The 46038-nt window shown below is 70.1% G+C and carries 45 protein-coding genes, 4 tRNA genes and 1 pseudogene; 18 read left to right on the top strand and 32 right to left on the bottom strand.

The window, feature by feature from the left end:
• Positions 1-17: 17 nt before the first annotated feature.
• Positions 18-100 (top strand) — tRNA-Leu (locus KVS71_RS16780).
• Positions 101-203: 103 nt separating this feature from the next.
• Here KVS71_RS16780 and KVS71_RS16775 read toward each other — a convergent pair.
• Together KVS71_RS16775 and KVS71_RS16770 are read right to left on the bottom strand one after the other, a co-directional pair.
• Complete coding sequence (locus KVS71_RS16775) at positions 204-1301, bottom strand: VIT1/CCC1 family protein (RefSeq protein WP_217585079.1); 1098 nt, start codon at positions 1299-1301, stop codon at positions 204-206.
• A gap of 130 nt (positions 1302-1431) precedes the next feature.
• On the bottom strand, positions 1432-3174 hold the full coding sequence (locus tag KVS71_RS16770) for a DEAD/DEAH box helicase (RefSeq protein ID WP_136052804.1): 1743 nt from the start codon (positions 3172-3174) through the stop codon (positions 1432-1434).
• A 146-nt stretch (positions 3175-3320) separates the two neighbouring features.
• Between KVS71_RS16770 and KVS71_RS16765 the strand changes: the two genes are divergently transcribed.
• Positions 3321-4148: an SGNH/GDSL hydrolase family protein gene (locus KVS71_RS16765; RefSeq protein ID WP_060922605.1), complete on the top strand. Its 828-nt coding sequence runs from the start codon at positions 3321-3323 to the stop codon at positions 4146-4148.
• Between the two features lie 9 nt (positions 4149-4157).
• Here KVS71_RS16765 and KVS71_RS16760 read toward each other — a convergent pair whose 3' ends face one another.
• Positions 4158-4964, bottom strand: coding sequence for an RNA methyltransferase (locus KVS71_RS16760; protein WP_217585078.1), 807 nt, complete (start codon positions 4962-4964; stop codon positions 4158-4160).
• A 65-nt stretch (positions 4965-5029) separates the two neighbouring features.
• Here KVS71_RS16760 and KVS71_RS16755 point away from each other — a divergent pair, with 65 nt between their 5' ends.
• The gene (locus KVS71_RS16755; RefSeq protein ID WP_217585077.1) at positions 5030-5869 is read left to right on the top strand and encodes a Sir2 family NAD-dependent protein deacetylase; all 840 of its coding nucleotides are present in this window, start codon (positions 5030-5032) and stop codon (positions 5867-5869) included.
• A complete protein-coding gene (locus tag KVS71_RS16750) occupies positions 5866-6453 on the top strand; it encodes a histidine phosphatase family protein (RefSeq protein ID WP_217585076.1) in 588 nt (195 codons plus the stop codon). The genes KVS71_RS16755 and KVS71_RS16750 overlap by 4 nt, the downstream gene beginning before the upstream one ends.
• Positions 6454-6461: 8 nt before the next feature.
• Here KVS71_RS16750 and KVS71_RS16745 read toward each other — a convergent pair whose 3' ends face one another.
• Genes KVS71_RS16745 through KVS71_RS16725 form a run of 5 tightly spaced genes read right to left on the bottom strand, consistent with a single transcriptional unit; the run spans position 6462 to position 12404 of the window.
• Positions 6462-7268: a CoA ester lyase gene (locus tag KVS71_RS16745; protein WP_217585075.1), complete on the bottom strand. Its 807-nt coding sequence runs from the start codon at positions 7266-7268 to the stop codon at positions 6462-6464.
• Complete coding sequence (locus KVS71_RS16740) at positions 7265-7753, bottom strand: MaoC family dehydratase (RefSeq protein WP_217585074.1); 489 nt, start codon at positions 7751-7753, stop codon at positions 7265-7267. The genes KVS71_RS16745 and KVS71_RS16740 overlap by 4 nt, the downstream gene beginning before the upstream one ends.
• A gap of 9 nt (positions 7754-7762) precedes the next feature.
• On the bottom strand, positions 7763-8911 hold the full coding sequence (locus KVS71_RS16735; RefSeq protein ID WP_060922614.1) for an acyl-CoA dehydrogenase family protein: 1149 nt from the start codon (positions 8909-8911) through the stop codon (positions 7763-7765).
• Positions 8911-10845 carry a biotin carboxylase N-terminal domain-containing protein gene (locus tag KVS71_RS16730; protein WP_217585073.1) on the bottom strand — a complete coding sequence of 645 codons (1935 nt, stop codon included), beginning with the start codon at positions 10843-10845 and terminating at the stop codon, positions 8911-8913. Before KVS71_RS16730 ends, KVS71_RS16735 begins: the two co-directional genes overlap by 1 nt.
• Positions 10846-10850: 5 nt before the next feature.
• The gene (locus KVS71_RS16725; RefSeq protein ID WP_254635887.1) at positions 10851-12404 is read right to left on the bottom strand and encodes a carboxyl transferase domain-containing protein; all 1554 of its coding nucleotides are present in this window, start codon (positions 12402-12404) and stop codon (positions 10851-10853) included.
• 111 nt (positions 12405-12515) lie between these two features.
• Here KVS71_RS16725 and KVS71_RS16720 point away from each other — a divergent pair, with 111 nt between their 5' ends.
• Complete coding sequence (locus KVS71_RS16720) at positions 12516-13118, top strand: TetR/AcrR family transcriptional regulator (RefSeq protein ID WP_217585071.1); 603 nt, start codon at positions 12516-12518, stop codon at positions 13116-13118.
• Here KVS71_RS16720 and KVS71_RS16715 read toward each other — a convergent pair.
• From KVS71_RS16715 to pdhA, 3 genes are read right to left on the bottom strand one after another with little or no spacing between them, the layout of a single operon-like run.
• Positions 13111-14493 carry a dihydrolipoamide acetyltransferase family protein gene (locus tag KVS71_RS16715; protein WP_217585070.1) on the bottom strand — a complete coding sequence of 461 codons (1383 nt, stop codon included), beginning with the start codon at positions 14491-14493 and terminating at the stop codon, positions 13111-13113. The two genes, KVS71_RS16720 and KVS71_RS16715, sit on opposite strands and share 8 nt — an antisense overlap.
• Positions 14490-15500, bottom strand: coding sequence for an alpha-ketoacid dehydrogenase subunit beta (locus tag KVS71_RS16710; protein ID WP_105949812.1), 1011 nt, complete (start codon positions 15498-15500; stop codon positions 14490-14492). The genes KVS71_RS16715 and KVS71_RS16710 overlap by 4 nt, the downstream gene beginning before the upstream one ends.
• A gap of 2 nt (positions 15501-15502) precedes the next feature.
• A complete protein-coding gene (gene pdhA, locus KVS71_RS16705) occupies positions 15503-16618 on the bottom strand; it encodes a pyruvate dehydrogenase (acetyl-transferring) E1 component subunit alpha (protein ID WP_217585080.1) in 1116 nt (371 codons plus the stop codon).
• A 171-nt stretch (positions 16619-16789) separates the two neighbouring features.
• On the opposite strand from pdhA, the gene KVS71_RS16700 reads away from it, so the two are divergent.
• Positions 16790-17263 (top strand): Lrp/AsnC family transcriptional regulator, encoded by a 474-nt coding sequence (locus KVS71_RS16700; RefSeq protein WP_217585069.1) that lies wholly within the window; start codon positions 16790-16792, stop codon positions 17261-17263.
• Here KVS71_RS16700 and KVS71_RS16695 read toward each other — a convergent pair.
• Positions 17235-18134 (bottom strand): alpha/beta fold hydrolase, encoded by a 900-nt coding sequence (locus tag KVS71_RS16695; protein WP_217585068.1) that lies wholly within the window; start codon positions 18132-18134, stop codon positions 17235-17237. The genes KVS71_RS16700 and KVS71_RS16695 overlap by 29 nt on opposite strands.
• Before the next feature lie 136 nt (positions 18135-18270).
• Between KVS71_RS16695 and KVS71_RS20370 the strand changes: the two genes are divergently transcribed.
• On the top strand, positions 18271-19185 hold the full coding sequence (locus KVS71_RS20370; protein ID WP_060922010.1) for an AraC family transcriptional regulator: 915 nt from the start codon (positions 18271-18273) through the stop codon (positions 19183-19185).
• A 185-nt stretch (positions 19186-19370) separates the two neighbouring features.
• The gene (locus KVS71_RS16685; RefSeq protein ID WP_060921991.1) at positions 19371-19688 is read left to right on the top strand and encodes a hypothetical protein; all 318 of its coding nucleotides are present in this window, start codon (positions 19371-19373) and stop codon (positions 19686-19688) included.
• Positions 19689-19741: 53 nt separating this feature from the next.
• On the opposite strand, the gene KVS71_RS16680 is transcribed toward KVS71_RS16685, so the two are convergent.
• From KVS71_RS16680 to KVS71_RS16660, 6 genes and pseudogenes are all read right to left on the bottom strand, one after another.
• Positions 19742-20002, bottom strand: a complete 261-nt coding sequence (locus KVS71_RS16680; protein ID WP_060921992.1) for a DUF6458 family protein — start codon at positions 20000-20002, stop codon at positions 19742-19744.
• A 108-nt stretch (positions 20003-20110) separates the two neighbouring features.
• The gene (locus tag KVS71_RS20475; RefSeq protein WP_368874974.1) at positions 20111-20842 is read right to left on the bottom strand and encodes an FAD-binding oxidoreductase; all 732 of its coding nucleotides are present in this window, start codon (positions 20840-20842) and stop codon (positions 20111-20113) included.
• Positions 20843-20947: 105 nt separating this feature from the next.
• A pseudogene (locus KVS71_RS20470) lies at positions 20948-21325 on the bottom strand (globin domain-containing protein); the annotation flags it as partial.
• An 88-nt stretch (positions 21326-21413) separates the two neighbouring features.
• The gene (locus KVS71_RS16670; protein ID WP_217585066.1) at positions 21414-21920 is read right to left on the bottom strand and encodes a hypothetical protein; all 507 of its coding nucleotides are present in this window, start codon (positions 21918-21920) and stop codon (positions 21414-21416) included.
• 147 nt (positions 21921-22067) lie between these two features.
• Complete coding sequence (locus KVS71_RS16665) at positions 22068-23834, bottom strand: DUF5979 domain-containing protein (RefSeq protein WP_217585065.1); 1767 nt, start codon at positions 23832-23834, stop codon at positions 22068-22070.
• Between the two features lie 306 nt (positions 23835-24140).
• Entirely contained in the window at positions 24141-24653 is a 513-nt protein-coding gene (locus KVS71_RS16660; RefSeq protein ID WP_217585064.1) for a DoxX family membrane protein, read from the bottom strand.
• 237 nt (positions 24654-24890) lie between these two features.
• Between KVS71_RS16660 and KVS71_RS16655 the strand changes: the two genes are divergently transcribed.
• The gene (locus KVS71_RS16655; protein ID WP_217585063.1) at positions 24891-27185 is read left to right on the top strand and encodes a hypothetical protein; all 2295 of its coding nucleotides are present in this window, start codon (positions 24891-24893) and stop codon (positions 27183-27185) included.
• Here the strand turns inward: KVS71_RS16655 and KVS71_RS16650 are convergent.
• The 3 genes from KVS71_RS16650 to KVS71_RS16640 all read right to left on the bottom strand — a co-directional run bounded on the left by KVS71_RS16650 (position 27155) and on the right by KVS71_RS16640 (position 28131).
• Positions 27155-27439, bottom strand: coding sequence for a hypothetical protein (locus KVS71_RS16650; RefSeq protein ID WP_217585062.1), 285 nt, complete (start codon positions 27437-27439; stop codon positions 27155-27157). The two genes, KVS71_RS16655 and KVS71_RS16650, sit on opposite strands and share 31 nt — an antisense overlap.
• A gap of 52 nt (positions 27440-27491) precedes the next feature.
• Positions 27492-27565: transfer RNA gene (locus KVS71_RS16645), tRNA-Ile, on the bottom strand.
• Positions 27566-27594: 29 nt separating this feature from the next.
• Entirely contained in the window at positions 27595-28131 is a 537-nt protein-coding gene (locus KVS71_RS16640) for a gamma carbonic anhydrase family protein (protein ID WP_217585061.1), read from the bottom strand.
• 130 nt (positions 28132-28261) lie between these two features.
• On the opposite strand from KVS71_RS16640, the gene KVS71_RS16635 reads away from it, so the two are divergent.
• Positions 28262-28747, top strand: coding sequence for a Dps family protein (locus KVS71_RS16635; protein WP_025103404.1), 486 nt, complete (start codon positions 28262-28264; stop codon positions 28745-28747).
• Between the two features lie 63 nt (positions 28748-28810).
• Here KVS71_RS16635 and KVS71_RS16630 read toward each other — a convergent pair whose 3' ends face one another.
• From KVS71_RS16630 to KVS71_RS16610, 5 genes are read right to left on the bottom strand one after another with little or no spacing between them, the layout of a single operon-like run.
• Positions 28811-30307: an amidohydrolase family protein gene (locus tag KVS71_RS16630; RefSeq protein WP_217585060.1), complete on the bottom strand. Its 1497-nt coding sequence runs from the start codon at positions 30305-30307 to the stop codon at positions 28811-28813.
• Positions 30304-30945, bottom strand: coding sequence for an FMN-binding negative transcriptional regulator (locus tag KVS71_RS16625; RefSeq protein ID WP_060922001.1), 642 nt, complete (start codon positions 30943-30945; stop codon positions 30304-30306). The genes KVS71_RS16630 and KVS71_RS16625 overlap by 4 nt, the downstream gene beginning before the upstream one ends.
• A gap of 42 nt (positions 30946-30987) precedes the next feature.
• Entirely contained in the window at positions 30988-31986 is a 999-nt protein-coding gene (locus KVS71_RS16620; protein WP_217585059.1) for an Fpg/Nei family DNA glycosylase, read from the bottom strand.
• Position 31987: 1 nt separating this feature from the next.
• Entirely contained in the window at positions 31988-32473 is a 486-nt protein-coding gene (locus KVS71_RS16615) for a ribose-5-phosphate isomerase (protein ID WP_060922011.1), read from the bottom strand.
• A 33-nt stretch (positions 32474-32506) separates the two neighbouring features.
• The gene (locus KVS71_RS16610) at positions 32507-33691 is read right to left on the bottom strand and encodes a ferrochelatase (protein WP_217585058.1); all 1185 of its coding nucleotides are present in this window, start codon (positions 33689-33691) and stop codon (positions 32507-32509) included.
• Positions 33692-33861: 170 nt separating this feature from the next.
• On the opposite strand from KVS71_RS16610, the gene pepN reads away from it, so the two are divergent.
• From pepN to KVS71_RS16590, 4 genes are all read left to right on the top strand, one after another.
• Positions 33862-36414, top strand: a complete 2553-nt coding sequence (gene pepN / locus KVS71_RS16605) for an aminopeptidase N (RefSeq protein WP_217585057.1) — start codon at positions 33862-33864, stop codon at positions 36412-36414.
• An 81-nt stretch (positions 36415-36495) separates the two neighbouring features.
• Positions 36496-37572, top strand: coding sequence for a mechanosensitive ion channel family protein (locus tag KVS71_RS16600; RefSeq protein WP_062634639.1), 1077 nt, complete (start codon positions 36496-36498; stop codon positions 37570-37572).
• The gene (locus KVS71_RS16595) at positions 37569-38018 is read left to right on the top strand and encodes a globin (RefSeq protein ID WP_105949800.1); all 450 of its coding nucleotides are present in this window, start codon (positions 37569-37571) and stop codon (positions 38016-38018) included. The genes KVS71_RS16600 and KVS71_RS16595 overlap by 4 nt, the downstream gene beginning before the upstream one ends.
• The gene (locus tag KVS71_RS16590; protein ID WP_144881057.1) at positions 38015-39679 is read left to right on the top strand and encodes an FAD-binding dehydrogenase; all 1665 of its coding nucleotides are present in this window, start codon (positions 38015-38017) and stop codon (positions 39677-39679) included. The genes KVS71_RS16595 and KVS71_RS16590 overlap by 4 nt, the downstream gene beginning before the upstream one ends.
• A 31-nt stretch (positions 39680-39710) precedes the next feature.
• Here KVS71_RS16590 and KVS71_RS16585 read toward each other — a convergent pair whose 3' ends face one another.
• The gene (locus KVS71_RS16585; protein ID WP_083370857.1) at positions 39711-40376 is read right to left on the bottom strand and encodes a hypothetical protein; all 666 of its coding nucleotides are present in this window, start codon (positions 40374-40376) and stop codon (positions 39711-39713) included.
• A 50-nt stretch (positions 40377-40426) separates the two neighbouring features.
• Between KVS71_RS16585 and KVS71_RS16580 the strand changes: the two genes are divergently transcribed.
• Entirely contained in the window at positions 40427-41314 is an 888-nt protein-coding gene (locus KVS71_RS16580) for an acyl-CoA thioesterase II (RefSeq protein WP_060922777.1), read from the top strand.
• A gap of 8 nt (positions 41315-41322) precedes the next feature.
• Here KVS71_RS16580 and KVS71_RS16575 read toward each other — a convergent pair whose 3' ends face one another.
• The 4 genes from KVS71_RS16575 to KVS71_RS16560 all read right to left on the bottom strand — a co-directional run bounded on the left by KVS71_RS16575 (position 41323) and on the right by KVS71_RS16560 (position 44529).
• Positions 41323-41811 (bottom strand): thioesterase family protein, encoded by a 489-nt coding sequence (locus KVS71_RS16575; protein WP_144881056.1) that lies wholly within the window; start codon positions 41809-41811, stop codon positions 41323-41325.
• Between the two features lie 7 nt (positions 41812-41818).
• Entirely contained in the window at positions 41819-43498 is a 1680-nt protein-coding gene (gene ettA, locus KVS71_RS16570) for an energy-dependent translational throttle protein EttA (RefSeq protein WP_060922775.1), read from the bottom strand.
• Between the two features lie 80 nt (positions 43499-43578).
• Positions 43579-44064 carry a hypothetical protein gene (locus tag KVS71_RS16565; protein WP_260981395.1) on the bottom strand — a complete coding sequence of 162 codons (486 nt, stop codon included), beginning with the start codon at positions 44062-44064 and terminating at the stop codon, positions 43579-43581.
• Positions 44065-44073: 9 nt separating this feature from the next.
• Positions 44074-44529 (bottom strand): single-stranded DNA-binding protein, encoded by a 456-nt coding sequence (locus tag KVS71_RS16560; protein ID WP_105949795.1) that lies wholly within the window; start codon positions 44527-44529, stop codon positions 44074-44076.
• A gap of 206 nt (positions 44530-44735) precedes the next feature.
• Here KVS71_RS16560 and KVS71_RS16555 point away from each other — a divergent pair, with 206 nt between their 5' ends.
• Positions 44736-45008, top strand: a complete 273-nt coding sequence (locus tag KVS71_RS16555) for a hypothetical protein (protein WP_060922774.1) — start codon at positions 44736-44738, stop codon at positions 45006-45008.
• A gap of 28 nt (positions 45009-45036) precedes the next feature.
• Here KVS71_RS16555 and KVS71_RS16550 read toward each other — a convergent pair.
• Positions 45037-45109 (bottom strand) — tRNA-Arg (locus KVS71_RS16550).
• Between the two features lie 61 nt (positions 45110-45170).
• On the opposite strand from KVS71_RS16550, the gene orn reads away from it, so the two are divergent.
• Positions 45171-45797, top strand: a complete 627-nt coding sequence (gene orn, locus KVS71_RS16545; RefSeq protein ID WP_217585056.1) for an oligoribonuclease — start codon at positions 45171-45173, stop codon at positions 45795-45797.
• 36 nt (positions 45798-45833) lie between these two features.
• Positions 45834-45909: transfer RNA gene (locus KVS71_RS16540), tRNA-His, on the top strand.
• Positions 45910-46038 lie beyond the last annotated feature (129 nt).

Raw genomic sequence — 46038 nt, 5'->3', positions numbered from 1 at the left:
GACCAAATCCACCACCGGCGCGGGGGGGGGAATGGTAGACGCGCTAGCTTGAGGTGCTAGTGCCCGATAGGGCGTGGGGGTCCAAGTCCCCCCCCGCGCACAGAGAGCGAAGGCCCCGGATCCACGGATCCGGGGCCTTCGTCGTTCCCGCTGCGGTCGCGGTGATCCGGTGCGGGCCCGCGGGAGGCGGGACCGCACCGCCCTCACACCGCGCCGACCCCGAAGAGCAGACCCAGCGCGTAGGTCACCGCCGCCGCGCCGAAGCCGATCGCGAGCTGCCGAAGGGCCCGCCGGAGCGGCGGTCCTCCGGAGAGCACGCCGACCATCGCACCGGTGCTGAGCAGCGCGACGCCGACGAGCACGAGCGCGAGCACGATCGCCGCGGTGCCCTCCATGCCGAAGATCCAGGGCAGGACGGGGATGATCGCGCCGGAGGCGAAGAGGAGGAAGCTGGAGATGGCCGCCGTCCAGTCGCTGCCGACGACCTCGTGCGCGTCCCCGCCCTGGACGGCCACCGGCCCCGTGGCTGCCCGGCGGACGCCCTCCTGGGCGGCCTGCACGATGCGGCGGGCCCTGGCGAGGGATTCACCGTGGTCCATGCCGCGGGCGCGGTACACGAGCGCGAGCTCGTTCTCGTCGATGTCGAGGTCGGCCGCTGCCGCCGCGGCGTCCTCGTTCGCCTCGGTGGCGGTAAGGAGTTCCCGCTGTGATCGCACCGACACGAACTCCCCGGCTCCCATGGACAGCGCGCCCGCGAGGAGACCCGCGATACCGCTGAACAGCACGAAGCCGGAGCTCACGCCGGTGGCGCCGATCCCGAGTACCAGGGCGAGGTTGCTGACGAGGCCGTCGTTCGCCCCGAAGACGGCCGCGCGGAAGGAGCCCGAGAGGCGCCGACGGCCCCGCGCGGCGAGGCCGCGGACGACCTCGTGGTGGACCTTCTCGTCGGCGCGCATGGCCGGGGTGGCCCAGCGCTCGGCGTCGTACGGGGAGCGGGCCTCGGCACTCTGGGCGAGGGCGAGGACGAAGATCGAGCCGAAGCGCCCGGCCATCCACCCCAGGAAGCGGGAACGGATTCCCGCCCGCGGCAGGCGCGTCGGTTCGCCGCCCAGAAGGTCGAGCCAGTGCTTCTCGTGCCGGCGCTCGGCCTCGGCGAGCCCGAGCAGGATCGCCCGCTCCTCCCCCGACCGGCGGGCCGCGAGGCGCTGATAGACGGCGCCCTCGGCGCGCTCCTCGACGAGATAGCGAGCCCAGCGCCGTCGATCGGCGGCCGTGGAATCGGCTGCGGCAGGGGCTGTCATGGAACCTCCAGGTGTCACGGTGCCCGGCGTCCGGGCAACCGTTCCACGCTATCCGCGGGGTGTCGCGAAGGCCGCGTCCTGGCCCGGATTGCCAGCATTTCGGGGATCCGAAGCGGCGCCGAAACCGCCCTCAGGAGCGGACGCGTTTACGCAGTACCTCGATGCGGGACTGCAGCTGCGTCACGGTCGCCTGCGCCACCGCCGGGCCGCCGCAGATACGACGGAGTTCGGCGTGGACGGCACCGTGCGGCTGGCCCGACTGCCGCGCGTAGAGGCCCACCAGGCTGTTCAGGAGCTGGCGCTGCTCGCGCAGGGTTCGGTGCAGCGGTGCGGGCAGCGTCGTGGTCTGCGTCGGCTCGGCCTGGGCCTCCCGGACCTCGCGATGCCGGGACTGGCGGGCCTGCCGCTGCATGAGGAGCTCGTGCACGTGCTCGGGTTCGAGCAGGCCGGGGAAGCCGATGAACTCCTCCTCCTCGGGCGTGTTCGGCTCGGCGAGCTGACCGAACTCCTTGCCGTCGAACACCATGCGGTCGAAGTGCGCGACGGAGGAGATCGCCTGGTAGCTGAACTCCTGGGTCAGGGCGTCGGAGGCCTCGTCCTCGCGGTTCGCGCTCTCCAGCAGCGAGTCGTCGAGGCCATCGTCGTCCTTGGACTGCCGGTCGAGCGCGTGGTCGCGCTGCTTCTCCATCTCGTTCGCGAGCTTCATCAGCACGGGGACGTGCGGGAGGAAGACGCTCGCCGCCTCTCCGCGACGGCGGGCGCGCACGAAGCGGCCGATCGCCTGGGCGAAGAACAGCGGGGTGGACGACGACGTCGCGTAGACGCCGACGGCGAGCCGCGGCACGTCGACGCCCTCCGACACCATGCGCACCGCGACCATCCACCGGGCGGTGCCCTCGGAGAACTTCTCGATCCGCTCGGACGCGGTGGCGTCATCGGAGAGCACGATCGTCGGCTGCTCGCGCGTGATGCTGTGCAGGATCTTGGCGTAGGCCCGGGCGACGGTCTGATCCGTGGCCAGCACGAGTCCGCCGGCGTCGGGGATGTGGTGCCGGATCTCGGTGAGGCGGCGGTCGGCGGCGGAGAGCACGGCCGGCATCCAGTCGCCCTCGGGGTCGAGGGCCGTGCGCCACGCCTGCGACGTGACGTCCTTCGTGTTGTCCTGCCCGAGGTGGGTCTCGAGCTCGTCCCCGGCGCTCGTACGCCAGCGCATCTTCCCCGCGTACATGTGGAAGAGCACGGGACGGACGACGCCGTCCGCGAGAGCGCGGCCGTAGCCGTAGGCGTAATCGGTGCTGGAGACCCGCGCCCCCGTCTCGTCCGGGAGGTACTCCACGAACGGGATCGGCGCCGTATCGCTCCGGAACGGGGTCCCGGAGAGCAGCAGTCGGCGCTTCGCCGGCCCGTAGGCATCCCGGATCGCGTCGCCCCAGCTCAGGGCGTCGCCGCCGTGGTGCACCTCATCGAGGATGACCAGGGTCTTCGCGTCCTCGGTGAGGTGGCGATGCACCGACGACTTCGCGGCGACCTGGGCATACGTCACCACGACCCCGTGATAGTGCCGTGCCGGAGCCCAGTCGCTGTTGCGGAAGCGCGGGTCGAGACGGATGTGCACGCGCGCGGCGGCATCGGCCCACTGCGTCTTCAGGTGCTCCGTGGGGGCCACGACGATGACGCGGTTCACCTCCCCCATGCGCATGAGCTCGACCGCGAGGGTGAGCGCGAACGTGGTCTTGCCGGCGCCCGGTGTGGCGGCCACGAGGAAGTCACGCTGGTCGGCCTGGAAGTACGCGTCCAGAGCCTCCTGCTGCCATGCCCGCAGCTTGTTCGCCGTTCCCCACGGGGCGCGCTGAGGGAAGGACGGAGAGAGCATCGACTCCACGATAATCGCTCCCACCGACACCGGGGCATCCGCCGCGACGCCGCGCGCGTCCCCCCTCCTGAACGCCGGCACGGGTAGGCTCGGTCACTGCGCGGCGGTCACCATCGTGCGCGCACGCCTTCGCGAAGGAGAGCCGGATGAGCGATCAGGAATCGACCAGGACCCCGTACGTCGCGAACGAGACCCCGCACCCCTGGCGCCGGTTCGTCGCGATCGGCGACTCGTTCACCGAGGGCATCGGAGACCCGGACCCGGCGGCCCCCGGGGGTCACCGCGGCTGGGCCGATCGCGTCGCCGAGGTGCTCGCCCAGCAGGTCGACGATTTCGCCTATGCCAACCTCGCCGTCCGAGGGAAGCTCATCGCGCAGATCGTCGCCGATCAGGTGGAGCCCGCCGTCGCGCTGCACCCCGACCTCATCTCGATCTGCGCCGGCGGCAACGACGTCATCCGTCCCGGCACCGACCCGGATGCCATCGCCGCTCAGCTCGAAGACGCGGTGGCGCGCCTGTCGTCCACCGGTGCCGCGGTGATCCTCTTCACCGGCATTGACACGGGGTTCACGCCGGTCTTCCGTCCCTTCCGCGGCAAGGTCGCGATCTACAACGAGAACGTCCGCGCGATCGCGGAGCGGCACGACTGCATCGTCGCGGACCAGTGGGCGCTGAAGGTCGTGCAGGACGCCCGCTTCTTCGACGACGACCGCCTCCACTACAACGCGCTCGGCCACCACGAGGTCGCGCGGATGGTGCTCCGCGCCCTCAACGTGCCGAACGACCTCGAGGCCATGCAGCCCGAGCCCCTGCCCCTGCGCACGTGGCGCGCCGCCCGCGGCGAGGACCTCGGCTGGGCGAGGGAGCACCTCGTGCCCTGGGTGCTCCGTCGTCTCCGTCACCAGTCCTCCGGCGACCACATCGCGGCGAAGCGTCCCGAGCCCTCACCGGTCATCCTCCCTGGCAAGGAGTGACGCGCACTCTCACTCCACGGGAGCGAGTGCCCACAGCGCCACGGCGGCGGCCGAGGCGACATTGAGCGAATCCACGCCGCCGGCCATCGGGATCGTCACCACCGTGTCCGCACTGTCGAGGGCGGTCCGCGTCAGACCGTCTCCCTCCGCGCCGAAGAGCAGCGCCACCCTCTCCGGCCGCTGTGCCGCATACAGCCGGAGATCCACGGCTGTGTCGCTGAGTGCGAGGGCGGCGATGTCGAAGCCCTGCTCACGAAGATCCGAGACCGCCGAGGACCACTCGTCGATCCGGGTCCAGGGCACCTGGAACACCGTGCCCATGCTCACCCGGACGCTGCGACGGTAGAGCGGGTCGGCGCAGCGCGCCGACACCAGCACCGCATCCGCCCCCAACCCGGCGGCGGCACGGAAGGCCGCACCGACGTTGGTGTGATCGCCGAGGTCCTCCAGAACCAGTACCAGCCGTGCGTCGCGCACCACGTCCGCGACCGGCGCCAGAGCCGGGCGGTGCATCGCGGCGAGGGCCCCTCGGTGCACCTGATAGCCGGTGACCTGTTCCGCGACCTCGTCCGGGACCACGAGCACCGGGACGACGCGGTCCCCCAGGATGCGCCGTACCTCGTCGACGCGCCGGGCCGAGACCAGCACCGATCGGGGTTCGTGCCCAGCGGCCAGCGCACGCTCGATCACCTTGGCGGTCTCGGCGATGTAGAGTCCCTCCGCGGGCTCGCGGACGGCGCGGAGGGCGCTGTCGGTGAGGCTGCGGTAGTCGTCCAGCCGCGGGTCGTCGATGTCGGTCACATGCTCGAGGTCCACCGCTCCACTCTGCCATCCCGGTTCTCGCCCACCCCACGCCCCGTAGACTCGAGCGAGGAGGTCCTGTGAGCGTGACGAACACCGCCGAGCCGTCGGCCGAACTCTCCCACGCCGCCGACCTGCTGCGCGGCAAGCGGATCGCCCTCCTCACCGGCGCCGGCATCTCGACCGACTCGGGCATCCCCGCCTACCGCGGCGAGGGGGCGCGCACCCGTAGCGATCCCATGACGATCCAGACCTACCTCGGCGACGAGGCGGCGCGGCGTCGCTACTGGGTCGGCGGGCACCTCGGGTGGCGCGCCTTCGCCCAGGCCGCCCCGAATCCCGGCCACCGAGCCCTCGCGGAGATGGAGTCCAGAGGCGTGGTCTCGGGCGTCATCACGCAGAACGTCGACGGCCTGCACCTCCGCGCGGGCAGCTCGCACGTCATCGAGGTGCACGGGACCATGCGCCGCGTGCTCTGCCTGCACTGCGGCCAGGTGTTCGACCGTCGCGACATCGCCGTGCAGATCGAGGAGCGCAATCCCTGGATCACGGTTCCGGAGAACGTGGCGCTGGCCCCGGACGGCGACGTGCTCCCGGAGAGCACCGAGGGCTTCGTGATCCCGAGCTGCACCGTGTGCGAGGGCATGCTCAAGCCCGACGTGGTGTTCTTCGGAGAGTACGTGCCGCAGGACCGCTTCCGTGCCGCGGAGTCGTTGCTGCGCTCCAGCGATGCGCTCATCGTGGCCGGCTCCTCTCTCGTCGTGAACTCCGGCGTGCGGCTCGTGAACCGTGCGCGTCGGCGTGGCATCCCCCTGATCATCGTCAATCGCGAGCCGACCCGCGCGGACGCCTGGGCCGATGTCACCATCGCCGCCGGCACCAGCGACGTGCTCCCCGCCCTGCAGGAGATGCTCTCGTGACCTATCTCACCCTCATCCGCCACGGTCAGACCGACTGGAACCTCGCCCGCCGCATCCAGGGGTCGACCGACATCCCTCTGAACGAGACGGGGCGCGAGGACGCACGGTGGGCGGCGGAGAAGCTCGCCGGCACGACGCACCATGCCGTCTACACGAGCCCGCTCGTGCGGGCGAGCGAGACCGCCGGCATCATCGCGGAGCGTCTGGGCCTGGAGATCGCGGGCGTGGTCCCCGACATCCGGGAGCGGGAGTTCGGCGACGGGGAGGGCATGCTCGTCCCCGACTACATCTCGACCTACGGCGACTGGCACGCCGAGGTCCCGGGGGCGGAGTCGCTGCACGAGGTCGGCGTCCGCGCCATCGCCGCGCTGCACCGCATCGCGCGCGACGCCCGGCGGAGGTCGGCGCCGCAGGCGGAGTCGGTGCTCGTGGTGACCCACGGCGGCGTCATCCGCGCCGTCATCGACCACGTCTCCGGCGGCACGCTCCCCCGGAACGGCGAGGTGCTGCGCAACGGCTCCGCGCACCGGTTCGTCGCGGCACTCGGCTACCTCCGGCTGCTCGAGGAGACGCCCGTCCTCTGACGGGACGGTCAGCCGGCGCGGGAGACCACGGCGCGCGCGTGGCGCCGGACGGGCTCGTCCACCATGCGCCCCTGGAAGCGGAACACACCGCGTTCCTGCGCCGCAGCGGCGAGGACCTCGCGCGCCCATGCCACGGTCTCGGCGTCCGGGGCATACGCCGCCCGGATCACCGCGACCTGACTCGGATGGATGCATGCCGTCGCCCGGAACCCGGACGCCGCCGCATCCTCCGCCTCCCGCTCGAGCCCCGCGGTGTCGCCGATGTCGACGTGCACCGCGTCGATCGCCGCCTTGCCGTGCGCACCGGCCTCCAGGAGCACCCGGGAACGGGCGTAGCGCGCGATGTCACGGTAGCGACCCTCCGCGTTGCGGGACGAGGTGCCGCCGAGGGAGGCCACCAGATCCTCCGCGCCCCACATCAGTCCGGCGACCGCCGGGTGCGCGGCGATCTCGGGCGCCGCATGGATCCCGCGCGCCGTCTCGCACAGGGCGAGGAGCGAGTAGTCCGCGTCGAAGGCGTCCACGCTCTCCGCGCTCTCCGTCTTCGCCACCATAACGGTCCGGAACGGCGAGCGAGCCAACGCCTCGAGGTCGTCCGCGAAGGCCGCGGAGTCCGGGGCGTTCACCCGCACGATGACGCGCGCGGGGTCGAGGTCCGCGGCGACGATGTTCTCGCGGGCCTCGCTCTTCGCCTCCGGCAGCACGGCGTCCTCCAGGTCGAGGATCACGGCATCCGCCCGTTCCTGGGCCTTCGCGAAGCGCTCCGGGCGGTCCGCCGGGCAGAACAGCAGGGCAGGGCCGAGGTCAAAGGTCATGCGGCGTCCTCCTTTGGCCGGCAGCGCACCAGCACCGTGCGGACGGCGGTCGCGACCACGGTGCCGTCCTGATTGCGTCCGGTGTGCGCGATCTGCACGATGCCCCGACCGGGGCGGGACGACGAGAGCCGCTTGTCGACGACGACGCTCTCGGTCGTGAGCGTGTCCCCGGCGAACAGCGGATGCGGGAAGGCGATGTCGCCGAGGCCGAGCTGCGCCACCAGCGTCCCCTGTGTCAGCTGGGCGACGGAGGAGCCCACCATCGTCGACAGCGTCCACATGGAGTTCATGAGGCGCGCGTGGAAGGGCTCCTGGGCATCGGCGAACGCGGCGTCCAGATGCAGCGCCTGGGTGTTCATCGTCAGCGTCGTGAAGAGGACGTTGTCCGCTTCCGTGGCCGTGCGACCGGGGCGGTGCACGTACCGGACGTCGGTCTCGAACTCCTCGTAGTACAGGCCGCGCTGCACAATCTCGCGCATGGTCATGCCTCCACGCTACCGGGCGAGCCCGAGCGCCCTGGCGATCACGAGGAGCTGGACCTCCGTGGTCCCCTCGCCGATCTCGAGGATCTTGGAGTCACGGTAGTGGCGCGCCACCGGGAACTCGTTCATGAACCCGTTGCCGCCGAAGATCTGCGTCGCGTCACGGGCGTTGTCCATCGCGGCCTCGCCCGCGACGAGCTTCGCGATCGCCGCCTGCTCGGCGAACGCCTCTCCGGCGTCACGGAGGCGTGCGGCGTGGTGCCAGGCGAGCCGCGCGGTGTGCACGCGCGCCCGCATCCGTGCCAGCGTGAACTGGGCGTTCTGCCGCGTGCTGAGGGCGCTGCCGAAGATGGTGCGGCTCTTGGCGTACTCGACCGCCGCCTCCAGGCACCCCTCCGCGGCGCCGGTCGACAGAGCGGCGATCGCGATGCGGCCCTCGTCCAGGATGCTGAGGAAGTTGCGGAACCCGCTCCCCCGCTCGCCAAGGAGATTGTCCGCCGGCACCCGCGCTCCGTCGAACGTCAGCGGATGGGTGTCCGACGCGTTCCACCCCACCTTGTCGTAGGGCGGTTCGACGGTGAATCCCGGAGTTCCGTTCGGGACGATGATCGTCGAGATCTCCTTGCGCCCCTCGCTCTGGCCGGTGACCGCGGTGACCGTCACGAACCGGGTGATCGGAGTGCCCGAGTTGGTGATGAACTGCTTGGAGCCGTCGATCACCCACTCGTCGCCGTCGAGCCGCGCCGTCGTCCGCGTCGCCCCCGCATCGCTTCCCGCCTCGGGCTCGGTGAGCCCGAACCCGGCCAGGGCGCGTCCGGCGAGGAGATCCGGCAGCAGCTCGCGCTTCTGCTCCTCGGTGCCGAAGCGGAAGACGGGCATGGCTCCGAGGCTCACCCCCGCCTCCAGGGTGATCGCGATCGACTGATCGACGCGCCCCAGGGCTTCGATCGCGAGGCCCAGCGCCATGTAGTCGCCGCCCTGCCCGCCGTACTCCTCGGGGAAAGGCAGTCCGAAGAGGCCGAGCTCGCCCATCTGCCGCACGACCTCCATGGAGAGCGTGTGCGTGCGATCCGCCTCGTACGACTGCGGCGCGACGACCGTGTCCGCGAACTCGCGTACCATCGCGGCGAGCTCGCGCTCCTCCTCGGTGAGATCGTGCATCATCGGTCCTCCTCCGTCATCGTCACGCGGGCGACCGGTTGGTCGCGCCGCACCTGGTCGCCGACCGCGACCAGCAGCCGCACCACGCCGTCGTGCGGCGCGAGCACGGGGTGCTCCATCTTCATCGCCTCGATCGCGACGAGAGGCGCTCCCGCCCGGACCGCCGCCCCGTCCTCGACGTGAACGGCCACGACGCCGCCGGGCATGGGCGCGCGCGCCTCTGGTTCCGAGACCCTGGCCTCGCGTTCCGCGGCGGCGAGGCGCCTGCGCATCCGGCCGCGGCGGTCCAGGGGACGCAGCCGGAGCGTCCGTCCTTCCTCGCTGACCCATATCGCGCCCTCGGCGTCGCGGGCCGCGTGCACCCGGTCGGAGCGCATCAGGGGCGGCGTCGCGCGCACGATCTCGTCGTCGTCGGTGAGCAGGGTGACGGGTTCGGGGGCGTGCGGCGCGGCCCCGAGACGCCATCCCGGAAGGCTCTGCCACAGCGGGCCGGCTCCCTCCCGCGCGGTGACCGCCTCGGGGCGGTTCTGCACCACGCCGGCGGCCGCCGCGAGCTGCGCCGCCGACGGAGGCATCGGTGCGAGCGGGAGCAGGGTCTCGATGAGGCCGGTGTCGAGGTCTCCCTCGCGCACACGGCGGTCCTGGAGCAGCCGGCGCAGGAACGCGATGTTGGTCTCCACGCCGAGCACCACGGTGCGCGCGAGAGCGTCGTCCAGGCGCTGCAGCGCCGTCTCCCTGTCTTCCGCCCACGCGATGACCTTCGCGATCATCGGGTCGTAGAACCCGCTCACCACGCTCCCGGACTCGACGGCCGCATCCACCCGGACACCCGGAGGCGCCTCGAAGAGCACCACGGTCCCCGTCGAGGGGAGGAACCCGCGTTCCGGCGACTCGGCGTACACCCGCGCCTCCACGGCATGGCCGGTCGTGCAGGGCTCGAGGTCGAGCGGCTGTCCATCGGCCATGCGCAGCTGCAGCGCGACGAGGTCGAGTCCGGTGACCTCCTCGGTCACCGGATGCTCCACCTGCAGCCGGGTGTTCATCTCGATGAAGAAGACGTCTTCCGGGGCGTCCGCGTCGACGAGAAACTCCACGGTGCCGGCCCCGACGTAGGCGACGCTCTCCGCTGCCCGCACCGCCGCTGCGAGCAGCCGGTCGCGGGTCGCGGACGGGATCCCGGCGGACGGCGCCTCCTCGATCACCTTCTGATGACGCCGCTGGAGCGTGCACTCGCGCTCGCCGAGCGCCACGACGGTGCCGTGGACGTCGCCGAACACCTGCACCTCGATGTGTCGCGGTCGGCGGATGAGACGCTCCAGGATGAGCGCGTCGTCGCCGAAGGCAGATGCCGCGACCCGTCGGGCGGAGCTGAGCGCGCTCGCCAGACCCGTGCTGTCGGCGACGACCTCCATGCCCTTCCCGCCCCCGCCGGCGCTCGGCTTCACGAGGAGGGGGAATCCGACCGCCTCCGCCTCCTCACGGATCTCCGCGTCGGACAGCCCGCGCGCGTCGAAGCCCGGCACCACGGGCACGCCGCTGCGGCTCACGTGCTTACGGGCTCGCGCCTTGTCGCCCATGATCTGCAGAGCCTCGACGGTGGGGCCGATGAAGACGATGCCGCTCTCCGCACACGCCTCCGCGAGCCCGACGCTCTCGGAGAGGAATCCGTAGCCGGGATGGACGGCCTCCGCTCCGGAGGCACGAGCCGCCGCGATGACGGCATCGATGTCGAGGTACGACTCCGCGGCCGGTGCCGGACCGATCCGCACGGCGGCATCCGCCTCGCGGACGTGCGGCGCGTCCGCGTCCGCGTCGCTGTAGACCGCGATGCTGCGGATGCCGAGGTCGCGGAGGGTCCGGATGATCCGGCGCGCGATCTCCCCGCGGTTCGCGACGAGGACCGAGGAGAACGAGAGGGAAGGCGAGTGCGACATGGGGCTCACATCCGGAAGACGCCGAAGCGCGGCTCGGGCAGGGGGCTGCGGGCGACGACGTCCAGAGCGAGGCCCAGGAGGTCGCGGGTCTGCTCCGGGTCGACGATGCCGTCGTCCCACAGCCGCGCGGTCGCGTAGTACGGCTCGCCCTGTTCCTCGTACTGCGCCCGGATCGGCTCCTCGAACGCCGCCCGCTCCTCCGCGGTCCACGACTCGCCGCGCGCCGACAGCTGGTCGTCCTTCACGGTGGCGAGCACCGAGGCGGCCTGTGCTCCGCCCATGACCGAGATCCGACTCGCCGGCCAGGTCCACAGGAACCGCGGAGAGTACGCACGTCCGCACATCGAGTAGTTGCCCGCTCCGAAGGAGCCGCCGATGATGACGGTCAGCTTCGGGACGCGGGTGGTCGCGACGGCCGTGACCATCTTCGCCCCGTCCTTCGCGATGCCACCGGCTTCCGCGTCAGACCCGACCATGAAGCCGGTGATGTTCTGCAGGAAGAGCAGCGGGATGCCGCGCTGATCGCAGAGCTCGATGAAATGCGCACCCTTGAGCGCCGACTCGCTGAACAGGACGCCGTTGTTCGCGACGATGCCGACGTGGTGGCCGTGCAGCCGCGCGAAGCCCGTCACCAGGGTGGTGCCGTATTCGGCCTTGAACTCGTGGAAGGTGTCGCCGTCGACGAGGCGCGCGATGACCTCGCGCACGTCGTAGGAGGCGTTGACGTCCACCGGAACGACGTCATACAGGGAGCCGGCCTCCGCCGGGGCACGACTCTCCCCGACGTCCCAGGCCGGGGCGAGCGGCGGCGGCAGCGTGGCGACGATGTCGCGGAGGATCTCCAGGGCGTGCTCGTCGTCGTCGGCCAGGTGATCCACGACGCCGCTGCGACGGGCGTGCAGCTCCCCTCCCCCGAGCTCCTCCGCCGTGACCACCTCGCCGATCGCCGCCTTCACCAGCGGCGGCCCGCCCAGGAAGATCGTGCCCTGTCCACGGACGATGACGGTCTCGTCGCTCATCGCCGGAACGTAGGCGCCTCCGGCCGTGCACGAGCCGAGGACCGCCGCGAGCTGCGGGATGCCCTGCGCGGACAGCCGCGCCTGGTTGAAGAAGATCCGTCCGAAGTGCTCCCGATCCGGGAACACCTCATCCTGGCGAGGAAGGAAGGCGCCACCCGAGTCGACGAGGTAGAGGCAGGGCAAGCGGTTCTCGAGGGCGATCTCCTGCGCCCGCAGATGCTTCTTCACGGTGAGCGGATAGTAGGTCCCGCCCTTCACGGTGGCGTCGTTGCAGACCACCATCACGTGCCGGCCGTGGACCAGGCCGATACCCGCGATGACACCGGCCCCGGGTGCCTCGCCGCCGTACAGGCCGTCGGCCGCGAGCGGCGCGACCTCGAGGAACGGACTGTCCTCATCGAGGAGGCGCGCCACCCTGTCGCGCGGCAGCAGCTTGCCGCGGGCGACGTGGCGCTCACGGGAGGCGGACGGCCCGCCCTGCGCTGCCGCGGCGAGACGGTCGCGGAGCTGCTGGGCGAGCGCTTCCTGGGTTGCCGGCATCGTGACGTCCTCCTCGACCCACGTCGCGCCGGGCGGGAACCTGGCGCGCTGCATGCATTCTCGGTTAGTGTTCACTAACCCGTCGATTCAGGTTAGCGAGGATTAACTGAGATGACAAGCCCCGCCACCGCCCGCGACCGCGCCAAGGCGGAACGCTCCGACGCGCTTCTGCACGCCGCGGCACGGCTCTTCGCCGCGCGCGGGTACAGCGGCGTGAGCCTGGAGGACATCGGCGCCGCCGTCGGCGTGTCCGGCCCCGCGGTGTACCGCCACTTCGCCGGGAAGCAGGCCCTTCTCGGCGCGGTCCTGGTCAAGGTCAGTCAGGATCTCGTCGCGGGCGGACGACGCGTGTCCGCGGAGACGACGGCAGCCGACGAGCGGATGCGCGGACTCATCCGCTTCCATGTCGAGTTCGCGCTGGGCAACGCCGAGGTGATCCAGGTGCAGGACCGCGACCTCGCCTTCCTCGACGACGACGACCGCGCCGAGGTCCGTCGCCTGCAGCGCGCCTACATCGAGCTCTGGATGGATGCGCTCGCCGCCCTCGATCGTCCGGAGCCCATCGACCGCGACGAACTGCGGCTGCGCGTGCAGGCGTGCTTCGGTCTCATCAACTCGACCCCGCACAGCACCCGCGCCGCGACGAGAAGACACACGGCCACCGCGACCGTGCTGGTCGCGATGGCCGAGGCCGCGCTGCGCGCCGCTAGCTGAGCAGCATCGCCCGCCCCGGATCCTCGAGGATGTCCGCCACGTCCTTGAGGAACGTCGCGCCCTCGGCCCCGTCCACGAGGCGGTGGTCGAAGGACAGGCTCAGGGTCATGAGCTGACGCAGCGCGATCTCCCCGCGGTACTCCCACGGCTGCCGACGCACGGCGCCGACCGCGAGGATGCCGGACTGCCCCGGCGGGAGGATCGGCGTTCCGGCGTCCACCCCGAACACCCCGATGTTCGACAGTGAGAACGTACCTCCGGCGAGTTCGGCCGGCGAGGTCTTCCCCGCACGCGCGGTCTCCGCGAGCGCACGGATCGCTGCGGACAGCTCCACCAGATTCATCCGCTCCGCGTCCCGGATCATCGGCACGATGAGACCACGGTCGGTCGCGGCGGCGATGCCCAGGTCGACGAAGCCGTACTCGACGATCTCCCCGGACTCCTCATCCCATCGCGCGTTCAGGCCCGGAGCACGGCGCAGGGCGAGGCAGACCGCCTTCGCGACGACGGCGAGCGGGCCGATCCGGTGCTCCGCGAGCGCTCGGTCCTCGCGGAGGCGTGCCAGCATCTCCATGGTCGCGGTCACATCGACCGTGTGGAACACCGTGACGTGCGGGGCGGTGAAGGCGCTCTGTACCATCGCCGCCGCCGTGTGCTTGCGGACCCCGCGGATCGGGATGCGCGTCTCCCGCGGCCTCCCCTCCGCGCGCGGGAGGATTCCGGAGGCCGCGGTGGTCTCGCGCTCAGACGTCCCCGCGGGCCGTGACGGCTCCGCTCCGACGCGCTCGGCGTAGGCATCCACATCCGCTCTCGTGATCACACGGTCCCCGACGGCGGCGGCGACGAGGACGAGGTCGACGCCCTGTCGTTTGGCGTAGGCGCGCACTGGAGGGGTGGACCGTGGTCGCTCCAGAACGGGCTCGACCGCGACCGATGGCGTCGCATCGTGCGGTGCCGCCTCGAGAACGGCCGTGTCGGCCACCGAGGCCACGTCGGCAGCAGCGCCTCGGCGTCGCGCCCGGCGCGCGGGGCGCCCGCTCGAGGTCGGGGCGGCGCCGTAGCCCACGAGGTTCGGCTGCGCCTTCTCCGCGGAGGACTCCTGCTCGCCACCGGACGGCGCCGCCGGAGGGTCGTCGCCCTCGATGTCGAAGGCGATCAGCGGCGCTCCCACGGCGACGGTCTCTCCCGCGTCCGCGTGGAGGGTCGAGACCGTGCCCTCGTATGGCGACGGCAGCTCGACGACCGCTTTGGCGGTCTCGACCTCCGCGAGGGTCTGGTTCAGCGCGACGCTGTCGCCGGGCGCGACGAGCCATTGCACGACCTCGGCCTCGGTGAGACCTTCGCCGAGGTCCGGAAGACGGAATTCGGCGATCATGCGTCAGCTCCCGTCAGGCTGTGCGGGCGATCCATCACGCGGTCGACCGCATCGAGGATCCGGTCGAGGTCCGGAAGGTGGTACTTCTCGAGCTTGGCCGGCGGGTACGGCACGTCGTGGCCGGTGACCCGCAGCGGGGCGGACTCCAGGTACTCGAAGCAGCGTTCGGTCACGCTCGCGATGACTTCCGCGGCGAGTCCGGCTTCCCGGGAGGCCTCATGCGCCACGACCACACGCCCGGTCTTCCGCACCGAGGCGGCGACGGAGTCGTAGTCCACCGGCGAGAGCGACCGCAGATCGATCACTTCCAGGGCGATGCCCTCGTCTTCCGCGGCCTCCGCCGCCTGCAGGGCGGTGCTCACCATGGCCCCGTATGTGAGGACGGTGACGTCGGTGCCCGGGCGTACCACCCGCGCGAGTCCCATCGGCGGCGCGTCCGCGAGCGGGGCTTCGAGGTCGACCTCGCCCTTGTGGTGATAGAGCCGCTTGGGCTCGAAGAACACGACGGGGTCGTCCGACGCGATCGCCTGCCGGAGGCTCCGATAGGCATCCTCCGGGTTCGAGACGGCGACGACCCGCAGGCCGGCGGTGTGCGCGAAGTACGCCTCCGGAGACTCGGAGTGATGCTCCGCGGCACCGATGCCACCGGCCCAGGGGATCCGAATGGTGATCGGCATCTTCACACGCCCCTGGGTGCGGTAGTGCAGCTTCGCGACCTGGGAGACGATCTGGTCGAAGGCCGGGTAGACGAACCCGTCGAACTGGATCTCGACGACCGGGCGGTAGCCGCGGAACGCGAGGCCGACGGCCGTGCCGACGATCCCGGACTCCGCGAGAGGCGTGTCGATGACCCTGGCTGCCCCGAACTCGTCGAGGAGGCCGTCCGTGATCCGGAAGACGCCGCCGAGCTTGCCGATGTCCTCCCCCAGGAGCACGACCTTCTCGTCGTCGCGCATCGCCTGGCGGAGACCGGCGCCGAGCGCCTTGCCGAGAGTGAGCTCCGTCATGGTCACGCCTCGCCCTCGAACGACGCGAGATAGGCGGCGTACTCGTCGCGCTGCCGCTCCAGCCCCGTGTGCGGCTCGGCGTAGACGCCGTCGAAGACCGCCAGGGGCGGACGCGTGACCATGCCGAGGCAGGTCGCCCGCATCTCCTTGGCGACGGCGTCCGCAGCCGCCTGCGTCTCGGCGACGTGCTCCGCGGTGAGGTCGCCGGTGGCGCGGAGGTACGCCTCGATGCGCGCGATGGGGTCGCGGCGCCGCCACGACTCCAGCTCGGCCTCGTCCCGGTACCTGGTGGGGTCGTCCGCGGTGGTGTGCGGACCCATCCGGTAGGTCACCGCCTCGATGTAGGCCGGCCCCTTCCCGGAGCGCGCGTGCTCCAGCGCCCAGCGCATCGCCGCCAGGCACGCGAGGACGTCGTTGCCGTCCACGCGGAGGCTCGGGATCCCGAATCCGGGGGCGCGTCCCGCGATCGGGTACTGCGACTGCACCGCGACCGGCTCGGAGATGGCCCAGTGGTTGTTCTGGCAGACGAACACGACCGGCGCCTGGTAGGACGCGGCGAAGATCATCGCTTCGTTCACGTCCCCCTGACTGGTGGCCCCGTCTCCGAAGTAGGTCACGGCGACCTCCGGCGCGTTCTCGTGCCGGATGCCGAGGGCGTAGCCGACCGCGTGCAGGGTCTGGGCGCCGATGATGATCTGCAGCGGAGCGACCCGCAGGGCGGCGGGATCGTAGGCCGCCCCCTCCTCGCCGCGCCACATGCGCACGTAGTCGCCGGGCTCGGCGCCCCGGGCGTAGATCACGCCGGTCTCGCGGTAGCTCGGGAAGACGTAGTCCTGCGGATCGAGGGCCCGGGCGGTGCCGATCTGCGTGGCCTCCTGTCCCTGGCAGGGTGCCCAGAGCCCGAGCTGACCCTGGCGCTGCAGTGCGACGCCCTCAGCGTCGATGCGGTGGAGGATGACCATGTCGCGATGGAGGGCGCGCAGCTGCGCGGCGTCGACATCGGCGACGAACGGGTCGAGGCGGGCGTTCGCGACGCGCGTCCCGTCCGGAGCGAGGATCCGCTCCGAGAGCTCCAGATCCTGGGCGGTGTCCGCGATGGGGGTGGTCTGCGGCGACATCATCGTCCTCCTCGTCCCTGGCGGCCCTCGTGGGGCGACGCACAATGGAGCCGGCGTCATCACCGGCATGGTCTGAGGGTACGTCCGGTCAACACCTCGCTCAAGCAACTGAACGCCGATTGAGCATGTTGCTCATTTTTCTCCAATGACGTGCTGCTAGGGTTTGGCACTATGCCTGGACTGGACCGGATCGACCTGGAGCTTCTCGCCGCGCTCGCCGACGACCCGCGCGTGACGATCGTCGCTCTCGCCGAACGCATGAGCCTGTCGCGCAACACCATTCAGGCGCGGATGGCCCGGCTGGAGCAGAGTGGCGTCTTCCTCTCCTACGAGCGCGCCTTCTCCCCCGACATCCTCGGGTTCCCGCTGCAGGCGTTCGTCAGCATCGGCGTCCGCCAGACCGAGCTCCCCCGCATCATCAACGAGCTGGCGCGCATCCCGGAGGTCGTCCAGGCGCACGGTCTGAGCGGCTCCATCGACCTGCTGGCGCGCGTGGCGTGCCGCGACGCCCGTCATCTGTTCGACACGGACGCCCGGATCCTCTCCATCGAGGGTGTGGAGCGGACCGAGACCTCGCTCGCCATGGGTGAGGTGATCCCGTTCCGGGTGGCCGGGCTCATCGGCCTCGCGCGACGGGAATCCTGAGGAACCGACGGATCGCCCCGGCTGCTTCCGCCGGGGTCTCGTAGTGGATCAGGTGACCCACCTGGGCGATCTCGACGAGAGACGCGTCGGGGAAGAGCGTCACCAGCTTCCGTTCCGCCTCGATCGGGGTGATGTCGTCGCGCTGTGCGGCGATCAAGAGTGTGAGGACGTCGATCGCGGGGGCGAACTCCCTGACGTCGTGCGAGACGCTCGCGACGAAGGCGTCGTGCAGCACGTCGCGATCGGAGAATCGCGAGAAGTAGGTGTCGTGCTGGTCGTGGATGAAGCGGCGCAGCTCCGGATCCCGCGTCTTCGCCATGGTCATGCTCATCACGCGGACGATCACCCGGTTCCGCAGGAGCGCGGTCCCGATACGCGACGGGAGCTTGGCGCCGAGCGCGTAGTAGAGCACCGCCAGCCGGGTCATGATCCCCTTCGGCCCCTCGAGCGCCGGTGCGCCGATGGGGTTCACGAGGATCAGCCGCGGCGTCTCCAGTCCTCCGGCCACGGCGGCCGCGCTCACGATGGAGCCGAAGGAATGGCCGAGGATGACGGCACCCGGCGCCGTGGCCGCGGCGAAGTCGGTCAACCACCCCGCGTACTCCTGCAGGTCGTGGCGCCGACCGGGCAGCGGCGCGGACTCCCCGAACCCGGGCAGATCGGGCGCGAGCACGCGGAGCTCCGGAAGGAAGGCGAGGACCGACTCGAGGCCGTGGTGCTCGCCTCGGAAGCCGTGAACCGCGATGACGGTCGTCTCGGCGTCCTCCGGACCGTAGATCCAGTACGCCGTCGTTCCGCCGCGCACCTCCACCTCTTGGCGCTGCACCGGAATCCGGCTCAATCGCTCCGCATACGGAGAAGGCACACTCATGGTCCGAGTCTAAGAGGACTCGGCACTCCCGCCTTCCCAGCGGATACCCCCGGGGCGTCCCCACCGTCTTGTCAGTGGCGTGCGTTAGTGTCCAAGAAGCCCCGGCCGCCCGGACGAGGCCCAGCAAGGAGTGTCGGTGCAGTTCACGTCCACGGACATCGAGCAGGTGGAGTCCACCTGGCAGCAGTTCGTGCCCTCGGCGACCCTCCAGGACGTGGACCCCCGCCGGTTCCGCTTCGACTGGCGCTCGGTGGAGGCGGCGTCCATGTCGCTCGTCCGCTATCAGCTCGCGGCCCAGGTGCACTCCCGTGCCGAGCCGGAGGATCAGCTATTGGTGTGTCGGGTCGATGCCGCCGATGCCCGGATCTGGTCGGGCCGGCAAGGGCTCGACGCGGGTCAGCCATGGCTCACGGACGGCGTCCGGGTCGAGGCGAAGTGGAACCAGGTCGCCCGCGTCCGTGCTCTCGTGTTCGATCGCGCGGCGGCCCGCGACTCGATCAGGCAGATCACCGGCGACGACCGCCTCGAGCTCCGCGCCACCGGGCTCGCTCCGCACACACGCGAGGACGGAGCGCGGTGGGAGCGGATGTTCTCCTACATCGACGGTTCGTTCGGAGCGGACGGGACCGACCCGCTCATCGCCGCCGAACTCGAGCGCCACGCCCTCCTGCTGACGATGTCGGCGTTCCCCACCACCTTCAGCGAGTCGCTGCACCGTCCGGCCCAACGCTCCGCGGCACCCGCCTCGGTGCGCCGCGCCCTCGCCTTCATCGAGGACAACGCACACCTGCCCATCACGGTGGACGACGTCGCGGCGGCGGCCTACATGTCCACCCGGGGTCTGCAATATGCCTTCCGCCGCGCGCTCGACATGACCCCGAACGAAGCCCTGCGGCGCGCCCGGCTCGACGGCGCGCATCGGGATCTGCGACACGGCAAGGGCACATCGGTGTCCGCGATCGCGCGCCGGTGGGGCTTCAGCAACGTCTCCCGGTTCGCCGTGGCGTATCGCGAGGCGTACGGGAATCCGCCCGTCCTGACCGCACTGTGACGGCCGACTGACACCGCGCGCATACTCTGTTCGCACCAGACGGCGCGTCGCCCTGATGCGCACGATGTCGTGCGCAAATTGGCTACAGTCCAAGTATCCCCGGGAGCGGTCTGCCGTCTTCCCCCAACGTTCCCAAGGAGCGCCATGAACATTCCCGCAGCCCCCGCCGCGAAGGTCGGCTGACGATGGGCAGCCTGTACTACGGCGACACCCAGACGCCGATCCAGATCGAAGACCGGGCGCTCGCGCACCTCAAGGTCGTCATCGCCACGAAGCTGCGGCGGAACGAGAGCTTCACGCTCTCCTGGCGTCACCCGGAGGGCGACGCTCCCGGCCGGTCCACGCTGTGGCTGCACCCGTCGATCCCGCTCCGGTTCGTCTTCGACGAGGCCGAGACGCCCGAGCTGAGCCGTCGCTGGATCGAGGAACTCGCGCACTCGGCGAACTCGAGCGGGGGCATCACCCTCGTCGAGGAACATCTCGAAGGCGCTGACGTCGTCTGACGAGAAGGGCCGCGGGTTCTCCCGCGGCCCTTCTCCATTCCGTCTGCGTCCGTTCAGAGCCCGTCGTCGGAACTCGAGCTGACGGACCGTCGGGTCGTGGGCTCCCCGGTCGCCGGGTCGACGTACGTCCGCGACACCGTCTCCGTTCGGCGCCGGCGGGCGAGCAGCACGATGCCGATCAGGAAGATGATCACGCCGGCACCCATGAGGATGTAGCCGACGATGTCCAGGTCGACCCACGGCACGTCGACGTTGATCGCGAACACGAGGATCGCTCCGATGACGAAGAGCGCGATTCCGCTGCCGATGCTCATAGTCTCTCCCGTTTCCGCGGCGCGTTGCCGCTCTCGGGGAGCCTGTCAGCTCTCCGCGGCCCCGAGGAGGGGCTTGACACGGCCGCCCTCAGAGCTTTCGGCACATGCTCACGCGGCACCGGACTTCGGCTGACGAGCCCAGCGATCCGGGCCGAAGACCTCGTACTCGATGCGCTCCGGCGCGATGCCGCGTGCCATCAGGGTGCCTCGAATCGCCTGCATGAACGGCAGCGGCCCGCACAGGAACACCCGCGCCGTCTGCGGGAGTTCGATGTCGGCCAGGTCCATCCGGCCGGAGCGCACCGCCGGGCCCTCCGCTTCACTCGCCGAGTACCAGGTCAGGGTGCGGACGTCGCTCAATCGCTGCGAACGGTCGCGCACGTCGGCGACGAGAGCATGGGTCTCCGGCTCCCGGTCCACGTGGAACAGGTGCACCGGCCGCTCGGGACGCCGCTGCGCGAGATCGTCCACGATCGCCGCCACCGGCGTGATGCCGATTCCGGCCGAGATCAGGACCAGCGCGTCGTCAGAATCGTCGAGGAGCAGATCCCCGGAGGGCTGGGAGACGTCGAGCACCGTCCCCACGTGGGCGTTCTCGTGCAGCCAGCTGGAGACCTGACCGTCCGGTACGCCCTCCGAGCCACGCACGCGCTTCACTGTGACGCGCAGCGCCGCACTGCCGGTCGCGGAAGAGATCGTGTATTGGCGGGGCTGACGGGTGCCGTCCGGGAGGTCGACCGCCACGGCAACGTACTGCCCGGTGCGATGGGGCAATCGGTGACCATCGACCGGCTCCAGCACGAAGGAGATCACGTCGCGTGCCTCCTCCACCCGTTCCACGACGCGGTGCGGCCGCCACGGGTGGTCCGGATCCGTGCCCGCCTCCGCATAGAGGCGGGCCTCCTCCGCGATGAGAGAGCAGCCGAAGAGCCAGTACACCTCATCCCAGGCTGCGCGCACATCCGGCGTGACCGCCTCGCCGAGGACATCGTCGACAGCAGCCAGGAGGTAGCGGCCGACGATCGTGTACTGCCGGGCCGACACCCCCAGCGAGTCGTGGCGGTGGGCGATACGCCGCATCACCGGGGAGAAGTCCGGCGCGTCGGGATCGATGAGGTGCACGGCGAACGCCACGACGGACGCCGCCAGCGCCTTGGGTTGATCGCCCTGGACCTGATGCGCGCGGTTGAAGACGTTCAACAGCTCAGGATGCGCCTCGAACATCCGCCGGTAGAACAGGGTGGTGATCTCGTCGGCGTGGTCGGCGACGACGCCGGCGGTGGCGCGGACGATGACTTCGGAGTCCGTGGAGAGCTGCATGGCTGCCTTTCGGTCGGTGTCCGTTCAGCCTCTCGACGACGGGCGCACCACGTCGCCGCGGATACCGTGGAAAACAGGACTCCGACCCGCTTCACCTCGCGTAGCCGTAGGACTCGACGCGCGGGAACGCGAGCCCATCGCCGGCGCCCGTCCACACGCCGGTGAAGCGCAGCACGACATCGTCTCCGGCGTCGAGCGGCCCGTCCCACGCGACTGTGTTCTCCGCCGCGGAAGGGCGGCCGAAGGTCGCTTCCAGCGTCGACGCCGCCCAGGTCGAGTCGTCGAGGAGGCCGTCCAGGCGGAACGTGAGCGCGCTCTTCGTGGAGTCCACCTCGCCGTTGTTGAGGAACTGCATGGTGTACGTCACGGTGTCCCCCACCTGGGGGTCGGTCGGACTCATGTTGAAGGTGTACTGGAAGAAGAGACAGGCGGATCCGACGCGCTGCGCGAGCACGCCCGTGCTCAGCGGCTTCGAGGCGGCCGGGTCCGCAGGTGTCGCCTCCGCGTGAGCGGCGGGAGCGAGCGCCGCTCCACCGAGCGAAAGAGCGGCTGCGACGCCGAGGGCGGCAGAGGCACGGGCAATGAGCGTCTTGTTCATGAGAGATGCCTTTCTCCGACGCGCTGCGGCGTCGGCGTGGTCGTCGAGGGAGAGTCCTCGACGACCACTAGACGCCGAACGGCACGATCGATCACGCGACGACGAAGAAGTCGTCGCGTGATCGATCTGCCTGGCCTCTCCTAGTCCTCAGTCACCGGTGCGCGAACCCGCCATCCGATGGCGGACGCCGAGCGCTGTCAGTCCCGCAAGCAGCAGCAGCGCTCCCAGGGCGAGCGGGCCGGCGGGCCCCTCGGATCCGGTCAGGGCGAGCTCACCACCCGGAGGGGGCGGAGGAGTGACGGCGGTTCCATTGGTAAGGACCACCCCGACCGTCGCGTCTTCGGAGATCGTGAGCGTCGCGCCGCCGTCGCCGACGTCGACTCCTGCGCCGGTGAAGCGCGGGCTCTTCCACGTGACGCCCTCCACGGCGTTCGGCGCCTTCTCGTGAAGCGTGACAACCGTACCCACCGGCAGATCCGCGAGCCCCTCGCTCTCGCCGGCACGGATCGCGAGTTCACCGGCGACGCGCTGCCCCGCGAGCTCGTACGAGTACTCCACGGTGAAGGTCTGGTGTTCGGGAACGAGCGAGGCTCCGGCACCCGTGACCCTCTTGGTCACCGTGAAGCCCCCGACCGGCGGCGGCGTGACCGTCGTCGGGTTGGTGAGCGTCACCGCGACCGTCGTGCCCCGTGCGATGGTGACGGTAGCGCCGCCATCGATGATCGCCACATCGGCGCCGGAGAAGACCGGCGCCTGCCAGGTCATGCCGTCGACGTCCGCGGGCGTGATCTCCGACAGGGTGACGACCGTTCCCGCCGGCAGATCGTCCAGGCCATCGGTCTGCCCGGACCGCAAGGCGAGCTCGCCCTCCACCGTCTGTCCTGCGCGCTGATACGAGTAGGCCACCCGGAACTCGCGGTCGTCGGGCACCAGAGCCGCGCCGGAACCACTGACCTCCTTGGTCACGGTGAACCCGCCGACCGGGAGCACCCCTTCGCCATCTCCCCCGCCCTGGGAGTAGATGACCGGTGTGCTCTCGGTGACCCAGCGGGAGCCGGTCACGGTGTTGTGGAACGCATCACCGGGACGGACGTCAGTGGGCAGTGCCGTCCTGTAGCGGAGCACGTAGATCGCGTCGGCGATGATCGGCGCGTTCACGGTCACCGTGAACGACTCGGAGCTGACCTCGGTGACGGTGAAATCGCTGCCCGACTGCAGCGCCGTGGACACGGTGTACTTGCCTCCTGCCCAGTCCTTCGCGAGCACGTACGCCACGGTGACGGACGCGGGATCGAGCACGAGGCCGGCCGTGAACGTGTCGGTGAGCGTCGGAGTCTCCCCGGCCAGCGCGGAGGAAGGGATGTTCACACCCCAGGCGATGTTCCGACCGTCGAGCGTCACGTCGCCCCACTTGGTCGGGGTCGTCGGCGCCGGGAACTCCGGGACCGGCCCGATCCCGCCGGGAACGTCGACCGGGACGACGGTTCCGCCGCCCGTCGTGAACGGGATCTCGGTCAGCGCGGTCTCCTCGTCTGCCCTGGCACGGAAGTGAAGGGTGCCGCTGACGTCGGTGTGGCTGTCCACGTAGTCCGTGAGCGTGCACACGAGCTCACCGGTCGACACCTCGCAGTTTCCGACGGTCTGGCCGTCCGGCGCCGTCAGGGCGAAGGAATCGCGCACCCCGGTCAGGCTCGGGCTCGTCGGAAAGGCGAGGCGGAACGTGTCCCCCGCCGTCGCCGTGTCCGGCACTGCCCAGGTCGCTTCGAACGCGATCCGGTCCCAGACCTTGATCTGGTCGGTGGGTTCGGTGATGGTCAGCGAGGTGATCCCCGCGACCTCCGCAGCGCGGGCCGTAGCCGGCGTCGCGATGACGGCCGCCAGGGCCGCCAGACAGATCGCGAGCAGACCACCCACGAACGTCGTCAGGCGCGTTCCCCGCGCGCCCGATCTGATTCCATGCTGAATGACTGGCACTTTCGACTCCCCAGATGATCGATGAACTCGCGCGGATGGCTTCTTCCGCGCGAGTGATGTCCCCAGGAAGGGATGCAGAACGGCGCGTTCTGTTACGCGGTTCGGCCGCACGGGTTTCTCGCGGCACGTGCAATATGCCGTGATCCTGCGGAAAACGGCGTCATGAAACGGTCACCTCGTCATCTCTCCTGTGACGGATCGCTTCCCCTTCCGACGCGTCCGTCCGTCTGTAGAGGCATTCGCCGTCTACCTGGTGCCGGGGGCATCGTTGTCTCTCCCCGCTCCCGGCACCTCCTTTCGCAGCGCATCGATGCTCCACCGGTAGCGCTTCAGCCCCGCGAGCAGGATCGCGGCGGCCGTGAAGACGAAGACCGGGTATCGGAACGGCGCAAGCGGCCCGAGGAAGACGAGCATCGTCACGCCGAACGTCACCGTGAGTAGCGCGGCGACTCCCGCCGCGAGCCGGGTCCACAGCCCGACTGCCAGCAGCAGAGCGAGGACGGTCTCCAGAGCCGTCGCCAGCACGGCCGCCGTGTCCACCACCAGGTCGACGGGGACAGGGACGAGCTGGGCCGTGTACGCACGGAAAATCGTCCACGATCCCCACGACACGCCGTCTTCCCCCGGGCCACCGAGGACCCCGAAGCGATCGGCGACCGCGAGGGCGAAACTCGCCGCGATCGCGAGACGCAACGCGAGCTGCCCCCCGTCCTCGATCCGACGTCGCGTCTCCGCGTTCGGCACACTCGTGGTCGACATGGCTCCTGCTCCGATCCGGAGGCTGACGGGTGTCGAGACCTCCAGAGGAGAGACGGGAGAATGTGGCGACGATTACGGCAGGGCGCGCATCACGCGGCGGCTGGTCGCACCTGCCCCTCAATCCCGGAAGGCTGGAATACCACGACCGGGAGCATCGTCGCTGAGTCCACCCACGGTCTACGCTCATGCGAGTTTCACCTGCCCGCCGGGTGGTGAGCGACGTAAGGGGGAAACACCATGGGGTTCGACGCGCGCGAACGACTCCTCGCCGCAGGTCTCGGCCTGGTTCTCGCGACAGGCACACTCCTCGCCCCGATCGGCGCGACCGCCGTCGTGCTGCCACCGGCGAAGGACCTCCCGCTGCTCGTCACATACGTCGCCCGGGTCTGCGATCAGTACACCGACGTCATGGCGAACAAGGCCCGGAACAACCTCATGGAGTCGCTGCGTGATCTCGGCGCGGACACGACCTACCCGGCGAACGGCATCATCACGGTCGCCGATGAGGAGGCAGGATCCCCGAACTGTTCCCCCCTGACGGACTGGCGTCTCACCATGGGCCGCTCCCACCAGGGGAAGTCCGCTGCGACTCTGAACCTCTCGACGGTGACGCAACCGTTCGCCTCCACTATCGTCACGAAACCGAGCGTGCCGGAACTCGACGCGCAGGGAGCGGACACCGGGCGCATCATCGAGGGGGCCGTGACCGTCGAGCTCGACTCCACACAGGCGCAGATCGTTCGATCCGGGCAGACGCTTTGGGTACAGGGCGGCACGCCCTCGGAGCCTCTGAACGGTCGACAGGAAACGCACGGATATGCGGCGCTGCGGTGTGCACAGGACGCCGTCAACGGAGACAACGTCGAGTTCCTGTCCTTCCCGAAGAACCAGACCCACGTCTTCTGCTTCTACTACGCGGTCTCTCCCCCACCGGAGTCCGGGACGATCGTCGTCCGGAAGCAACTCGCTCCCAGCTCGCTCGGGCAGGGCACGTTCCGGTTCGACGGCAACCTGTCGTATGCGGACACGAACCGAGACGGCGTCAACGACTTCACCCTTTCCCCGTCCGCCTCCTCACCCGCGTCGCAGACGTTCATCCGGGGCGCGGTCGGAACGGGCGAACCGGCATGGGAAGTCACCGAGGCGCCCACGGATGGATGGCAGCCTACGGGCCCTCCCGTGTGCTCCAGCGCCGGAGGGACACCGGTGACGATCACGGAGATGACCGCGCAGATCCGCCTTCTCGCCGGCGACACGGTCACGTGCACATTCACGAACGAGCGGGTCCGCACCGGTCCGGGAACCCTGTCCAAGCTCACCGTGGGCGCCGGGGGCACCTTCCCGTTCGCGATCGACGTTCCCGCCCCAGGAGCCGACCGACAGACGACCGTCACCACCGCCGGTGACGGCGACCAGGCTCTCGTTGCCGAATCGCTCGGTTCGACGCCCGGCACATACACCGTCACGGAGACGCTCCCCGCGCCGACCGGAGCAGGGTCGTGGGAAGCGCAGGGCGCGCAGTGCAACGGTACGGAGGTTCCCCTCACCGCCGACGGGCAGCAGCGGACGGGGACCATCGAGATCGGCGAAGGCGAGACCTTCGACTGTGTCGTCACCAACCGGTACACCCCGGGCGGGTCGATCACGATCCGTAAGGCGACCACCCCCGTGGCGGGCAGCGCAGGGTTCGTGGTCACGCCGAGGGAGGGCGCACGGATCACCCCCGGAACGTCGGCTGCCTACCAGGCGGTGGCCACGACGACGACGGTCGGTGAGTTCGTGGAAGCGGAGTGGGAGGGTCCGGCCGCTGACGCGTTGACCGTCGAGCCCTCGGCGCATTACGGCATCGTCGAGCTCCTCCCTGCGCCGAGCGCCAGAGGATCCTGGAGTCTCGCCTCCGTCGACTGCGGCGCGAATGCGGCCACCGTGGACACGGAGAGTGCCAGCGTCGACGTCATCCTGACTCCGGAGAACCCGGATGCGATCTGCGACTTCACCAACAAGTTCCAACCCGCGGGGCACCTCTTGGTTGTGAAGAACGGCAGCGACGACGTCGCGTTGCGTGCCGGAGACGCGAGATTGGAGGTGCAATGCACCCCCGACACGTCCTACTCCTTCGCTCTCCCCGTCGGAGCCGAAACCGCGGATGCGGGAAGCGCGACCGTGTTGGAAGCCCACGAGTGCAGGGTCATCGAAACCGAGACCGGCGCCGCACCCGATACGACCGTCGCCACCACCGCCTCGATCACCATCGACGGGGGCGCCCCCGTCGCGCTCGAGCCTTTCGACGCCCCATTCCCTGTCCGCCCAGGGGTCGACACGGTGGTGACGATCGACAACCGGTACACGGCTGATCCCGCGCCGTCCCCCACCCCGTCGATCAGCCCCTCCGGCGGTCCCGGGGCAGAGGATCTCGCCCGCACCGGGGTCGACCGTGGGTTCCTCGCCATCATCGTCGCCCTCGGAGCTGCCACGGTCGCCCTCGGCCTGGTCCTGCTCCTTCACCGGCGACGCACATCGACACGTCGATGATTCCCCTGTGCCTGGCGGGTGCTGTACATGAGCAGGGTCAGCACCGCGGCCAGGAGCGTGCCGATTCCGGCGACGGCCAGGGCGCCGGCAGGTCCGACGGCGACGACGAGGGGCGCGGCGAGGGCCGTGCCGGCGACACCGGCGGTCTGGGTGACGCTGCCCATCGCTGCCAGGGCGCGACCGCGGGTGCTTTCGGGAACCGCCGACATGACGATGAGGCGGATCGCGGCGACGTGGATCGTGGGAATGAGCATGTGTTTCGCCTCCTAGATCCGCGGAATTACGCTGATCGAGAGGTTTGAGCGGTAGGGCGGGTCGGACTTGAACCGACGATCGTTGGGTTATGAGCCCACTGCCTTAACCAGCTTGGCCACCGCCCCGTACCGCCCCAGCCTAGCGGGGCGAGGTCTCACGCCTCGCTCGCCTGCGCATGCGTGGCCGCATGCTCCAGGTAGATCGCGGCATTCGCCAGCAGCGAGGCGCGTTCGTCGTCCGAGAGCGATCTGCGCACCTTCGCCGGCACGCCTGCCACCAGGGACCCCGGCGGCACCTCGGTCCCACCCAGCACGACGGCACCGCCGGCGATCAGGCAGCCCTCTCCGATCACGGCGCCGCTGAGGACGACGGCCCCCATCCCGATGAGAGAGCCGTCACCGATCGTGCAGCCGTGCACGACAGCGTTGTGCCCGATCGACACCCGTGACCCGACGAGGACGGGATGCCCGGCGTCGACGTGGACCGACACGTTGTCCTGAACGTTGCTGCCAGCGCCGATGACGATCGGCGAGGAGTCACCGCGAAGCACCGCGTTGTACCAGACGCTGGCGCCGGCTCCGAGGGACACCGCGCCGACGATGCGGGCGCCGTCCGCGACGAAGGCGGTGTCGTCGAGCTCGGGGGTGCGATCCGGGAGGGCGAGGACGGAGGCTCCGGCAGCGATGCTCATGAGGCGAGACTACCCTCACTCCCCCGGAATCACGCGGAAGTGAGTGGAGCCTCAGCTTCCTTGCGGAATGCCTGAGCCTGAGTAACGTTGTACTCGTCAGACAGAGAACTTCATTCGGAGGAGCAAGAAGATGAGCAAGGCCCAGACCGTTTCCACCACCGCCATCGACCCGACTGTGGCCGCCGGTGCGGCGCAGTTCCTCTCCCCCGTCGTCCTCGGCCTCCAGGCGCTGACCGTCAACGGCAAGCAGGCGCACTGGCACGTCCGCGGCGCCAACTTCGTCGGCGTGCACGAGCTGCTCGACACGATCGTCGCCCACGCGGGTGACTTCGCCGACACCGCCGCCGAGCGCATCGTCGCTCTGGGCCTGCCGATCGACGCGCGCGTGAACGCCGTCGCCGAGAAGGCAGGCGCCACCGGCGTTCCCGCCGGCTTCGCACAGTCGGACGAACTGATCCGAGCCGTGATCGCCGACATCGACGCGATCCTCGTCGACGTCAAGGCAGCCGTCGAGGGCCTGGACGAGGTCGACCTCACGAGCCAGGACGTGGCGATCGAGATCCAGCGCGGGCTGGAGAAGGACCGCTGGTTCCTCGTGTCGCACATCGCGGCCTGACACCACGCACACGACGAAGGGCGGCTCCGATCCGGGGCCGCCCTTCGTCGTGTGCGCGCCGCCTCAGGCGACGTGCGTGAGGCGACCGCCGAGCAGCGTCGTGGTGACGGGCATCGTCCGGAGCCCCGCCGCGTCCGCAGTGCGAGGATCACTTCCGAGGATCACGATGTCTGCGCCCTGACCGGGGCGGAGCGACGTGCGGACACTCGCTTCGAGGGCCTGATCCAGCGTCACCCGCTCCTCCGGATGCCAGGCGGCCCGATCGTCGTCGGTCCGCCACACCGCCGCGGAGATCGCGTGCCAGGGGTCGAGCGGCGCGACCGGCGCATCGGAGCCGAAGCGCACCTCCGCACCCGCCGACAGCAGCGAGGCGAGCGGGTAGCCGATCGCGGTCTGCTCCGCCCAGTGGTGCTCGACCAGGTCGCGGTCGTCCACCGCATGCTGGGGTTGGACGCTCGCGCGCACCCCGAGCCGGGCGAATCGGGTGAGGTCGGCGTGCCGCACCAGTTGTGCATGTTCCATCGACCCTGTGGCACCGGAAGCGCCGAAGGCGTCGAGGGCCGCCGTCACAGCGCGATCGCCGATCGCGTGCACGGCGGCCTCGATCCCCGCTCCCGCCGCAGTGGTCAGCAGCGCCGTGAGCTCCTCCGGAGGCACCGTCAGCACCCCGTAGTTCGCGGGGTCGCCGGGGTAGGAGTGTGAGCACGCCGCGGTACGGGTGCCGAGCGAGCCGTCGCTGATGACCTTCAACGACCCGACCCGCACGAGGGATCCGACCAGCCCGGTCGGATCCGACACCGCAAGGCGCTCCCCCGTGCGGAGGCCCGTGGTGATGGCCCGATCGAGATCCGCCGGGTAGAACGCGAACTCGACACGGTGCGCGGCGAAGCCCCCGAGGATCCGTCGCGGCCAGGCATCGGCGTTCCACGCCATGTCGAAGTCGACCAGACCGGTCACACCCCGTGCCGCGGCCGCCGCCCCCGCACGGATGACCGCCTCATCGCTGTGGGCAGGGTCGACGGCATTGAGCCGGCGGGAGATCTCGAACGCGTCCTCCTCGCGGAGCAGACCGTCGTCCGCGCGGAAGCCCTCGCGCGCCAGGGCCGCCGAGTTCAGCCAGACGCTGTGCACGTCCGCATTGATCAGGTAGGTGGGCACGACGCCGGTCTCGGCATCGAGCGCGGCCACGGATGGGCGATCCGGCCACAGCGCGTCCCGGAACCCCGTGCCGATCCGTCGGCCGTCCGGCAGCACGGGCGCATCGCGCATCAACCTCGCGGCCCCGGCGGCTGAGTCCGCTTCCCCCAGAGGGACGCGCTCCGCCGCGAGAGCCCACTGCACGGTGTGCACATGGTTGTCCCAGAGCCCGGGCACCGCCCAGGTACCGTCGGCCTCGATGACCTCGCCGCGCGCCGGCAGGGCCCCGGTCGGCGCGATGTCGACGATGCGTCCGTCGGCGAGGTGGAGGTCGACCGGCTCATCGTCCAGCAGGAACTCCCGCCCCGGACCCACGGGGCGGACGGCACGAACCGTACCGACCTCGACGCCGAGGGCGCTCACGCCCCGCCACCCGTCCGCGCGTCCTGCGCACGACGCATCTCCGCGGCGAGGGCGGCGTTCGCGTACGGCCCTTCGGCATGCAGCGCCGCGATCACCGCCTCGATGGTCTCCGCGGGCTTGTTCTGGCTCAGCTTCCGCTTGGCGACGACCTTCGTCGGGGTGAGACGGAAGCCGACCGTTCCGGATTCGAGTCTCTCGATGAAGGCCGCGTCGTTCGGACGCTCCCACATCAGGCGCGGGTCGGGCAGGCGCGACTCGAACCGCGCGACCAGGGCATCGAGCACACGGAGGTTCTCCGCGGTGCTGAGGATTTCGGGAACGCCCGACAGGTGCACCGCGGTGTAGTTCCAGGTCGGCACCGCGGGGACGTCGCCGTACCAGCCCGGAGAGACGTACCCATGCGGCCCTTGGAAGGCGAGCAGGATCTCCCGCTCCCCCAGGCCGTGGATGGCGTCGTCCGGGCGGCCCACGTGCCCCACGACCGTCAGATCATCGCGGTCGTCGTCGAGGAGGACGGCATAGTGCGAGGCGACCAGACCGTCCTCAGGCGCACTCACCACCGTCGCCCACGGGTTGGCATCGATGAGGCGGCGGATCTCGGCCACATCGGCGAGCGTGAAGCTCGGATTCTGTCGCATGGATCCCAGCCTAGAGCGGCGGGAGCCCCGAAGATCCCGCCCTCAGGCCTGACAGCGCGGGCACCAGTACAGCTTGCGGGCGCCGATCTCCTCCAGCGCGATCTCGGTCCCGCACACCCGGCACGGCAGGCCCGCCCGGTGGTAGACCCAGTGGCGGTCGTCGCGGCTCGCCATCGCGGCGCGGTACTGCTCGGGAGACAGCCCGTCCATGGTCATCATCTGGCCGGTCTCCACGCCGATGGCCAGCAGCCGCACCCAGTCATGCCAGAGCGCCCTGACGACATCCTCCGGGACGTCGCGGCCGGGCGTATGCGGATTCAGCCTCTGCCGGTAGAGCATCTCGGCGCGGTACACGTTGCCGATGCCGCTGACGACCGCCTGGTCCATCAGCAGCAGGGCGATCGGGGTCGGCTTCTTCCGCACGGCGCGGACGAACCGCTCCTCGTTCTCCGCCGGATCGCCGACGAGCGGATCGGGACCGAGCTTGGCGACTGTCGCCAGCATCTCCTCGGGGGTCTGCAACACGCACGCCGTGGGACCGCGCAGGTCGGCCACCGTGATGTCGGTCATCAGTCGCAGGCGCACCTGACCCACCACAGGGGGCGGCCATTCGTCGATCTCGTCGGTCAGCCCCTTGGTCTGCTCGGACATCCGCACGTGGACCCTGGCGCGCCGCGGTGCCCCGATCGAGGCGAGCGAGTTCTCCCCCGCGTCGTCGAGGATCGTCTCGTCGAGAGTGGTGCCGCGCTGATTGGTCTGGCCCATCCGGCCGTTGGCCGACGCGATGGTGGGGTCGACGAGGATCTCCCCCGCGAAGTCCCAGGCACCGTAGAGACCGAGGTGCACGCGCAGCCAGAGGTCATCCTCCGCTTCGAGGAACATCTGCTTGCCCACGGCCTGCACGCTCACGGCCTGACGTCCGTCGAGCACCGCGGCGCCCTCGGCGAAGCGTCCCTGCGGGCTGGAGGCGCTCATCGTCTTGCCGACGAAGTTGCGATCGAACTGCCGCGCGATGCGGTGGACGGAATGTCCCTCGGGCATGTCAGGCTCGGGGGTCCGGGAGGAGCGAGCCGTCGCGCTCGAAGTCGGCGATCTGTCCGATGCGCCGGACGTGCCGCTCGTCGCCGGAGAACGGCGTGGCGATGAACCGGTCGATGAACGCCGTGACCTCGTCGTAGGTGTGCTGACGAGCTCCGATGGAGATGACGTTCGCGTCATTGTGCTCCCGCGCGAGTTCGGCCGTGGAGAGGTTCCAGACGAGCGCTGCGCGGACCCCGGCGACCTTGTTCGCGGCGATCTGCTCGCCGTTGCCCGAGCCGCCGAAGACGACACCGAGCGCCGGCACCCCGGTCGCCTGATCGACGACGACGGCCTGCGCCGCCCGGATGCAGAAGGCCGGGTAGTCGTCGAGCGCGTCGTACTCCACCGGACCGTGGTCGATCACCTCGTGCCCTGCGGCGCGGAGATGCTCCTGCAGCCGCGTCGAGAACTCGAGTCCGGCGTGATCGGTGGCGATGTGGATGCGCATGTTCTCCATCCTAGGATCCGCTCCGTCCGCGACTCAGGGGGCGATGCCGGCCGCCGCGGGCTTGAACCCCGCGCGCACGTTCTCGCAGCACCCGGGACGGCAGACGTCGAAGGCGCCGGGCAGATCGGTGACGTGCGGACGCTCCGCGTTCGGGCGCCCCTGCAGGCGCTCCTCGATGAGGTCGACGATGCCCTCCACGAAAGCCTCGCGGACACCGGGCGTCGGCGTGCGGACGAAGGCGAGGCCCGCCTCCTCCGCGGCCTCGGCGGCCTCGGTGTCGAGATCCCAGAGGACCTCCATGTGGTCGCTCATGAAGCCGACGGGGACCACGATGACCGCCTTGCGACCGCGCGCCGGAAGCTCCGCGATCACGTCGCAGACGTCGGGCTCCAGCCAGGGCTGCGACGCGGGGCCCGAACGGGACTGGTAGACGAGCTCCCAGGGCACGTCGGCGGCTCCCGGGATGGCGGCCCACACCTGCTCCATCGTCCACTCCGACACGGCGAGGTGCTGCGCGGCATAGGCCCCGCCCTCGCCCCAGTCGATGTCGCGGGCGCCGGAGCGCTCGGCGTCGGCGGTCGGGATGCTGTGCGTGGAGAAGAGGACCTGGATCTCGGTCGGCGCGAAGCCCTGGTCGAGGTAGGTCTGCACCGACTCCCGCACGCCCGCCTCGAAGGCCTCGACGAAGCCGGGGTGGTCGTAGAAGGGGCGGATCTTGTCGATGGTGACCGTCTCGCCGAGGCCGGTGTCGGTCAGCACGCGGGCGAAGTCCTCGCGGTACTGGCGGCAGCTGGAGAACGAGCTGTACGCGCTCGTGGCGAAGGCGAGGAGGGTGGTGTGGCCGTTGGCGGACGCCTCGGGCAGCACGTCCTCGAGGTACGGACCCCAGTTGCGGTTGCCCCAGTACACCGGGAGATCGATCCCCCGGGCCACGAGCGCCTTCTCCAGCGCCTCCTTGAGCACGCGGTTCTGGCCGTTGATCGGGCTCACGCCGCCGAAGTGACGGTAGTGGTGCGCGACCTCCTCCAGGCGCTCATCCGGGATGCCCCGACCGCGCGTCACGTTCCGGAGGAAGGGGATCACGTCCTCCTGGCCCTCCGGGCCGCCGAAGCTCGCCAAGAGGATGGCGTCGTAGGCGACGGGCGTGGTCACATAGGGGTCGCCGCCGGCAGCGGCGGGCGAGGCAAAGGGAACGACATTCGGCTCGATCGCGGTCACCCCTCCATCTTCCCACCTCCGCGGACGACGAGCGTCCGCACGACCGTGACTATCCTCGGTTCGTGAGGATCGACGGCGCGCGCGTCGCTCTGGCGTAGGCTGTCATGGTTGCCGTCGGCGCCAACTGCGCCGACCCCCGGTTACATCCCCTCACCCCTGGGAGTACAGCTTTGCCTGGAGAGAACCTCACCCGAATCGAAGCGCAGGAGCGCCGCGACGTCGTCGACACGCACTCCTATGAGGTCGCCCTCGATCTGACCAAGGGCGCCGAGGTCTTCGGCTCCCGGAGCGTCGTGCGCTTCTCCGCGTCCCCCGACAGCTTCACCTTCATCGACCTCATCGCCCGCGACGTGCGCGAGATCTCGCTCAACGGAGAGCAGCTCGACCCGCGCGAGGTCTTCGCCGACTCCCGGATCGCGCTCGCCGGTCTGCAGGAGGAGAACGTCCTCGTCGTCGACGCCGACTGCCTCTACACCAACACCGGCGAGGGCCTGCACCGCTTCGTCGACCCGGTGGACGGCGAGGTGTACCTCTACTCGCAGTTCGAGGTGCCCGACTCCCGTCGCGTGTTCGCCGTCTTCGAGCAGCCCGACCTCAAGGCCACCTTCCAGTTCACGGTGACCGCCCCCGCGGAGTGGAAGGTCGTCTCCAACTCCCCCACCCCCGAGCCCATCGTCCACGACGACGGCGTCTCGGCCACCTGGGGCTTCGAGCCCACGCCCCGGATCTCCTCCTACATCACGGCTCTCGTCGCCGGACCGTACGAGGCGACCTTCTCCGAGCTCACCAGCGCCTCGGGACGGGTGATCCCGCTCGGGGTCTACGGACGCAAGAGCCTCTGGCAGCACCTGGACGCCGACTACATCTTCGACAAGACCCGTGAGGGCTTCGCCTACTTCGAGTCCAAGTTCGGCGTGCCGTACCCGTTCGCCAAGTACGACCAGCTCTTCGTCCCCGAGTTCAACGCCGGCGCGATGGAGAACGCGGGAGCGGTGACGTTCACCGAGACGTACGTCTTCCGCAGCAAGGTCACCGACGCCGTCAAGGAGCGTCGCGTCGTGACGATCCTCCACGAGCTCGCCCACATGTGGTTCGGCGACCTCGTCACCATGAAGTGGTGGAACGACCTCTGGCTCAACGAGTCGTTCGCCGAGTGGGCGTCCACCATCGCGACGGCCGAGGCGACCGAGTGGACCGAGGCCTGGACGACCTTCAACGCGATGGAGAAGACCTGGGCCTACCGCCAGGACCAGCTCCCCTCCACGCACCCGATCGTCGCCGAGATCAACGACCTCGAGGACGTGCAGGTCAACTTCGACGGCATCACCTACGCCAAGGGCGGCTCGGTCCTCAAGCAGCTCGCCGCGTGGGTCGGCATCGAGGCGTTCTTCGCCGGTGTCTCGCAGTACTTCCAGAAGCACTCCTGGGGCAACACCGAGCTCAGCGACCTCCTGACGGAGCTGGAGGCCACGAGCGGCCGCGATCTCGGTACGTGGTCGAAGAAGTGGCTGGAGACGGCCGGGGTCAACACCCTCGAGCCCGTCGTAGCCGAAGACGACAACGGCAAGATCTCGCGCTTCGCCATCACCCAGACGGCTCCGGCCGACTACCCGACCATCCGTCCGCACCGTCTCGGCATCGGCTTCTACTCGCTGCAGGACGGCGCGCTCACGCGCACCCATCACATCGAGGTCGACGTGGACGGCGACCGCACCGAGGTCCCCGAGCTCCAGGGCCTCGACCGTCCCGACCTCATCCTCCTCAACGACGACGACCTCGCGTACGCGAAGATCCGTCTCGACGAGAAGTCGCTCGCGACCGCGATCGCCCACCTCGCCGACATCCACGACCCCCTCGCCCGCTCGCTCGTCTGGGGCGCCGCCTGGGACCAGACCCGCGACGCGGAGACGGCGGCGTCCGACTACATCGACCTCGTTCTCGGCAACATCGGCCGGGAGACCGAGTCCACCACGGTCCGCACCACCCTCGCGCAGCTCCGGACGGCCGCGACGCTCTACGTCGCCCCGGCGGAGCGCGAAGCCGCACGGCTGAAGGTGGCCGACGGTCTCTGGGCGCTCGCCGAGTCGGCGGAGGCCGGCAGCGACAGCCAGCTCCAGTTCGTCACCGCCTTCGCGAACAACCTGGTGACGCCGGAGCACGCCGGCATCGTCGGGCGTCTGCGCTCGGGTGAGGAGACGCTCCCCGGACTCGATGTCGACGCCGACCTGAGCTGGCAGCTCCTCGTCGGCCTCGCGACCATCGGCGCGACCGACGCCGGGGCCATCGACGCCGCGCTCGCCGCCGACAACACCGCCAAGGGTGCGGAGTTCGCCGCGCAGGCGCGCGCCGCGCTTCCGGATGCCGCCGCGAAGCAGGAGGCCTGGGACGCGCTGATCGCACGCGACGACGCCCCGAACACGATCGTCCGCTCGGCAGCCCTCGGCTTCGTCCACCCGGCGGGTGTGGAAGTGCTGGGCGCCTTCGTGCCGCAGTACTTCGACATGCTCCTGCCGGTGTGGGAGTCGCGGACCTACCAGATCGCGCAGTACCTGGTCGTCGGGCTCTTCCCCACCGCTCTCGCCGACGTCGCGCTGCGCGATGCGACGCGAGGCTGGCTCTCCGCGCACCAGGACGCGCCGCCCGCCCTGCGCCGGCTCGTGCTGGAGAACCTTGCGGACGTGGAGCGTGCCCTCGCCGCGCAGTCCCGCGACGCCGAGGACTGACCCTCCACCACCGACACCGACACGGGCCTCTGCCGTCGCTCTTCCAGCCGGCGCAGAGGCCCTCTCGGTACCATCGACACGATGCTGATCTCCGCTGAGACGACCCCCACGCCGACGCCCGCCGAACTCCCCGCGTGGGTGGTGGACATGCTCGCGCTGCTGACCAAGGTCGGCGGCAAGCTCCTGCAGATCGCCCTGATCATCGGCGCCTGCGTCCTCATCGCGCTCGTGCTGCGCCGGGTGATCAGGCGGGTCGTGCACCGCATCGTCGACACCGCCAAGAACAAGGCCGCCGTCGACGACACCCAGGCACTCGAACGCTCCCCGCTGGCCGACATGCGACTGGTCCAGCGCACGCGCACGCTCGGCACCATCCTGCAGAACATCGTCAACGTGATGCTCGTGATCATCGCGATCATCCTCATCGTCAACGCGATCGACAATGCTCTCCTCGGCTCGCTCACCCTTCTCACGGCGGCGGTCGGTGCCGGTCTCGGTTTCGGCGCCCAGAACATCGTCAAAGACGTGCTGAACGGTATCTTCCTCGTCGCCGAAGACCAGATCGGCATCGGCGACGTCGTCGACCTCGGGCTGGCGAGCGGCGTCGTCGAGTACGTCAGCGTGCGCGTGACCCAGGTGCGGGACGTGAACGGGACCCTCTGGTACGTGCGCAACGGAGAGGTCACCCGGATCGGGAACATGTCGCAGGGCTGGGCGCGCGCGATCGTCGATATCGGTGTGGCACCCGATTCCGACCTCGAACAGGTCGAGCACATCCTGCTGGAGACGGCGCAGGGCCTGGCGAAGGACCCGAAGTGGCGCACCCGCATCGTGGAGAAGCCGGAGCTGTGGGGCCTGGAGTCGGTGGACGGCGACGCCCTCGTGGTGCGCGCCGTCATCAAGACCAGAGCGAACGCGCGAGACGACGTGGCGCAGGAGCTCCGACGCCGGCTCCGAGCCGCTCTGCTGGAGAAGGAGATCGACGTGCCGCGTCTCGCGGACGTCGTGCCCACCGGATTGGAGGGTGCGCGCCGCGTGCGGGGCGCCAACCCGCCGAAGACGCGCCCCAACGCCGTCACCGGGGTGCCCGTGATCCCGGATCGCGGCATCTGGCGGCGCAAGAAGAACACCGGCGGCGACGGGAGTGCAGACAAGTGACGTTCTACGACGAGGTCGGCGGGCGCGAGACGTTCGCGAAGATCGTCTCGGTCTTCTATCGCGAGGTCGCCCTCGACCCGGTGCTCAAGCCGATGTACCCGGAGGAGGACCTCGGTCCGGCCGAGGAGCGGCTGCTGCTGTTCCTCGAACAGTACTGGGGCGGCCCGAGCACCTACGGCGAGACCCGTGGGCACCCCCGCCTGCGGATGCGTCACATGCCCTTCCGCGTCGACCCCGACGCCCGCGATCGTTGGCTTCGTCATATGCGCACGGCTCTGGACGAGGCGCAGTTGTCCCCGTTGCACGAAACCACTCTCTGGGACTACCTGGAGCGCGCCGCCTATGCCATGGTGAACACATTCGAGCCGTCCGGCATCGGCACGGCTCCCCAGGGGCGCACGACCCTGGAGACCCGCACCCGTCAGGATTCAACGGAGACCCCATGACGACCACACCCCCGACCGCAGACGTCCTGGTGATCGGTTGGGGGTTGGCAGGTCTCGTGGCCGCCGCGGAAGCCCTCGAGGCCGGACGTCGCGTCGTCATCGTCGATCAGGAGCCGCGGACGAACCTGGGCGGGCAGGCGTGGTGGTCCTTCGGCGGGCTTTTCCTCGTGGACTCTCCGGAACAGCGCCGCCTCGGCATCACCGACTCGCTCGAGCTCGCGACCCAGGACTGGTTCGGCACCGCCGGATTCGACCGCCCCGAGGACGAGTGGCCCCGGCGCTGGGCAGAGGCCTATCTGCAGTTCGCGGCCGGCGAGAAGCGCTCCTGGCTCCGCGCCCGTGGTGTCGGCTTCTTCCCGGTGGTGGGCTGGGCCGAGCGGGGCGGCTACGGCGCCCTCGGTCCGGGGAACTCCGTCCCCCGCTTCCACATCACCTGGGGCACCGGGCCGGGGATCGTCGCCCCGTTCGCGGCCGCCGTCGAGCAGGGAGAGCGCGAGGGACGGCTCACCGTCCTCGCTCGACACCGCGTCGAGGAACTCGTGCTCACCGACGGACGCGTGACCGGTGCGCGCGGGAGCGTGCTGGCGTCGGACGGTGCCGCCCGGGGCGTCCCCTCATCCCGAGACGTGATCGCCGCGTTCGAGATCGACGCGGCGGCGACGATCGTGGCCTCCGGGGGCATCGGCGGAAACCATGACCTCGTCCGAGCGGCCTGGCCCTCGCGCCTCGGCACTCCCCCGGCGCACATGCTCTCCGGCGTGCCTGCCTATGTCGACGGCTCGATGCAGACCGTGAGCGCCGCCGCCGGAGCCCGCCTCATCAACGGCGACCGGATGTGGCACTACGTGGAGGGCATCACGAACTGGGACCCGGTGTGGCCGCAGCACGGCATCCGCATCCTGCCCGGCCCGTCGTCGCTGTGGCTCGACGCGACCGGACACCGGCTCCCCGTTCCGCTCTTCCCCGGCTTCGACACCCTCGGCACGCTCGAGCACCTGCGGCGGACGGGCCACGACCACTCCTGGTTCGTGACCTCGCGGCAGATCGTGGAGAAGGAGTTCGCACTGTCCGGCAGCGAGCAGAACCCGGATCTCACCGGCAAGGACGTGGCCCTGCTCCTCAAGTCCCGCCTTGCGAAAGGGCCGACGGGGCCCGTGCAGTCGTTCCTCGACGAGGGCGAGGACTTCATCGTCGAGAACGACCTGGAGTCGCTGCTGGAGCAGATGGCGGCCCACCCCGGGGGCGAACTCCTGGACATCGAGGCCGTGCGCCGCGAGGTGGTCGCCCGCGACCGGGAGATGGTCAACGACTTCAGCAAGGACCCGCAGATCGGCATGCTGCGCTCGATGCGGGCCTATCGCGGGGACAAGCTCATCCGCACCGCGGCCCCGCATCGGCTCCAGGACCCCTCCGCCGGGCCGCTGATCGCGGTCAAGCTGCACGTGCTCACCAGGAAGTCCCTCGGGGGGATCAACACGGATCTGGACGGTCGCGCCCTGGATGGAAGCGGCGCGCCGATTCCGGGTCTCTTCGCCGCGGGCGAGGCCAGCGGCTTCGGCGGCGGAGGGGCGCACGGCTATCGAGCCCTGGAGGGCACGTTCCTCGGCGGGTGCCTGTTCTCCGGCCGTCAGGCGGGTCGCGCAGCGGCTGCCGTCGGCTGATCCCGAGCTGCCCGCCGGTCCCGCGATCGCGTCAGGCGCGGGTGCCGGTGGCTCGCACGCCGGTCAGCCCGGAGGCCACGGGACCGCGGGCGAGCACGTGGCCGCGGCGGAACGCGAGCCGCGTCCAACGACCGGAACGCGTGACGGGCACGTCCTCTTCGCCGGAGATGAATCCGAGCGCGTCTGCCGCGAAAGCGACGCCGCGCGGCAGGCCGCCGAGGTCGTCGTCCGGCTCGCCCCAGATCGCCGCGCGGAGCGCGCGCACCGCCTCTTCGCCGGATCCCGGTCCCGCGCCGTGCGCGACCGCGGAGATGCCCCACTGCGCGCGCTGCGCGATGACGGAGGCGGTAAGGGTCGACTCCAGTGCCCACCCCTGTCGTGGGGGCGCGACACCGGCCCACGCGGGTGAGAGAGCGGTCTCCGGCAGGGCGAGGCGCTGCGGGTCGTCCGTCGACCTCAGGGCGTCGATCACGAGGTCGCACTCGAGCTCCGGGTCGGCTCGGACGATGCGCATGGCAAGGATCGTCGGCGTCTGATCGAAGAGCCCCTGAGGCGCGAGGACCGCCGTGGTGAGGGCCAGCACGCCCTGATGAGCCTGGAGCCGCACACCCTCGTCGGACACCCGGGCCGCGCGGCCCGTGAACGTGAGGACATCCTTCGCCGTGTCCGGATCGGCGAGCAGGAGCTGAGGGGTCACGCGTTCTAAACTACCAACGAGCGGCGACCCCGGGCCGCGGAGGGAAACACATGAGCGCCGACGAGCACGCCATCCAGACCGTGGAGCGTCTTCTCGACGTCCTCGACCTCGACGCCACCCAGGCGCGGACCACCGAGGACATCTTCACCGGCTCGTCGCACCCGATGCCGAGCGGCCGCATCTACGGCGGACAGGTGCTCGCGCAGACCCTCGTGGCCGCGGAGCGCACGCTGCCGGAGGACCGCGCCGTCCACTCGATGCACGGCTACTTCCTCCGTCCCGGCGATGCGAGCCAAGGGATCACCATCGCCGTCGACCGTATCCACGACGGACGTTCGTTCTCCACCCGCCGCACCCAGGCGTACCAGAACGGCGTGCCGATCTTCTCGATGATCGCCTCGTTCCAGGATGCCGATCCCGGGGTGGAGCACGCCGAGCCCATGCCCGCCGGTGTGCCCGTCCCGGAAGACCTCGCCCCCGATGAGGACCGTGTGCCCGGGCTCGCCGGAGGCGCGCGACGCATGCTGAGCGAGCGTGCCGCGGACATCCGCCACGTCGACTCCCCCCTCTACCTGCCGAACGATGACGAACGGGTCCCCCGGCAGGCGGTGTGGATGCGACTGCGCGCCCCGCTCCCCGACGACCAGCGGCTGCATCGGGCCGCGCTGGCCTACCTCAGCGACATGACGATCCAGGAGTCGATCCTGCGCGCACACGGGGTCTCCTGGTCACTTCCCGGCCTGAAGGTCGCGAGTCTTGACCACGCGATGTGGTGGCATCGCCCGGCGCGCGTGGACGAGTGGCTCCTCTATGTGCAGGAGTCGCCGAACGCCCGCGGCGGTCGCGGACTCGCGACGGGGCGCGTCTACACCCGGGAGGGCACGCTGGTGGCGAGTGTCGCGCAGGAGATCATGATCCGCGTTCCCGAGGATCGCTGACGCATCGCTCAGCGGTGCGCGTACTCGATGGAGGGACCGACGTACGGCTCCCACGCCTCGCGCATCTCCGCCGTCAGGCGTGTCGGCCGTCCGGTACCCGCGTCGACGAGCACGATGATCGCGGTGGATCGCGCGTAGAGCTCACGCGGCTCGGCGGCGGGGTCGTTGTGCACCTCGTAGCAGACCTCGACGCTGGACCCGCCGAGCTTCCCGAACCACATCTGCACCTCGAGCGGGCGCCGCTGGTACGGAACCGGAGCGAGGTACTCGATCTCCTGCCGCGCGATGAGGGTCAGGATCCCCTCCTCGATCCCGGAGTCGAGGACGGCGGTGGACGGCGCATCCTCGCCGGGTCCCGCCCGCCAGAACGCGCGGACGCGCGCCTCCTCGAGCAGCTTGAGCATCGAGGTGTTGTTGACGTGGTTGAACGCATCCAGATCGCCCCAGCGGAGGTGGATCGGGATGTGCAGGCGGAAACCCGGCGAGTCAGTGCTCATAGTCGACTCAGTCGCGGGTGAGCTTGCGGTGCGTCGACCGGTGGGGCTTCGCCGCATCCGGGCCGAGTCGCTCGATCTTGTTCTGCTCGTAGGCCTCGAAGTTGCCCTCGAACCAGTACCACTGGTCGGGCTTCTCGTCCGTGCCCTCGTAGGCGAGGATGTGCGTCGCGATCCGGTCCAGGAACCACCGGTCGTGAGTGATGACCACCGCACAGCCGGGGAATTCGAGCAGCGCGTTCTCCAGGGAGCTCAGCGTCTCGACGTCGAGGTCGTTGGTCGGCTCGTCGAGGAGGAGCAGGTTGCCGCCCTCCTTGAGGGTGAGCGCGAGGTTCAGACGGTTGCGCTCACCACCGGAGAGCACGCCGGCCTTCTTCTGCTGGTCCGGGCCCTTGAAACCGAACTTCGAGACGTAGGCCCGGGACGGGATCTCGGTCTTGCCGACCGTGATGAAGTCCAGACCGTCGGAGACGACCTCCCACAGGGTCTTGTTCGGGTCGATCGACGACCGCGACTGGTCGACGTAGCTGATCTTGACGGTCTCGCCGATCTTCAGATCGCCGCCGTCCAGGGGCTCCAGCCCGACGATGGTCTTGAACAGGGTCGTCTTTCCGACGCCGTTCGGGCCGATGACGCCGACGATGCCGTTCGGCGGAAGGCTGAAGCTCAGGCCGTCGATGAGCGAGCGGCCGTCGAAGCCCTTCTGGAGGTTCTTGGCCTCGATGACCACGTTGCCGAGTCGAGGACCGGCGGGGATCTGGATCTCCTCGAAGTCCAGCTTCCTCGTGCGCTCCGCCTCGGCCGCCATCTCCTCGTACCGGGCCAGACGCGCCTTCGACTTCGTCTGGCGCCCCTTCGCGCTGGAGCGGACCCAGTCCAGCTCGTCCTTCAGGCGCTTGGCGAGCTTGGCGTCCTTCTTGCCCTGGATGTCGAGGCGCTCGGCCTTCTTCTCCAGGTACGTGGAGTAGTTGCCCTCGTAGCCGATGAGCCGTCCGCGGTCGACCTCGGCGATCCACTCGGCCACGTGGTCGAGGAAGTACCGGTCGTGGGTGATGGCGATCACGGCGCCCTTGTACGACTGGAGGTGCTGCTCGAGCCAGAGCACGCTCTCCGCGTCGAGGTGGTTGGTGGGCTCATCGAGGAGCAGCAGGTCGGGCTTCTGCAGCAGCAGCTTGGCCAGCGCCACACGGCGCTTCTCGCCACCGGAGAGCGGAGCGATGGCCGCGTCGCCGGGCGGGGTGCGGAGGGCGTCCATCGCCTGCTCGAGCTGGGAGTCGAGGTCCCAGCCGTCCGCGGCGTCGATCTCCTCCTGCAGCGTCCCCATCTCCGCGAGGAGCGCGTCGAAGTCGGCATCCGGGTCGGCCATCAGCGCGGAGATCTCGTTGAACCGGTCGACCTTCGCCTTGATGGCGATGCCGTCCTGGATGTTCTCGAGGACCGTCTTCGACTCGTCGAGCTCCGGCTCCTGCATGAGGATGCCGACGGAGTACCCCGGCGAGAGCTTGGCCTCACCGTTGGACGGGGTGTCGAGCCCGGCCATGATCTTGAGGATCGTCGACTTTCCGGCGCCGTTGGGGCCGACCATGCCGATCTTCGCGCCCGGCAGGAACGCCATCGTGACGTCGTCCAGGATGAGCTTCTCACCCACCGCCTTGCGGGCACGAACCATGGAGTAGATGTACTCAGCCACCGAAAACCGCTCCTTCTGTTGGCGTCGAAGATCGACACTCCAGCCTACCGGCCGCGAGTGGGCTTATCTGTGTACGCGAGTCACCAGTCGATCGGCCGCGTCGCGCCCACCAGGCACCGCCCGCCGGCGAGCTGGGGCATGACCGTGGTCACGACGGCACCGGTGGAGGGACCGACCTGTCCGATCAGGCACTCCTCCTCGCCCCAGCGGACCGAGAACTGGATGCTCTCCGCAGGGTTCCCGACGGTGGACTGGTCCGGCGTGAGCTGCATAGCCTCCCGATCGAATCCCGCCGCGACGAGCCGGTCGACGTACGCGCGCCCCTCCCCGCGTTGCTCCGTCCCCCAGACCTGCTCCGCCACTGCCGTGAACACGGGGAGGTTGTCCTCGGCGCTCCCGTCCGGCACCAGGGCAGGAGCGGCGGACGGCGTCGGATCAGCGGTGGCTGTCGCCGTGGGAGTCGGCGTCGCCGTGGGCTCCGGCGCGCATCCGGCGAGGACGGCTACCGAGACACCGGCGACGAGCACGAGCGCCGCAGCGCGGGACGGGAGGACCGATCGGAGCACGAGCAGAGTCTAGGCCGCCTCGGTCTCCACAGGCTGATCCCACGCGTCGCGCGCCTCGTCGTCCGCCGTCGTGTGATCGCCGCTTTCCCCCGCCTCCGCGGGCGAGGGCCGAGCGCTCGGCCGATATGCCGTGGTCCCCCACCGGAGATCGTGCCCGATCGTGTCCGCGTCGATGTCGACGCTCGTCCCTTGCTTCCCGTTGCTCTCCCACGGTCGCACCCGGAGCCGTCCGGAGACGATGACGCTGTCCCCCACCCGCAGCGAGGCCCGCGCGTGTTCGGCGAGCTGACGGAAGGCCGCGATCGAGAACCAGTTGGTCCCTGCGTCCATCCACGAGCCGGTCGCAGCGTCGAAGCGCCGGTGCGTGCTCGCGAGCCGGAAGTTCGTGACGGGCACTCCTGCGCTCGTCCGCCCGGGTGTGGGCTCCGTCGCGACTCTCCCGACGACGGTCACGGTGTCGATCATCTGTTCGTCCTCTCGCTGCCGGCTCGGCGGCCGGATGCGCTCCAGCGTGCACCCCGCCGAGCAGGTGGCGGGGACGCGATCCCGTGATCCGTGGACGGGTTCGGGTGGCGGTGCGTTGTGCAGAAGAAGCCAGGTCATCCCCGGATACCGGAGCACGCGCGAATGTCGGTGGTCGGTCGTACGTTCGAACCATGGAAGGAGAGACCATGACCACCGCCACCGCTTCGATCCCCGCTCCCGGAGTCCCGCTTGCAGCCCCGCCGCTCGCGTCCCGTCGAGAGCACCTCGTCCGTGCCGCCGATCACCTGTGGCGCGTCCAGGACAACCGCGACCACGTCCTCGGCCATCTGCGGGTGGTGGCCGACCCTCTGGGCCTCCGTTACCGCGCGGAACGGCTGCACCTGGCGACGGGCGGCTTCCGGCTGATCGGCGAGTTCTGGCGCGCGGATGACGCGGTCGACGCGCTGCGGCACTGCTGACAGCGGTCGTCTCGACCGGATTTCCCTGCGCCCCCGGCAGGATTCGAACCTGCGACCAAGAGATTAGAAGGCTCCTGCTCTATCCCCTGAGCTACGGAGGCGGACCTCTCTACCGTACCGCGCTCCCCCGGTGGATGTCGGGGCCGTCGATAGGATGGCGACATGGTGACTGCTTCGGAGAACGACCGCCTCGTCTGGATCGACTGCGAGATGACGGGTCTCGATCTCGCGGTCGACGAACTCGTCGAGATCGCCGTGGTGGTGACCGACTTCGAGCTCCGTCCGCTCGACCCCGGCTTCCAGGTCGTCATCCGTCCGAGCGCGGACGCGCTCGCGCACATGAACGACTTCGTCACCGCCATGCACGAGACCTCGGGACTCATCGACGAGATCCCGCACGGAGTCACCCTCCAGGAGGCGGAGGAGCAGACGCTGGCCTACATCCGCCGCTTCGTCCCGCTCGAGCGCCGCGCGCCTCTCGCCGGCAACACGATCGGCACCGACCGCATGTTCCTCGCGAAGTACATGCCGCAGGTCGACCAGTGGCTGCACTACCGGAACGTCGACGTCTCCAGCATCAAGGAGCTGTCCCGTCGCTGGTACCCCCGGGTGTTCTTCCAGGCTCCGGCCAAGGACGGCGGCCACCGAGCGCTGGCCGACATCCTGGAGTCCATCCGCGAACTCCGCTACTACCGGGAGGCCGTCTTCGTGGACGAGCCCGGGCCTTCCAGCGACGACGCCAAGGAGATCGCCGCGCGCACGGTGTCGGAGTTCGCCCCGAACATGTAATAGACTCGTGGGGTTGCCTGTTTCGGCGGGCGCATGGTGGGTATAGCTCAGTTGGTAGAGCGCCTGGTTGTGGTCCAGGAGGTCGCGGGTTCAAGCCCCGTTACTCACCCCAGCTCGAAGAGGCTCGGACCGGTTCGGTCCGAGCCTCTTCGTCTCTCCTGCGGCCCTAGGTGCGCGGGTCAGAATCGGGTGGCGTGGCGCGCGGCGTTGACTCTGGCATCGCGCGCTGACGGTCGCGAAC

This window comes from Microbacterium sp. GbtcB4 (assembly GCF_019091465.1).
GTDB lineage: Bacteria > Actinomycetota > Actinomycetes > Actinomycetales > Microbacteriaceae > Microbacterium > Microbacterium paraoxydans.
This window is presented reverse-complemented; position numbering and strand designations above follow the sequence as displayed.

What these genes read in the sequence shown, in the direction of transcription:
- KVS71_RS16590 (WP_144881057.1), top strand. Translation starts at nt 38,015, where the DNA reads ATGACGACCACACCCCCGACCGCAGACGTCCTGGTGATCGGTTGGGGG.
- orn (WP_217585056.1), top strand. Translation starts at nt 45,171, where the DNA reads ATGGTGACTGCTTCGGAGAACGACCGCCTCGTCTGGATCGACTGCGAG.
- KVS71_RS16620 (WP_217585059.1), bottom strand. Translation starts at nt 31,986, where the DNA reads ATGCCCGAGGGACATTCCGTCCACCGCATCGCGCGGCAGTTCGATCGC.
- KVS71_RS16635 (WP_025103404.1), top strand. Translation starts at nt 28,262, where the DNA reads ATGAGCAAGGCCCAGACCGTTTCCACCACCGCCATCGACCCGACTGTG.
- KVS71_RS16765 (WP_060922605.1), top strand. Translation starts at nt 3,321, where the DNA reads ATGAGCGATCAGGAATCGACCAGGACCCCGTACGTCGCGAACGAGACC.
- KVS71_RS16715 (WP_217585070.1), bottom strand. Translation starts at nt 14,493, where the DNA reads ATGATCGCCGAATTCCGTCTTCCGGACCTCGGCGAAGGTCTCACCGAG.
- KVS71_RS16640 (WP_217585061.1), bottom strand. Translation starts at nt 28,131, where the DNA reads ATGAGCATCGCTGCCGGAGCCTCCGTCCTCGCCCTCCCGGATCGCACC.
- KVS71_RS16650 (WP_217585062.1), bottom strand. Translation starts at nt 27,439, where the DNA reads ATGCTCATTCCCACGATCCACGTCGCCGCGATCCGCCTCATCGTCATG.
- KVS71_RS16720 (WP_217585071.1), top strand. Translation starts at nt 12,516, where the DNA reads ATGACAAGCCCCGCCACCGCCCGCGACCGCGCCAAGGCGGAACGCTCC.
- KVS71_RS16600 (WP_062634639.1), top strand. Translation starts at nt 36,496, where the DNA reads ATGCTGATCTCCGCTGAGACGACCCCCACGCCGACGCCCGCCGAACTC.
- KVS71_RS16655 (WP_217585063.1), top strand. Translation starts at nt 24,891, where the DNA reads ATGGGGTTCGACGCGCGCGAACGACTCCTCGCCGCAGGTCTCGGCCTG.
- KVS71_RS16745 (WP_217585075.1), bottom strand. Translation starts at nt 7,268, where the DNA reads ATGACCTTTGACCTCGGCCCTGCCCTGCTGTTCTGCCCGGCGGACCGC.
- KVS71_RS16735 (WP_060922614.1), bottom strand. Translation starts at nt 8,911, where the DNA reads ATGCACGATCTCACCGAGGAGGAGCGCGAGCTCGCCGCGATGGTACGC.
- KVS71_RS16680 (WP_060921992.1), bottom strand. Translation starts at nt 20,002, where the DNA reads ATGAGCATCGGCAGCGGAATCGCGCTCTTCGTCATCGGAGCGATCCTC.
- KVS71_RS16575 (WP_144881056.1), bottom strand. Translation starts at nt 41,811, where the DNA reads ATGAGCACTGACTCGCCGGGTTTCCGCCTGCACATCCCGATCCACCTC.
- KVS71_RS16700 (WP_217585069.1), top strand. Translation starts at nt 16,790, where the DNA reads ATGCCTGGACTGGACCGGATCGACCTGGAGCTTCTCGCCGCGCTCGCC.
- KVS71_RS16710 (WP_105949812.1), bottom strand. Translation starts at nt 15,500, where the DNA reads ATGACGGAGCTCACTCTCGGCAAGGCGCTCGGCGCCGGTCTCCGCCAG.
- KVS71_RS16560 (WP_105949795.1), bottom strand. Translation starts at nt 44,529, where the DNA reads ATGATCGACACCGTGACCGTCGTCGGGAGAGTCGCGACGGAGCCCACA.
- KVS71_RS16670 (WP_217585066.1), bottom strand. Translation starts at nt 21,920, where the DNA reads ATGAACAAGACGCTCATTGCCCGTGCCTCTGCCGCCCTCGGCGTCGCA.
- KVS71_RS16775 (WP_217585079.1), bottom strand. Translation starts at nt 1,301, where the DNA reads ATGACAGCCCCTGCCGCAGCCGATTCCACGGCCGCCGATCGACGGCGC.
- KVS71_RS16770 (WP_136052804.1), bottom strand. Translation starts at nt 3,174, where the DNA reads ATGCTCTCTCCGTCCTTCCCTCAGCGCGCCCCGTGGGGAACGGCGAAC.
- KVS71_RS16615 (WP_060922011.1), bottom strand. Translation starts at nt 32,473, where the DNA reads ATGCGCATCCACATCGCCACCGATCACGCCGGACTCGAGTTCTCGACG.
- pdhA (WP_217585080.1), bottom strand. Translation starts at nt 16,618, where the DNA reads ATGTCGCCGCAGACCACCCCCATCGCGGACACCGCCCAGGATCTGGAG.
- KVS71_RS16660 (WP_217585064.1), bottom strand. Translation starts at nt 24,653, where the DNA reads ATGTCGACCACGAGTGTGCCGAACGCGGAGACGCGACGTCGGATCGAG.
- KVS71_RS16695 (WP_217585068.1), bottom strand. Translation starts at nt 18,134, where the DNA reads ATGAGTGTGCCTTCTCCGTATGCGGAGCGATTGAGCCGGATTCCGGTG.
- KVS71_RS16740 (WP_217585074.1), bottom strand. Translation starts at nt 7,753, where the DNA reads ATGACCATGCGCGAGATTGTGCAGCGCGGCCTGTACTACGAGGAGTTC.
- KVS71_RS16580 (WP_060922777.1), top strand. Translation starts at nt 40,427, where the DNA reads ATGAGCGCCGACGAGCACGCCATCCAGACCGTGGAGCGTCTTCTCGAC.
- KVS71_RS16555 (WP_060922774.1), top strand. Translation starts at nt 44,736, where the DNA reads ATGACCACCGCCACCGCTTCGATCCCCGCTCCCGGAGTCCCGCTTGCA.
- KVS71_RS16685 (WP_060921991.1), top strand. Translation starts at nt 19,371, where the DNA reads ATGGGCAGCCTGTACTACGGCGACACCCAGACGCCGATCCAGATCGAA.
- KVS71_RS16725 (WP_254635887.1), bottom strand. Translation starts at nt 12,404, where the DNA reads ATGCCGGCAACCCAGGAAGCGCTCGCCCAGCAGCTCCGCGACCGTCTC.
- KVS71_RS16625 (WP_060922001.1), bottom strand. Translation starts at nt 30,945, where the DNA reads ATGCGACAGAATCCGAGCTTCACGCTCGCCGATGTGGCCGAGATCCGC.
- KVS71_RS16730 (WP_217585073.1), bottom strand. Translation starts at nt 10,845, where the DNA reads ATGTCGCACTCGCCTTCCCTCTCGTTCTCCTCGGTCCTCGTCGCGAAC.